Source organism: Phyllobacterium sp. CCNWLW109, assembly GCF_037203905.1.
Taxonomy (GTDB): domain Bacteria; phylum Pseudomonadota; class Alphaproteobacteria; order Rhizobiales; family Rhizobiaceae; genus Phyllobacterium; species Phyllobacterium ifriqiyense.
This window is the reverse complement of sequence record NZ_JBBCBK010000004.1, coordinates 115344-171395: the sequence shown is the minus strand read 5'-3', so window position 1 is coordinate 171395 and position 56052 is coordinate 115344. Positions and strand designations below refer to the sequence as shown.

At 51.9% G+C, this 56052-nt stretch carries 62 protein-coding genes and 1 tRNA gene (2 of these 63 running past the window's edge); 36 read left to right on the top strand and 27 right to left on the bottom strand.

Annotation, left to right across the window (positions count from 1 at the left end):
* From V9K92_RS16305 to V9K92_RS16285, 5 genes are all read left to right on the top strand, one after another.
* Nucleotides 1–209, top strand: partial view of a 3-hydroxyacyl-CoA dehydrogenase gene (locus V9K92_RS16305; RefSeq protein WP_115052364.1) — the 3' end only. 553 nt of this gene lie to the left of the window's left edge; only the last 209 of its 762 coding nucleotides appear in the window; its start codon lies off the left edge, out of view; the stop codon is at nt 207–209.
* A 127-nt stretch (nt 210–336) separates the two neighbouring features.
* Nucleotides 337–1533, top strand: coding sequence for a hypothetical protein (locus tag V9K92_RS16300; protein WP_337354444.1), 1197 nt, complete (start codon nt 337–339; stop codon nt 1531–1533).
* Entirely contained in the window at nt 1530–2120 is a 591-nt protein-coding gene (locus V9K92_RS16295) for a protein-S-isoprenylcysteine O-methyltransferase (protein WP_336439681.1), read from the top strand. Before V9K92_RS16300 ends, V9K92_RS16295 begins: the two co-directional genes overlap by 4 nt.
* A complete protein-coding gene (locus V9K92_RS16290) occupies nt 2050–2820 on the top strand; it encodes a hypothetical protein (protein WP_162802457.1) in 771 nt (256 codons plus the stop codon). Before V9K92_RS16295 ends, V9K92_RS16290 begins: the two co-directional genes overlap by 71 nt.
* A gap of 114 nt (nt 2821–2934) precedes the next feature.
* Nucleotides 2935–3321 carry a DUF930 domain-containing protein gene (locus tag V9K92_RS16285; protein WP_115052360.1) on the top strand — a complete coding sequence of 129 codons (387 nt, stop codon included), beginning with the start codon at nt 2935–2937 and terminating at the stop codon, nt 3319–3321.
* A 57-nt stretch (nt 3322–3378) separates the two neighbouring features.
* Here the strand turns inward: V9K92_RS16285 and V9K92_RS16280 are convergent, their stop codons facing one another.
* A complete protein-coding gene (locus V9K92_RS16280; RefSeq protein ID WP_337354443.1) occupies nt 3379–4305 on the bottom strand; it encodes a cell wall hydrolase in 927 nt (308 codons plus the stop codon).
* A 239-nt stretch (nt 4306–4544) separates the two neighbouring features.
* Here V9K92_RS16280 and V9K92_RS16275 point away from each other — a divergent pair, with 239 nt between their 5' ends.
* The 3 genes from V9K92_RS16275 (at nt 4545) to V9K92_RS16265 (ending at nt 6447) form a co-directional block, all read left to right on the top strand.
* On the top strand, nt 4545–4736 hold the full coding sequence (locus V9K92_RS16275; RefSeq protein WP_115052358.1) for a hypothetical protein: 192 nt from the start codon (nt 4545–4547) through the stop codon (nt 4734–4736).
* A gap of 95 nt (nt 4737–4831) precedes the next feature.
* Entirely contained in the window at nt 4832–5611 is a 780-nt protein-coding gene (locus V9K92_RS16270) for a HugZ family pyridoxamine 5'-phosphate oxidase (RefSeq protein WP_115052357.1), read from the top strand.
* A gap of 23 nt (nt 5612–5634) precedes the next feature.
* A complete protein-coding gene (locus tag V9K92_RS16265) occupies nt 5635–6447 on the top strand; it encodes a TrmH family RNA methyltransferase (protein ID WP_337354774.1) in 813 nt (270 codons plus the stop codon).
* Here the strand turns inward: V9K92_RS16265 and V9K92_RS16260 are convergent.
* Entirely contained in the window at nt 6415–7464 is a 1050-nt protein-coding gene (locus V9K92_RS16260; protein ID WP_337354442.1) for a hypothetical protein, read from the bottom strand. The two genes, V9K92_RS16265 and V9K92_RS16260, sit on opposite strands and share 33 nt — an antisense overlap.
* Before the next feature lie 118 nt (nt 7465–7582).
* Nucleotides 7583–8116 carry a DUF1134 domain-containing protein gene (locus V9K92_RS16255; RefSeq protein ID WP_307286202.1) on the bottom strand — a complete coding sequence of 178 codons (534 nt, stop codon included), beginning with the start codon at nt 8114–8116 and terminating at the stop codon, nt 7583–7585.
* A gap of 331 nt (nt 8117–8447) precedes the next feature.
* Between V9K92_RS16255 and chpT the strand changes: the two genes are divergently transcribed.
* From chpT to V9K92_RS16235, 4 genes are all read left to right on the top strand, one after another.
* Nucleotides 8448–9077: a histidine phosphotransferase ChpT gene (gene chpT, locus V9K92_RS16250; protein ID WP_115052354.1), complete on the top strand. Its 630-nt coding sequence runs from the start codon at nt 8448–8450 to the stop codon at nt 9075–9077.
* 133 nt (nt 9078–9210) lie between these two features.
* The gene (locus V9K92_RS16245) at nt 9211–9579 is read left to right on the top strand and encodes a response regulator (RefSeq protein ID WP_337354441.1); all 369 of its coding nucleotides are present in this window, start codon (nt 9211–9213) and stop codon (nt 9577–9579) included.
* Nucleotides 9580–10176, top strand: coding sequence for a YdeI/OmpD-associated family protein (locus tag V9K92_RS16240; RefSeq protein WP_336439677.1), 597 nt, complete (start codon nt 9580–9582; stop codon nt 10174–10176).
* A 53-nt stretch (nt 10177–10229) separates the two neighbouring features.
* Entirely contained in the window at nt 10230–10616 is a 387-nt protein-coding gene (locus V9K92_RS16235) for a cupin domain-containing protein (RefSeq protein ID WP_337354440.1), read from the top strand.
* 71 nt (nt 10617–10687) lie between these two features.
* On the opposite strand, the gene ctrA is transcribed toward V9K92_RS16235, so the two are convergent.
* Nucleotides 10688–11389: a response regulator transcription factor CtrA gene (gene ctrA / locus V9K92_RS16230; protein ID WP_008124398.1), complete on the bottom strand. Its 702-nt coding sequence runs from the start codon at nt 11387–11389 to the stop codon at nt 10688–10690.
* A gap of 489 nt (nt 11390–11878) precedes the next feature.
* On the opposite strand from ctrA, the gene V9K92_RS16225 reads away from it, so the two are divergent.
* A complete protein-coding gene (locus tag V9K92_RS16225) occupies nt 11879–12265 on the top strand; it encodes a flagellar export protein FliJ (protein ID WP_115052350.1) in 387 nt (128 codons plus the stop codon).
* 51 nt (nt 12266–12316) lie between these two features.
* On the opposite strand, the gene V9K92_RS16220 is transcribed toward V9K92_RS16225, so the two are convergent.
* Both V9K92_RS16220 and V9K92_RS16215 read right to left on the bottom strand, forming a co-directional pair.
* A complete protein-coding gene (locus V9K92_RS16220) occupies nt 12317–12613 on the bottom strand; it encodes a GNAT family N-acetyltransferase (RefSeq protein ID WP_115052349.1) in 297 nt (98 codons plus the stop codon).
* A 31-nt stretch (nt 12614–12644) separates the two neighbouring features.
* A complete protein-coding gene (locus tag V9K92_RS16215; RefSeq protein WP_115052348.1) occupies nt 12645–14762 on the bottom strand; it encodes a carboxy terminal-processing peptidase in 2118 nt (705 codons plus the stop codon).
* 174 nt (nt 14763–14936) lie between these two features.
* Between V9K92_RS16215 and V9K92_RS16210 the strand changes: the two genes are divergently transcribed.
* Nucleotides 14937–15389 carry a paraquat-inducible protein A gene (locus V9K92_RS16210; RefSeq protein ID WP_337354439.1) on the top strand — a complete coding sequence of 151 codons (453 nt, stop codon included), beginning with the start codon at nt 14937–14939 and terminating at the stop codon, nt 15387–15389.
* A 94-nt stretch (nt 15390–15483) separates the two neighbouring features.
* On the opposite strand, the gene sciP is transcribed toward V9K92_RS16210, so the two are convergent.
* Entirely contained in the window at nt 15484–15759 is a 276-nt protein-coding gene (gene sciP, locus V9K92_RS16205) for a CtrA inhibitor SciP (RefSeq protein ID WP_008124404.1), read from the bottom strand.
* Nucleotides 15760–16061: 302 nt separating this feature from the next.
* Here sciP and mnmA point away from each other — a divergent pair, with 302 nt between their 5' ends.
* Nucleotides 16062–17252 (top strand): tRNA 2-thiouridine(34) synthase MnmA, encoded by a 1191-nt coding sequence (gene mnmA / locus V9K92_RS16200; RefSeq protein WP_337354438.1) that lies wholly within the window; start codon nt 16062–16064, stop codon nt 17250–17252.
* A 30-nt stretch (nt 17253–17282) separates the two neighbouring features.
* Here the strand turns inward: mnmA and V9K92_RS16195 are convergent, their stop codons facing one another.
* Both V9K92_RS16195 and V9K92_RS16190 read right to left on the bottom strand, forming a co-directional pair.
* Entirely contained in the window at nt 17283–18407 is a 1125-nt protein-coding gene (locus V9K92_RS16195; RefSeq protein WP_307286208.1) for a DegT/DnrJ/EryC1/StrS family aminotransferase, read from the bottom strand.
* Between the two features lie 164 nt (nt 18408–18571).
* The gene (locus tag V9K92_RS16190; RefSeq protein WP_115053217.1) at nt 18572–19534 is read right to left on the bottom strand and encodes a Gfo/Idh/MocA family protein; all 963 of its coding nucleotides are present in this window, start codon (nt 19532–19534) and stop codon (nt 18572–18574) included.
* Between the two features lie 356 nt (nt 19535–19890).
* Here V9K92_RS16190 and V9K92_RS16185 point away from each other — a divergent pair.
* A tRNA-Met gene (locus V9K92_RS16185) sits at nt 19891–19967 on the top strand.
* A gap of 245 nt (nt 19968–20212) precedes the next feature.
* Here the strand turns inward: V9K92_RS16185 and V9K92_RS16180 are convergent.
* On the bottom strand, nt 20213–20671 hold the full coding sequence (locus tag V9K92_RS16180) for a hypothetical protein (RefSeq protein WP_337354437.1): 459 nt from the start codon (nt 20669–20671) through the stop codon (nt 20213–20215).
* A gap of 18 nt (nt 20672–20689) precedes the next feature.
* On the opposite strand from V9K92_RS16180, the gene V9K92_RS16175 reads away from it, so the two are divergent.
* The 9 genes from V9K92_RS16175 (at nt 20690) to V9K92_RS16135 (ending at nt 28515) form a co-directional block, all read left to right on the top strand.
* Nucleotides 20690–21514: an alpha/beta fold hydrolase gene (locus V9K92_RS16175; protein WP_337354436.1), complete on the top strand. Its 825-nt coding sequence runs from the start codon at nt 20690–20692 to the stop codon at nt 21512–21514.
* 430 nt (nt 21515–21944) lie between these two features.
* Nucleotides 21945–22553, top strand: a complete 609-nt coding sequence (locus V9K92_RS16170; protein WP_337354435.1) for a class I SAM-dependent methyltransferase — start codon at nt 21945–21947, stop codon at nt 22551–22553.
* A gap of 99 nt (nt 22554–22652) precedes the next feature.
* On the top strand, nt 22653–23057 hold the full coding sequence (locus V9K92_RS16165; RefSeq protein WP_307279718.1) for a lysozyme inhibitor LprI family protein: 405 nt from the start codon (nt 22653–22655) through the stop codon (nt 23055–23057).
* Nucleotides 23058–23077: 20 nt separating this feature from the next.
* Nucleotides 23078–23452 carry a VOC family protein gene (locus V9K92_RS16160; protein ID WP_336439671.1) on the top strand — a complete coding sequence of 125 codons (375 nt, stop codon included), beginning with the start codon at nt 23078–23080 and terminating at the stop codon, nt 23450–23452.
* A 387-nt stretch (nt 23453–23839) separates the two neighbouring features.
* A complete protein-coding gene (locus V9K92_RS16155; RefSeq protein WP_115052341.1) occupies nt 23840–24685 on the top strand; it encodes a WcbI family polysaccharide biosynthesis putative acetyltransferase in 846 nt (281 codons plus the stop codon).
* Complete coding sequence (locus tag V9K92_RS16150) at nt 24682–25734, top strand: GSCFA domain-containing protein (RefSeq protein WP_337354434.1); 1053 nt, start codon at nt 24682–24684, stop codon at nt 25732–25734. The genes V9K92_RS16155 and V9K92_RS16150 overlap by 4 nt, the downstream gene beginning before the upstream one ends.
* Before the next feature lie 21 nt (nt 25735–25755).
* Nucleotides 25756–26613, top strand: a complete 858-nt coding sequence (locus V9K92_RS16145; protein ID WP_337354433.1) for a WcbI family polysaccharide biosynthesis putative acetyltransferase — start codon at nt 25756–25758, stop codon at nt 26611–26613.
* A gap of 89 nt (nt 26614–26702) precedes the next feature.
* A complete protein-coding gene (locus V9K92_RS16140) occupies nt 26703–27461 on the top strand; it encodes a class I SAM-dependent methyltransferase (protein ID WP_115052338.1) in 759 nt (252 codons plus the stop codon).
* 46 nt (nt 27462–27507) lie between these two features.
* Nucleotides 27508–28515, top strand: coding sequence for an FkbM family methyltransferase (locus V9K92_RS16135; protein WP_337354432.1), 1008 nt, complete (start codon nt 27508–27510; stop codon nt 28513–28515).
* A 3-nt stretch (nt 28516–28518) separates the two neighbouring features.
* Here V9K92_RS16135 and V9K92_RS16130 read toward each other — a convergent pair whose 3' ends face one another.
* The gene (locus tag V9K92_RS16130) at nt 28519–30006 is read right to left on the bottom strand and encodes a carboxypeptidase M32 (RefSeq protein WP_337354431.1); all 1488 of its coding nucleotides are present in this window, start codon (nt 30004–30006) and stop codon (nt 28519–28521) included.
* A 221-nt stretch (nt 30007–30227) separates the two neighbouring features.
* Here V9K92_RS16130 and V9K92_RS16125 point away from each other — a divergent pair, with 221 nt between their 5' ends.
* Nucleotides 30228–31154, top strand: coding sequence for a Gfo/Idh/MocA family protein (locus V9K92_RS16125; protein WP_336439667.1), 927 nt, complete (start codon nt 30228–30230; stop codon nt 31152–31154).
* 77 nt (nt 31155–31231) lie between these two features.
* Nucleotides 31232–31585: a hypothetical protein gene (locus V9K92_RS16120; RefSeq protein WP_115052334.1), complete on the top strand. Its 354-nt coding sequence runs from the start codon at nt 31232–31234 to the stop codon at nt 31583–31585.
* Nucleotides 31586–31603: 18 nt separating this feature from the next.
* Here the strand turns inward: V9K92_RS16120 and V9K92_RS16115 are convergent, their stop codons facing one another.
* On the bottom strand, nt 31604–32344 hold the full coding sequence (locus tag V9K92_RS16115) for a putative nucleotide-diphospho-sugar transferase (protein ID WP_115052333.1): 741 nt from the start codon (nt 32342–32344) through the stop codon (nt 31604–31606).
* Between the two features lie 169 nt (nt 32345–32513).
* Between V9K92_RS16115 and V9K92_RS16110 the strand changes: the two genes are divergently transcribed.
* Nucleotides 32514–33146: a LysE family translocator gene (locus tag V9K92_RS16110; protein WP_336439665.1), complete on the top strand. Its 633-nt coding sequence runs from the start codon at nt 32514–32516 to the stop codon at nt 33144–33146.
* 104 nt (nt 33147–33250) lie between these two features.
* Here the strand turns inward: V9K92_RS16110 and V9K92_RS16105 are convergent, their stop codons facing one another.
* The 5 genes from V9K92_RS16105 to V9K92_RS16085 all read right to left on the bottom strand — a co-directional run bounded on the left by V9K92_RS16105 (nt 33251) and on the right by V9K92_RS16085 (nt 37260).
* Nucleotides 33251–34327 (bottom strand): Tim44 domain-containing protein, encoded by a 1077-nt coding sequence (locus V9K92_RS16105; protein ID WP_336439664.1) that lies wholly within the window; start codon nt 34325–34327, stop codon nt 33251–33253.
* Between the two features lie 143 nt (nt 34328–34470).
* Nucleotides 34471–35139, bottom strand: coding sequence for an HAD family hydrolase (locus tag V9K92_RS16100; protein WP_336439663.1), 669 nt, complete (start codon nt 35137–35139; stop codon nt 34471–34473).
* Between the two features lie 91 nt (nt 35140–35230).
* Nucleotides 35231–36004: a molybdopterin-binding protein gene (locus V9K92_RS16095; RefSeq protein ID WP_307279745.1), complete on the bottom strand. Its 774-nt coding sequence runs from the start codon at nt 36002–36004 to the stop codon at nt 35231–35233.
* Nucleotides 36001–36873, bottom strand: a complete 873-nt coding sequence (locus V9K92_RS16090) for a cytochrome b/b6 domain-containing protein (protein ID WP_336439662.1) — start codon at nt 36871–36873, stop codon at nt 36001–36003. The genes V9K92_RS16095 and V9K92_RS16090 overlap by 4 nt, the downstream gene beginning before the upstream one ends.
* Nucleotides 36874–36966: 93 nt before the next feature.
* A complete protein-coding gene (locus tag V9K92_RS16085) occupies nt 36967–37260 on the bottom strand; it encodes a pentapeptide MXKDX repeat protein (RefSeq protein ID WP_336439661.1) in 294 nt (97 codons plus the stop codon).
* A gap of 274 nt (nt 37261–37534) precedes the next feature.
* On the opposite strand from V9K92_RS16085, the gene V9K92_RS16080 reads away from it, so the two are divergent.
* Together V9K92_RS16080 and V9K92_RS16075 are read left to right on the top strand one after the other, a co-directional pair.
* On the top strand, nt 37535–38089 hold the full coding sequence (locus tag V9K92_RS16080) for a sigma-70 family RNA polymerase sigma factor (RefSeq protein WP_115052326.1): 555 nt from the start codon (nt 37535–37537) through the stop codon (nt 38087–38089).
* On the top strand, nt 38076–38717 hold the full coding sequence (locus tag V9K92_RS16075) for an NrsF family protein (RefSeq protein ID WP_115052325.1): 642 nt from the start codon (nt 38076–38078) through the stop codon (nt 38715–38717). The genes V9K92_RS16080 and V9K92_RS16075 overlap by 14 nt, the downstream gene beginning before the upstream one ends.
* Nucleotides 38718–38723: 6 nt before the next feature.
* Here the strand turns inward: V9K92_RS16075 and V9K92_RS16070 are convergent, their stop codons facing one another.
* Nucleotides 38724–39833, bottom strand: a complete 1110-nt coding sequence (locus tag V9K92_RS16070; protein WP_307279759.1) for a Gfo/Idh/MocA family protein — start codon at nt 39831–39833, stop codon at nt 38724–38726.
* 126 nt (nt 39834–39959) lie between these two features.
* On the opposite strand from V9K92_RS16070, the gene V9K92_RS16065 reads away from it, so the two are divergent.
* The 6 genes from V9K92_RS16065 to iolB all read left to right on the top strand — a co-directional run bounded on the left by V9K92_RS16065 (nt 39960) and on the right by iolB (nt 46718).
* Nucleotides 39960–40802: a MurR/RpiR family transcriptional regulator gene (locus V9K92_RS16065; protein ID WP_115052323.1), complete on the top strand. Its 843-nt coding sequence runs from the start codon at nt 39960–39962 to the stop codon at nt 40800–40802.
* Between the two features lie 121 nt (nt 40803–40923).
* Complete coding sequence (locus tag V9K92_RS16060; RefSeq protein WP_337354430.1) at nt 40924–42864, top strand: bifunctional 5-dehydro-2-deoxygluconokinase/5-dehydro-2-deoxyphosphogluconate aldolase; 1941 nt, start codon at nt 40924–40926, stop codon at nt 42862–42864.
* 68 nt (nt 42865–42932) lie between these two features.
* Nucleotides 42933–44783 (top strand): 3D-(3,5/4)-trihydroxycyclohexane-1,2-dione acylhydrolase (decyclizing), encoded by a 1851-nt coding sequence (gene iolD / locus V9K92_RS16055; protein WP_337354429.1) that lies wholly within the window; start codon nt 42933–42935, stop codon nt 44781–44783.
* A 31-nt stretch (nt 44784–44814) separates the two neighbouring features.
* The gene (gene iolE, locus V9K92_RS16050; RefSeq protein WP_337354428.1) at nt 44815–45699 is read left to right on the top strand and encodes a myo-inosose-2 dehydratase; all 885 of its coding nucleotides are present in this window, start codon (nt 44815–44817) and stop codon (nt 45697–45699) included.
* Nucleotides 45696–45917, top strand: coding sequence for a DUF3329 domain-containing protein (locus V9K92_RS16045; RefSeq protein WP_337354427.1), 222 nt, complete (start codon nt 45696–45698; stop codon nt 45915–45917). Before iolE ends, V9K92_RS16045 begins: the two co-directional genes overlap by 4 nt.
* 3 nt (nt 45918–45920) lie before the next feature.
* Nucleotides 45921–46718 carry a 5-deoxy-glucuronate isomerase gene (iolB, locus tag V9K92_RS16040; protein WP_307279777.1) on the top strand — a complete coding sequence of 266 codons (798 nt, stop codon included), beginning with the start codon at nt 45921–45923 and terminating at the stop codon, nt 46716–46718.
* 50 nt (nt 46719–46768) lie between these two features.
* Here the strand turns inward: iolB and iolG are convergent, their stop codons facing one another.
* The 9 genes from iolG to V9K92_RS15995 form a co-directional block, all read right to left on the bottom strand.
* Entirely contained in the window at nt 46769–47758 is a 990-nt protein-coding gene (gene iolG, locus V9K92_RS16035; RefSeq protein ID WP_337354426.1) for an inositol 2-dehydrogenase, read from the bottom strand.
* Nucleotides 47759–47810: 52 nt separating this feature from the next.
* Entirely contained in the window at nt 47811–48824 is a 1014-nt protein-coding gene (locus V9K92_RS16030) for an ABC transporter permease subunit (protein WP_115052316.1), read from the bottom strand.
* Nucleotides 48825–48879: 55 nt separating this feature from the next.
* Nucleotides 48880–50421: an ATP-binding cassette domain-containing protein gene (locus tag V9K92_RS16025; RefSeq protein ID WP_115052315.1), complete on the bottom strand. Its 1542-nt coding sequence runs from the start codon at nt 50419–50421 to the stop codon at nt 48880–48882.
* Between the two features lie 86 nt (nt 50422–50507).
* Nucleotides 50508–51437, bottom strand: a complete 930-nt coding sequence (locus V9K92_RS16020; RefSeq protein ID WP_115053215.1) for a sugar ABC transporter substrate-binding protein — start codon at nt 51435–51437, stop codon at nt 50508–50510.
* Between the two features lie 347 nt (nt 51438–51784).
* A complete protein-coding gene (locus V9K92_RS16015) occupies nt 51785–52258 on the bottom strand; it encodes a YciE/YciF ferroxidase family protein (protein ID WP_115052314.1) in 474 nt (157 codons plus the stop codon).
* A gap of 182 nt (nt 52259–52440) precedes the next feature.
* The gene (locus V9K92_RS16010; protein WP_337354425.1) at nt 52441–53025 is read right to left on the bottom strand and encodes a carboxymuconolactone decarboxylase family protein; all 585 of its coding nucleotides are present in this window, start codon (nt 53023–53025) and stop codon (nt 52441–52443) included.
* Between the two features lie 83 nt (nt 53026–53108).
* On the bottom strand, nt 53109–53924 hold the full coding sequence (locus V9K92_RS16005; RefSeq protein ID WP_337354424.1) for a TIM barrel protein: 816 nt from the start codon (nt 53922–53924) through the stop codon (nt 53109–53111).
* A 154-nt stretch (nt 53925–54078) separates the two neighbouring features.
* Nucleotides 54079–55164 (bottom strand): hybrid-cluster NAD(P)-dependent oxidoreductase, encoded by a 1086-nt coding sequence (locus V9K92_RS16000; protein WP_307279796.1) that lies wholly within the window; start codon nt 55162–55164, stop codon nt 54079–54081.
* Between the two features lie 5 nt (nt 55165–55169).
* A protein-coding gene (locus V9K92_RS15995; protein ID WP_115052310.1) for an aromatic ring-hydroxylating oxygenase subunit alpha crosses the window boundary here: on the bottom strand, nt 55170–56052 show its 3' portion. The gene runs 359 nt beyond the window's last position; the window shows 883 of its 1242 coding nt (coding positions 360–1242); its start codon lies off the right edge, out of view — the gene reads right to left on this strand; the stop codon is at nt 55170–55172.

The following is a 56052-nucleotide window of genomic DNA, read 5'->3' as shown; positions in this document are numbered from 1 at the left end:
TGGCTATCGCTCCTGGTATTTTCGCAACGCCAATGCTGCTGGCAATGCCGCAGGAGGTTCAGGATTCACTTGCAGCATCCATTCCCTTCCCTTCAAGACTTGGTAAGCCAGAGGAGTATGCATCGCTCGCTGTGCATATTATCGAGAACCCAATGCTAAACGGAGAAACGATCCGGCTTGACGGAGCTATTCGCATGGCACCAAAATGAAGTTGCATTACCAATTATTGCAACTTCTTATCGCTGACGACGTTCTGTTAACGCTGATCATCTAAAATCCTTGTTAGCGAAGTAAGGTAGATCGCAATCATCGGTAAGCGATGAGGAAAGGATGCGGATGACGATCGTCAAGCGTCTGGTGATTTTACTGCCAGGCTTTGAGCATATGCCTGTAGAGGCTCACCATCGGCGCTTTGTCCGCGAGGCAGGCAAAACTGCGCCTGTTTACGACATGACCGTCTCGGAGCCTTCCCCCCTATCTGTCAGCGCTGTCGAAGACGGCGTTGCCATGGGCCGCTTCAATTTGAATGCCAAGGGTGATGACTGGGCGGCTCATACCGATTTCGTGCTTTACGGGCTTGGCGATATCACGCTGTTTTACGCCTCCAGAAATCCGGCCGTCCGTCTGCTGAGCGGACTGCTTGCACTGCTCGACTTTATCGTCAGTGGCACATTTTTCCGCTTCATCATGACAAGCTGGCGCTATGCGCTGTTCTTTGTTTATCCACTGCTCGTGCTTGCAGCCATTGTGATTGCATCTATTGGCATGGGATACTTGGTCGACGATGCCTTTCCGAACAGCCCATTTGTTTTGGCAGGGACAAGTCTTTTGGCTGGGATATGTCTACTGTGGTTTTCTGCTGCAAAATTACATCTTTTGCTGCTCATGGACGACTGGACATTTGCTCGCGACATGGCACGCGGAAAGCGCTCAGACGTTATGACGAAGATGGAAAAAGTCGTCGGTCATGCCGCGTCATTGATCAGTGAAGCTCCAAGCGATACCGAGGTTATTATTGCCGCCCATAGCTTGGGCGCAATTTGCGCACTCCCGATTATAGATGAAGCGGTGAAGCGCAATAAATCGCGACGCTACGGACTACTTACCGTGGGCTCCAGCCTACTCAAAGTCGCACTACATCCTGCTGCATCACGCTTGCGAGATTGTGTGGCCAATGTCGCACAAAGCAATACGACCTGGATTGATGCCCAATCGCTGACTGACCCAATGAACTTTTACAAATCTGATCCGATCAGAGATCTCGATATTGCAAAAGGAAAATCACCTGTTCTTATGCAAGTGCGTTTCAGACACCAGCTTTGCGACGAGACTTACAAGGCAATCCGGCGCGACTTTTTCCGCGTGCACCGCCAGTTCGTATTTGGTGTAGATAAACGGACACATTATTCCTGGCATGCAATTCTTTGTGGGCCTCAACGTTTTGCAGATATCGCCGCCCGCGGCGGATTGCCCTGCGAGAAAACTCTCTGTTCCAAGGACAGCCTCAAGATCGTGGGGCCTGCCATTACATGATAAGCCTTGCTTTAGCTGGAAAGGCTCTGTGGGCGTTTCTGGTCGTTGGTTGGTATTTGTTGCGCCGGCCCTTTGATCGCCGCGCTCGCCGAAGCCGGCTCACCGTTGATCGCCGGCCGGGAGCAGATACCCTGCGGATGGCCATATCGCTGACGGGACTTGGCATCATACCAGGCATATACCTTGTTACCGGATTCCCGAGATTTGCATCCTATCCTGGGCATCCAATGCTGCTTGCACTCGGCATCATCGTTGGGATAATCGCGCTTGTGCTTTTCAGGCTTACGCATAAAGCGCTCGGAAAAATGTGGTCAGTATCATTGCAACTGAAACAGGATCACAAACTCATCACAACAGGAATCTACAAACACGTCAGGCATCCGATGTATACGGCATTCTGGTGCCTTGCCATTGCACAAGCACTGCTCTTGCCTAACTATATTGCAGGATTTGCAGGGATTGTTGGATTTGGCTATCTGTTCTTCTCACGGGTGGGTCCAGAGGAAACGATGATGAGTGAAGCCTTTGCAGAAGAATACGACGTCTATCGTGCACGCACCTGGCGTGTCTTGCCCTACATCTATTGATTGGCTGAAAGTTTTCATCGTGCGTAAAATCAAGCTGTCCTGTTCGTCACTCGCAAAAACACTGCCGGTTCTGGTGGTCTCACTGTCGCTTGCGGCGTGTCAATCGTCACCGCAGCCGACCGCTGCAAGCAATGTCTCGGCATATGCTGCAGAGATACCGCAATTGACCTGTGCTGCGCATGGCAGCGTCAATGGCAACGCTGTGAAGCTCACCGCCAATCGCACTAAGACCGGTGATCCCGCCTATATCGAGTTTCGCCAACGTCTTTCGCCGGGAATACCGAGCGGCCATCTTTATGTGGTCTTTGGACGTCTTGACGCGCAAGGCAACCCGGTAACACGCCAGTATAATGGGCTGTTTCCAAAAGGCAGCTTGATCGGGCTTTACGGCGGAGCAATCATTCCGATGCCGGCCGAACTGAAGCCAAGCTATGCGGACTGCCATTTTTCAACCGGCGCCGCTTATCGCGTTTCATTGACTGAAAGCCAGTATCAACAATTACTGGGCAAAGTACGTTACAATCTCGCCAATCCACCGCTCTGGAGAATGTTCGGCTTTAATTGCAACAATTATGCAGCCTCGCTGGGCAGCGTTGCAGGCTTGGTTGAGCCGGCAAATCGCGCTCAACCATCTTTCTCCTATATCTATTCCTTTATAGAAGCGAATGGAGACAAGGGACGAAAATCCCCCACTTCATGAAAAAATTGTAATGTTCCAATGGTTTTGATTTCCACAATTCCGTCTTAAATGCAGCGGTATCTCACAGAACTTTGACCCGCAACGGGCCATGCGATTACGCCGGAAAGCAAATTGATGAAAATTATTGGTGCTTTTCTGCTTGCCATTGCGGTTTCCGCTCCAGCCGCAGCAATGGATAAAAGCGCAGCCGACGAGCTAGAAAGGCTGGACCCGCAAACAAGGCTTGAGCAGCGCTGTGATCTGGAAGCAATGGAACGTATCCACAAGGATCCGGCCAAAATGGTTCCGGATGAATTGGTGGCCTATGCTTTTGCCGAGCCCAAGATCAGCGGCGACAAGATTCGCTCCACGGGTGCGGCCTTTCGCAGTAAGGGCGAATGGTATCACCTGTCATACACATGCTCGACATCGCCCGATCATATGACCATTCTGACATTTCAGTATGCGATTGGGCAGTTGGTTCCCCACAATGAGTGGGACCATCATTTTCTGGTACCCTGAAGAGCTATTGTAGCAGGGTACAATAATAAAAAAAGCACGCCGGAGCGTGCTTTTTTATTATTTCAAGGCGTTAGGTCTGTCCTGAGCCAGGAGCATTTGACCAATAGCATCTACGCTTTTGCTGGTCGGAGCCTCATAGGCCAATATTCCAGCCGGAGCGGCGCCTGGTGTCGTCTGTGCGGCCTGCTGCTGTGCCTGCAATGTGTGCTCCATGGCCCCAACAGGCGGATCAACAGGAACAGCAACCTTCTCGCTAGCAAACGCCATTTGCGGTGGAACGATGTCAGCCTGCGCAACCAGTACGGGTTGCTGCGTAGCCACAACGCGACCAGAGGTCGGTGTGGAGGTGGTCGTCGCTGCGCTTGCCACTTGCGTACCATTGCCTGCGCCGGAGGTTCTCATGCTTGCAATATATGCATTGGCAATGGCTTGGCTTGCTTCCTTGGAAGCAATTTCTGCCGAATTATAACGATCGCGCTTTTCGTAAAACGCATTTCCGCCAGCAACGACGGTATAATGCATGTTCTTGTAAGGGAACCGCAAACCGGCAGTGTGAAAATACATTGCGTTCTTGACCTGAGGGTTACGCTTGCCCTTCAGCACAGCGTCTGCCGCAGCCTGAACGTCCGGAAGTGCCGATGACGTCATCGGACGAGACAAGACGCCCGGGGCGAACTGTCCCTTCTGTCCAACAACGCTGCATATGGAGTTTCCCCATTTGCCCGCATCAAGTCTGTTCATAACCACTGTTCCAACAGCCACCAGACCATCTTGGCTTGAACGGTTGGACTCAAAGAACATTGCCCGTTCAAGGCATTCTTTGTCCTTGGGCGTATAGGCGTAATTACCGGATGTAGTCTGCGAGGTTGCCGCTTGCGGCTTGATCTTGCTGGTCTGCGCGTTCTGTGTTGTGCAACCGCTGATGAGCGCCGCCGCCGTTACAATTCCCGCTACAGAGTGGATTTTCCACTTACCGCCGATCACGAAGCAATTCTCATCGCTGTTTTTCCTGCTGGTGAAGTTGAGCACAGAATGATGTCATTTGGGGCCAAACAATGGCAACAAAATACAATTCTGGACATCCAACATCTATCTAATTGAAATTATGCGTTTATTTTATCCAATGCAATAGCACGAAAATCCTAATAATGGCATAATTAAGAATTTGTTTACCACTATCGAGTTAATCTTGGGCAACTAAATGAGGTCCGAAGGGCAAGCTCATGCGTTCTCCTCCACCACGATATGATACGCGCGAATCACTCATGGACGCACTGCGCGAATTGATGTCATTGCAGGTGGCAGCCGAGGATGTCGCGCCAGTCCTTTGCACGATCGGACCGGTCGATCTTGATCTGCTTGCCGACTGCATGAGAGATGCAGGGATCAATGATAATCAGGCAATCGCCGCCTGATATAAGACTTCGGGACTTGTCCCAATTCGCTGCACCTCTTATCAATCAGATATTCCCAGAGCAAAAACTTGCTCCTGACTGATTGAGGATATGACGTGAGCGAAAAGATGGACGTTTTGCGTGAGATGGATGACAGCGCGATCCGGCTTATACGCCGTTTGATGCGAAGCGCCCGACATGCAGTCATTGCAACCCTGGAACCAAACACCGGCAACCCCATCGCAACACGTATCGGCATTTCCACAGACCATGACGGCACTCCAATTACCCTGGTTTCTGCCCTTGCTGCTCATACGCCTGCTTTGCTGGCCGACCCGCGATGCTCGCTCTTGGTTGGTGAACTTGGCAAGGGAGATCCCCTCGCCTATCCGCGGATGACAATTTCTGCAAAAGCGCGGGAAATAGTCAAAGGCACTCCTGAACACGCCCGTATTGAATGGCGCTACCTTTCACACCTGCCCAAATCGAAACTCTATGTCGGCCTTGGCGATTTCCGGTTTTTCCGGCTGGAACCGGAAAATACCAAATTGAATGGTGGTTTCGGACGCGCTTACCAACTGGAAGCAAAGGATTGGTTGAGCTTAAGCCCTGTCAACCCAGAACTTGCTGAAGCAGAAAAGAACGCTGTCGATCACATGAACGAGGATCATGCTGAAGCGATCGCTTTATATGCCCGTTATTATGCCAAGCTACCGGATGGCAAATGGCGGATAACCGGTATTGATGCGGATGGGTTTGACATTGCGGATGGCGATGAAGTGGCTCGTATATTCTTTGAAAAGCCGCTGGAATCTGCAAAAGATATGCATATGACATTGGTGCGCATGGCTGGCCAGGCACGCGCCGGTCTAGCAGCGGAACAGGCCCCGGTGTGAGCGACGCTAATCCGGACGTTTGGCTGGAGCAGCGGATTACCCGCATTGCTGGTCCTGAGGACGAGCGGCTTGCGCCCTATAGAAATGTCAGGGAGCGTGATCTGGTGGGGCGTGAGGGGCGCTTTATTGCAGAGGGTAAGGTCGTCCTTAATGTGCTCTTGGCCAACAGGTCGTTCGCCATTGAATCTCTGCTGATCATTGAAAACAGGTTGGCGGGCCTCAAAGACCAAATCCGCGTATGTCCAGCAGATGTGCCGATTTATTGCGTCTCTCGCACTACGATTGATGCGATTGCGGGTTTCCCCATGCACAGGGGAATCTTGGCTGTTGGCAGGCGAATGAACCCGCTATCCGTGCAAGCCCTTATAGATACGCTTTCCCCAACGGCTTTGGTCGTTGTGCTCTGTGGCATATCCAATCATGATAATATGGGTTCGATTTTCCGCAACGCGGCAGCCTTTGAAGCAGATTGCGTCATAATGGACGAGACCAGCTGCGACCCGCTTTATCGCAAGGCGATAAGAGTGTCGGTCGGGGCAACACTCAAGGTTCCTTTCGCGCAGCAGGGCCCTATTGAGGCGATCATTGAGACATTGCAGGATGCCGGCTTTACACTTTTTGGCCTCAGTCCTTCCGGATTAACCAGCATTAACTCTGTCCAGCCGGCACAAAGAACAGCGCTTTTGCTCGGGACTGAAGGCGAAGGTCTTCCTCCTGCCCTTTTGCAACAACTGCAAACAGCCAGAATCCCCATGTCTTCGGATTTCGACAGTCTTAATGTTGCAACCGCATCGGGGATTGCCTTATCGCGGCTCAGCCGCTTTGCCAGCTTGTGACGCGGCCTGCTGAAGCGCGCGTATACGATCGCCAAGACTTACAATAATCTTGCCATCCGCATCACGCACTTCCGAACCATTGCTGCTCGTACCCAGCAAGTCGTTAATCAGCGACTCTGAGCCCTCAAGCTTCGCAGTCATTGCTATAACTTGCGCAGCCAGATCGTTCATCTGGTCCCGCAAGACATCGCCTTCTTGCGCCTGGACAAAGGCCTGTTTGCCCCGGGCCACCTCGCCCGTTACTGCAGGCTGCTTTCTCTCTGCCGCAAGGACCTTGCGCAAACGCTCATTTACACGCTCGATATCTTTTTCACGTCGCGCAAGTTTGGCTTCACTATCTGTAAGCTGCCGCAAAAGAGCGCTGGCTTGTTTATCCAGTTCAGACCTTTGCCTGATTTCCTGCTCAAGCGAGCTGCGTAGCGCTTTCAATTCTGTTTCAGCCTTACGTTTCTGTTCGTCGCTTTCTCGTTTGTCTTTGCGTGCGGTCTTGAGGTCATCAGAAAGATTATCGATACGGGCCGATTGAGCGGCCAAATCTATCTTGAGACTATCCGCATTCGTCGCAAGACCAGCCAACCGGCGATGCAACAGTTCCAGTTCTGCCGCACGCTGTTCCAGCAGTTTTTCTTGTGCCGCGCTTGCTGCTGTCAATTTATTGAGGTTTTCCTTATCCGAAGCCAATATCGCCTCTAGCTCGGAAATTCGTTGTTCGCGCTGCTCCAGCTCCTGCGCAAACTTTGCTGCGAGCCTGTCCTTTTCGCTCACATCCGCAAGCAGCCGTCCCGCCTTTTCCTTGGCATTCTCCAGCATAAGTTCAAGCTTGCGGTTAGCCAGTGCGTGTTCAGCCCGCAAACCATCACGCTGCGCCTGTATTTCATTCAGGGTAAGGGGTATTTCAGCTTCAACGCGTCTGCGAGTTAAGTAAGTTGCACGGCGCCAGATTGGCGGAACTACCAGCAATGCCAATAATACGGCAGCCAGAAATCCAAGAGCAAAATAAAGCGCGGTCTGGATCACTATAGGGTCCTGTCAGAGGTCTTCTCGACACAATCTTATTATCAGTCAGGTGTTAAAAATACAAAGGCGCGAACTGGGTTGCCCGCGCCTTGGCTTTCAAAACGCCGTTTTCAAGAAATCAAAACGGGTTCCACGTCGCTGAAGGGGTAATCTTCAAATAGCCGACATTGACACCCAGGCGCGCTCCAACACCGGTCCGGATCGGTACCAGCAAGACCTGATTGCGCTTAAGAACATTGAACCCGACACCTGCAAAGAGATAGGCAGAGCCGGCCACGCCAACGAAACGTCCATAGAGACTTTGCACATCGTCAAGATTATAGACAAGCATCATGACGCGCGATCCCTGACCACCAAAATCCCAACCGATGGAGGGACCTTGCCAGAAGGTTTTGTGGTCACCTGCGTTCTTCGTATAGAGCGAGCCTTCGCCATAGGTCAGACCGCCGATAATCGCTCCTGAACCTTCTTCGCCGAGGACATAGCCATTCGGCAGACCATAACTTTGAAAAACCTTCTCGACGGCCGTCGCCAGACCGCCAGAGGTCGAACCGAAAAATCTCTGACCGGAATTGACGATTTCGTCCATCGTATAAGTATTCTGAGCATGCGCTGCTTGCGCTTGCACAAAAAACAATGACACCACGGTCATGAGAAGGAGAAAGCCACGATTCAAAGACAAGAGTAGAGACGCCATAATAATTCCTTTTGGTGTTCGCTCATTGTCCGACGCCTGATTCGCAAATCTGTGTTTGCGTTAACCCTATTTAAGACAGCAAACCTTGTATAAAAGTTTATGAATTGATCTTGGCATTTCAATGGCTCGTTAAAATTGCATTTTTTAGGCATTTTCATCCTGCTGCATGACGTTCTTGCCCATCCGCACCGCCCTCTATATCCAGAAGAGCACGAGAACCAAGTGATTCGCGGCTTTGATTCGCGGGGAACTTAGAACCATAAAGCTCATTTTCAGGAGACCCCTTATGACATTGCCCGTCATCCTTTCGGCAACTGACCTTGGAGCGCTCCTTTCCAGCCGGATATGCCACGACATTATTTCGCCCGTTGGAGCCATAAACAACGGTCTTGAGCTGCTCGAAGAGGGTGGCGCAGACGAAGATGCGATGAACCTTATCAAGTCCAGCGCACGCAGTGCCTCTGCCCGTCTGCAATTTGCCCGCATCGCTTTTGGTGCTGCCGGATCGGCAGGAGTACAAATCGATACAGGCGACGCTCACAATGTTGCGGAACAATATATGAAGGGCGAAAAAGCGGAACTGAGCTGGGAGGGCAATCGCGTTCTTTTGCCCAAGAACAAAGTTAAGTTGCTGCTGAATCTCATCCTGATCGCCAATGCGGCTCTGCCACGCGGTGGTACCTTGTCGGTTTCCCTGCAGACGCCGGAAACCGAACCACGCTTTGTTCTGACCTCGCGCGGACCGATGCTGCGCGTGCCACCGAAATTTCTTGAGCTTCACAGCGGCAAAGTTCCTGAAGAAGCAATCGATGCGCACGCGGTTCAACCTTATTATACGCTTTTGTTGGCGCAAGAATCCGGCATGACCATTTCCATCCATGCGACACCGGAAGAAATTATCTTTACCGCCGCTTAAGTCTCATACGGGTTGCCGCCGGTAAATCCGGCGGTATTTCAATATTTACCATTCCGCTTGCCTGTTTATTCACGGGCGGCCTATAGGTTCACCACCGGAATAGCTGAGATGGCTGTCTGGTTCGGGGGAACTTATGCTGCGTTGTATGATCGTTGACGGCTCACCTGTGGTGCGAAAAGTCGCTGGCCGTCTGATCTCCAGCGACAAAGTCGTTGTGACGACAGCTGATACTGGTTACCGGACCGTGGCCGCATGCAGTGTCGAAATGCCGGACATGATCATTTTGGATGACGGGCTCACCGATATGCCCGCAACAGAAATAATCCAAACAATTCGAGCACTGCCTGGCGGCGACAGCACGAAAATCTATCTCTGCCTGCCGGAAATGGATATCACCAGAATCATGCGTGCAAAACGCGCTGGAGCAGCAGGATACTTGCTGAAACCGTTCAACCGCGCATCGCTTGCAGAAATCATGCCGCCGATTGAAGTTGGAACCTAAATGCCAGCGAAATCTGAGCTTCCGATAATTCAGTTTGACTCAGCTGCACAGTTTGAAGCTTGGCTGAGTGAACAGCCTCGTACCTCGCAAGGGCTTTGGCTCAAGCTTGCCAAGAAGAACGCCGGTATGGCGAGCATTTCCCATGCAGAGTCTATTGATAGCGCATTATGTCATGGATGGATCGACAGTCAGAGCGACAAATTCGACGACGATTTCTGGCTTTTGCGCTATACGCCGCGCAAAGCTCAAAGCAAATGGTCTCAACGCAACTGCTCAAAAGCCACCGAGCTGATCGAACAAGGCAGGATGACGTCAGCAGGATTGGCCGAAGTCGAACGGGCAAAAGCCGATGGCCGATGGGACGCCGCCTATGCTCCCCCAAGCACTGCACAAGTCCCGGACGACCTCCAATTGGCCCTTGATCTGAATCCGGTTGCAAAGGAGTTCTTCGAACGGATCAACAAAACCAATCGCTACGCCATTCTTCACCGGATATTTACCGCAAAACAAGCAAAGACACGTGCCAGCAGGATTGAAAAATTCGTCGACATGCTAGAACGGGGAGAAACTATTTATCCGTCCAAGGCGAAGATCTGACCAACGCCGGAAACGCGCTACGATAATGTCCCGTCAGCCAGAGAGCCTCCACCATGAGCAATGACACATCATTACAATCCCGCCAAGCAATCAACTTCAGTCACAAGTTCGAGCTGTTTTCCGAACAGTGGCAACCCAAAGTCATTGCTGAAATGAATGATTACCAGTTCAAAATCGCCCGGCTGGAGGGAGATTTTATCTGGCACGATCATAAAGATACCGATGAAACGTTCATCGTGCTTGAAGGCGAGCTACGCATCGATTTTCGCGACGGCGCAGTCACATTGCGAGCGGGCGAGATGTATGTTGTCCCAAAAGGCGTAGAGCATAAACCCTACGCGGAAAAAGAAGTGAAACTGATGCTGATCGAACCGCGCGGCGTGCTCAACACCGGCGACCTGGACAGCCAGCGCACAGCGCAGAATGACGTTTGGATTTAATAGATTGAGCGCGCATCAAAAATAAAAAGGGCTCCGCTTTTCGCGGAGCCCCTTTTTTTAAATTATAGTGATCAGGCGATTTCGCGAAGATCAGCGGCATCCGGTTCACGAAGAACATAACCGCGACCCCAGACCGTTTCGATGTAATTGATACCACCGGAGGCGTTGTCGAGCTTCTTGCGCAGCTTGCAGATGAAGACGTCGATGATCTTTAATTCCGGCTCGTCCATACCGCCATAGAGATGGTTGAGAAACATTTCCTTGGTAAGTGTCGTACCCTTGCGGAGCGAGAGAAGCTCCAGCATCTGGTACTCCTTACCAGTCAGGTGAACGCGCTGGCCTGTGACTTCTACAGTCTTTGCATCCAGGTTTACGATCAGATCACCTGTTGTGATAACCGATTGAGCATGGCCCTTTGAGCGGCGCACGATTGCATGGATACGAGCAACCAGCTCATCCTTGTGGAATGGCTTGGTCATATAGTCATCAGCGCCGAAGCCGAGACCACGCACCTTGTCCTCAATACCAGCCATACCGGAAAGGATAAGGATTGGTGTTTTTACCTTCGACAGACGCAGGGTCCTCAGGACTTCATAACCGGACATGTCCGGCAGATTGAGGTCGAGGAGGATAATGTCATAGTCGTAGAGCTTGCCGAGATCGACACCCTCTTCGCCCAGATCCGTCGTATAAACATTGAAGCTTTCCGACTTGAGCATCAATTCGATGCTCTGGGCCGTTGCACTATCATCTTCGATTAAAAGAACCCGCATATCATTCCCCTTTTCCCGCCGCTGAAATGGGTTGCCCAAAACCCTAGGTCAGGCAATCCCGAGTCAGGTCGCGAAACAAGCCGTTTCCATAACGTTAAGATTGCCACCGAATGGTTAACAAAATCTAATTCCGCTTTGCAAGTGTCTTTGACTCATAAATTAAAAATCGCAGACACTGCATTGATTCATAAGGTCAACTCGCCGCCAAAATACCATCAGCCAAAGCATCAGGTTTTCCACCTAAGCGATTCATTCGACTCAATAAACTTGCCGCTTCAAAACTTGATGCATCAGTTTACAGAGCTTTAAGTCTTAAGGCGTATGATTAATGCTGAACGTAAAGGAAAGGTTACCAAGCGGGCCTGTCTTTAAGTTTTTGTTTCATTTTACCCAAGTGATTCGGGTCGAATGGGGCTGGATGAGCGCCAGGAAGGGTTTCACAGCACTCAGAGTACCAGCTTTTGGTGAAGCGTTACGGGGGTAGTAAATATGAAGTCGCATGAAGGTTTAGTACGATTGAAGCTGTTTCAGGTTAAGGAGAAGCGCCGCCAACTCGGCCAACTCGACCTGATGATGGGTGAATTCGAACGTATGGCTGCCGAACTAGACGCACAGATAACGTCTGAGGAGACGAAAGCCGGCATCACCGACACAACGCATTTTGCCTACCCGACCTTCGCAAAAGCTGCACGTCAGCGTCGCGATAATCTTTTTGTATCGATCAGAGACCTGAAGAATCAGAAAGATGAGGCGGAAGCTGCGCTTGTGGAATCGGAAAAAGAATTGGCAAAGGCCGAAGCGCTCGAGCAGCGTGATGGCAAGCCAAGAGAAGCCGAAGAAGTTGTCGTGCCCGACCGCCGTGCAATGATCGGTTGACGGGGACATTTTGATAGAATTCGGCAGCCCGCGCGAATCTATCAAAACGTCTCATTTTTGCTGAATGACATCAGCCCATTCTTCGTGCCTAAGCGACTGGGCGCGCATGAATGGGCATAGCGGAATGATCTTCCAGCCGCCAGCCCTTGCATCTTCAACTGCGTGTAAAGCCAAAGCCTGCCCAACGCCCTGACCACGCAGTGCATCGGGCACGGCCGTATGGTCGATAATGATGAGCTTGGGACTTGCCCGCGAATAGGCCATTTCCGCTTCATGGCCGGACAGTGTGGCTACATAGCGCCCGCCGCTTCCAGCCTCTTTCTTTTCAATCTTAATATTTTCAGACATTCAAATCTCCGAGGGTCTCGAGCGAGCGCACCTATTGCTTTACCGCTTTTCCTGCCGTGCTTGAGGAGCCATTCGTAAGCGCCGTCACGTCCACGAGTATGTGAGCAGATTCTTCGAGCAAAACGTCCTTGGCATTTTTCAATGCTTTCTCACTTGCAATGTCAGCGCTCAGGCTGCGCTCATTGGCCTGAAGTCCGTCTTCCTGAAAGGCCGCGTCGAGCGGTGTCACACCATCAGCCTTCTCGCGGGCTTTGATACGGCTCAACTGCTGCTCGCGCTCATTACGTCGTTCTGTTTCGTTCAGCGAGATCGCTTTTTGTTTCCGACGACGTTCGAGTTCAGCCGCATCTTCCACGAGACGTTGGAAATCCTTATCCTTTGTCACGCGCTCATTATGTAACGTCTGCACCTGGGGCAGCAGGTCCTTAATGTCACCGAGCTGCTTATAATCAGCCTTTTTAATCTGAAGCCATGGCAGAGCATTGTCATAGCTCGCCTCCCCCAAATTTTCGAGATCGGAAAAACCCGGCAAACTAATATCGGGTACGACGCCCCTTAGCTGCGTGGTGCCGCCATTTATGCGAAAGAACTGGGCGACCGTCATTTTCAGTTCGCCGAATTCGGGCTTGGAATTGTTGGCCTCTTCGTCAAGATTGACCACGGTTTGTACGGTGCCTTTGCCAAAGCTAGGCTCACCAATAATGATGCCACGGCCATAATCCTGTATTGCTGCTGCGAAGATTTCCGATGCGGAGGCCGATCCGCGATTGATCAGAACGCCAAGCGGGCCTGTCCAGGCTGCTGAACGCGTGTCGGAACCATTCACCTTGATCTGGCCTTCATGGTTGCGCTGCTGAAGGACTGGCCCCTTGCCGACAAAAAGCCCTGTCAACTCGATTGCTTGCGGCAGCGACCCACCGCCATTATTACGCAAATCGATAATCACACTATCAACCTGCTCTTTCTTCAGTTCAGTCAACAGTCTGGAAACATCTCGACTGGCGCTACGGTAATCCTTGTCACCTCTGCGGCGGGCATCGAAATCTTCGTAGAAAGTCGGTAGGGTAATGACGCCAACCTTATTGGTCACATCGCCATTCTTTACCTGCAATACGGTCTTCTTCGCAGCCTGCTTCTCCAGGTTAATGGTATTGCGAACAAGGCTGATCTCGCGATGTTTGCCATCAGGTCCGGCGTCGGATGGAAATATGCTGAGACGAACCACCGTGTCTTTTGTGCCCCGGATGAGTTTTACCACATCTGGAAGCGGCGTTCCGACAACGTCGACCATTTCGCCGTCCTTGCCCTGTGCAACGCCAACGATTCTGTCACCCACGCCCAATTGCCCGGATAGCTGAGCTGGACCACCTGCGACCAGCTCGCGAATGGTTGTGTACTCTTCGCGCTCCTGTAGGACAGCGCCGATTCCTACCAGCGAAAGACGCATGGAAATATCAAAATCCGACGCCGCCGTAGGTCCAAAATAGTCCGTATGAGGCTCTATTGAGTTTGTATAGGCATTCATGAATATCTGGAAAACATCTTCACTTTTGTATTTGTAGGCGCGGGAAAGCGAATTGGCGTAACGCTTTTCGAGCGTTTTGCGGATGGTTGCATCATCATTTCCAGCCAACTTCAAACGCAGCCAATCATTCTTGACGCGCTTGCGCCATAGATCGCGACTTTCTGCTTCGGTCTTCGGCCATGCCTCATCGTCACGAACAATTGGAAAATCTTCCTTGGTGCTGAAATCGAAATTTTGCTTCAGCAAGTCGCGAGCATAGTTGAGACGTTCCACCACGCGCTGTTCGTAAAGGTTGAAAATGGTAAAAGGGATCGTCAGATCCTCACCATAAATACCGTCATCCAGCTTGTCTTTATCGGCATTGAAGACATCAATATCCGCTTGCGAGAAGAAAAACTTCTCCGGATCAAGCGATTTGATATAGCGATTGAGGATTTTCTCGGAAAGCTCGTCGCCCAGTGGCACAGTCTTATAGTGATATTGGATAAGAAATTGCGCGCTTAAATGCGCAGCTTGCGCCTGCTCAGTCAAAGGCTTCAGTACCGGTGGCGCACCGCTCTCCAGAGCAAAGGCAGAGGTTGCCAATCCAATGAAAACCAGAAAAAAGCCGATTTTAGTACGCATATGATTTTCTATCCAATATCTGTGCTTATCGAGACTGTATTACGTCTGTATCGCGTTTGTTCACGTCCGGCCAGAAATTAAAGGCGCAGGCGTTGCCGAAAATTGCTTTGCTCTGGATAGATGCAACCATCCTGTGCCATAGCCCTGACAGGCTAACTGGAAACTCTGTTGTCAATGCGATCAATTGTTCCGTTACTTCTGTTTATTGCTATATTCACATTGGCACTCGGTCTGACCATGCCCCTGATGAATGTCAGTAAACTGTATTTCTTTGAAGAAAACCCGTCACTGCTCGGTATCATACAATCCCTGTGGGGCGGCGGCGATCAATTGCTCGCAATAATTGTCGCACTCTTTTCCGTCGTTTTGCCAATCACAAAGCTTGGAGTGGCTCAAATGACGGTTCTGCAGACCACCCCCGCAAGACACAAATGGCGCCATTCCGTTGCGTTCCTGTCGAAATGGTCAATGTTGGACGTGTTATTGGTGGCTTTGGTGATTTTCGGCGCCAAGACCAGCGGCCTCGCCACTGCGATTGCTCAACCTGGCCTGTGGTTTTTCACCATATCCGCCATACTTTCGGCTGTTGCCACCCATTTCGTTGTGCTCAAGGATGCCGAAAACTAGCGACTGACTGCCCCTACGATACACAAGCAAATCGGTCAAAAAGGAAAAGGCTGATCCGAAGACCAGCCTTTTCCACGTTTATAGGCACCATCATCTAATGACGATATTGCTGTATCCGGGTCGTTCGAAGACCTGCCAAGCCGTGATCCGAGATCGACGACTGCCAGGACAGGAACTCTTCCACCGTTAGTGTATAGCGTTGGCAGGCTTCCTCAAGACTGAGAAGACCGCCGCGTACAGCGGCAACCACCTCGGCCTTGCGGCGAATTACCCAACGCCGCGTGCTAGCGGGTGGAAGATCGGCGATGGTCAGCGGGCTGCCATCCGGGCCGATTACATATTTTACTCTCGGTCGAACAAGATCGGTCATTGTACTCTCTACACTTAACTTCAAGACCTATCGCAGCTGACAATACATGCAGGGCTTTAATAATTGACTAAACACGTAGTCACTCTCTGGTAACTTCGGTTAATGGAATCATATTGTTTTTGTTAAACTTTAGCCGAACCCGCCAAGCAGCTGATCAAAGTTCCGGACAAGCAGGCGAAACAGACTTCGCGGGAAAAAATAGTTGTGATGCCGGTTCTTGTTGGCAGGCTCTCCCATTTCACCTATATAGAGCGGACATCAGCCATGCGCTTTTATGCCGCTGCATCCAATTGGAATTGCTTATGACACTGAACAGTCTCGATCTACCGGCTCGGCCGGAAGACACTCGTATCGTCGTTGCCATGTCCGGCGGCGTGGATTCCTCTGTTGTCGCAGGCATTCTTAAACGCCAGGGCTATGACGTTGTTGGCGTAACCTTGCAACTTTATGATCATGGCGCCTCGACTCACCGTGCTGGTTCCTGTTGTGCCGGCCAGGATATCGAAGACGCGCGCAGGGTTTCCGAGCGCATTGGCATCCCCCACTACGTACTCGATTACGAAGCGCGCTTTCGTGAAGCAGTCATCGATCCCTTCGCTGCCAGCTATGTTAGCGGCGAAACGCCGATTCCATGCGTGTCCTGCAATCAGACCGTGAAGTTTGCCGATCTGTTGCAAACAGCCCGTGACCTCGGTGCCGACGCCCTTGCAACAGGTCATTATATTCGCAGCCGTGCAAATGGTGCGCATCGCTCGCTGTTCCGCCCCGTAGACACCGATAAAGACCAGAGCTATTTTCTGTTCGCCACAACGCAGGAACAAATCGATTATTTGCGCTTTCCACTCGGTGGACTGACCAAGGCGGAGACGCGTGCCATCGCCGAAGAACTTGGCCTGACCGTTGCCAATAAGCAGGATAGCCAAGACATCTGCTTTGTCCCGCAAGGCAAATATTCCGACATTATCTCGAAATTAAAGCCGGAAGCGGCAAATCCCGGCGACATTGTCCATATAGATGGCCGCGTGCTTGGGCGGCATGAGGGTATTGTCCATTACACTATCGGTCAGCGTCGCGGAATTGGCGTCGCCACAGGCGATCCATTGTATGTCGTGCATCTCGACGCTGCCAATGCGCGCGTGGTCGTTGGCCCACGCGAAGCGCTTGAGACCCGAAAAGTCTATTTGCGCGACGTCAATTGGCTCGGCGATGAAGCATTGACCGACATCTCGGAAAACGGTGTCGAAATTTATGCCAAAGTGCGTTCAACACGCCCGCCCCGCCCTGCAGTTCTACATCATCAGGCTGGTGAAACATGGGTGGAACTGGTTGATGGCGAAAGCGGTATTGCACCGGGCCAGGCCTGTGTTCTTTATTCCGACGACAGCGACACAGCCCGCGTTTATGGCGGCGGCTTCATCGGCCGTTCGGAACGCGCTCCACAGGCCGAAGCTATGCTCAAGAAGTTGGCCGCACAGAGCAGCCTGCACGCCTGATCACATCATCATATTTGAGAAATTGGGGCCTCAGGCCCCTTTTTCATGAAAGTCCCGGATTGTAGCAATGATCCTGTCTTGATCATCCGCGCTGAGATAAGGATGCATCGGCAGGCAGAGTATATTCTTCGGCAAAGTTTCTGAAACCGGAAGCCCGCCCGGTGCGCGGCCATAATGCTTATATGCATCCTGCAAATGCAGAGGCTTCACGTAATAAATAACCGAAGGAATGCCGTTCGCTTGCAGATGTGCTTTCAGCCCATCACGGTTTTCAGTTTCGATAGCATATTGTGCCCAGGCTGAACGCGAACCTTCCGGCATGACAGCAACCTTGGCAATATCCTTCAAGCCTGCAGCATAGCGCTTGGCAACAACCTGCCGCGTTTCCATCTCATCTTCAAGAATTGCCAGTTTTTCGATGAGGATCGCCGCTTGAATCGTATCCAGTCGCGAGTTCAGGCCGATGCGCACATTGTCATATTGGGTTTCGCCTTTGCCGTGGAAAAGCACGGACCGCATTATTTCGGCCAACTCGCCATTATTGGTAAACATCGCGCCGCCATCGCCATAGCAACCAAGTGGCTTTGCCGGATAGAAACTGGTTGCGCCGACGTCTCCAAAGGCACCGCACATGGCATTGTCACGTTTGCCGCCAATAGACTGCGCAGCATCCTCGATAACAAACAGGCCTTCTTTGGCGGCGACTGCCGAAATGGAGGTGTAATTCGCAGCCAGGCCAAACAAGTCAACGGGAATAACCGCCTTAGGCTGCAACCGGCCTTCGGCCCGGACCGCATCAACCGCTGCCTGTAATTGCTCAACATTAATGTTGTAGGTGTCGGGATCGACATCGATAAACACCGGCTCCGCACCGACCAATGCAACAACTTCGGCTGTTGCAGCAAAGGTAAAGCTTGGAACAAACACCGCATCGCCAGGACCAATGCCCTTGGCCATCAGTGGAATTTGCAGCGCATCCGTGCCGTTAGCGCAGGCAACGACGTGTTCAACGCCGATATAATCGGCCAGGCGTTTCTCAAATTCGGCGACTTCCGGACCGAGAATATATTTGCCTTCACGCACCACTTTAGCGATGGCCGCGTCAAGTTTGCCGCTAATCCGTTCACGCTGTGCGCCGAGATCGATGAACTGCATCATTGCTCCAATAAAAGTTTCCCGCGAATCCATTGCGGGCGAGATCTAGGCAACTCTTTAAAAGGGCGGATCGACAACCGCCAGATGTTGCCGTTCAAAGTTTGCCTCTTCTTGTAACAAGGCGTGGCCGTTCTAACAACGCCGATCCCGGAGGGCAAGGAAGGTTAGCCGGCCTTGTTGTGAGCCACGGTGCCTGCCGTCAGGATACGCAAGACGCGAACGGCCTCTTCGCCATCGGTTTTCGGCTCTTCACGCGTTTGGATGCTGTGAATGAAGCTTTGGCATTCGCGCGTCAGCGGCATTCCTTGCGCGACCTTGATATAGCTTGGCTCTTCCGTGGTCGAAGCCCACTGGCCATTATCCTGCCAGATCGAATGTTTGTAGACAGCCAGCTTGCGGTCCCACGGCTCCATATCGTCGAAAACTGCCATGGCCTTGGTCCCGACCACCGTCAAGCGGCGCTCGCGATAGGGATTAAGCCGCGAGGCAAACAGATGCCCCCGCACATTGTTTGGAAACCGCAGATGAAGATGGGCGAAATCACTCAAATGATCCAGAACCGCTGCACCCTCGCCCCGCACTTCCAATGGCTCGGTGCCGGTGATTGCAAGAATCATCGACAAGTCATGCGGCGCAAGATCCCATAGCGCATCATTTTCCGTATGAAATTTTCCAAGACCCAGTCTGTGCGAGTGGATATAGCGAACATCACCAAGATCGCCGACCTTGATCAATTCCAGCAACTTCTCAAAGGCCGGATGAAAACGAAGAACATGGCCAACCATGAAGATGCGATTATTATCGCGGGCAGCCTTCACGGCTGCCTCCGCATCAGGCACGGTCAAGGCAATCGGCTTTTCGACAAGAACGTCTTTACCGTTGTTTACGGCGCGTATTGCGGCTGCAGCGTGAAACTGCGGCGGCAGTGCCATGACGATGGCATCAACGTCAGGATGAGTGAAAAGGTCTTCGACCTCAATATGCAATACACCCTGCTCGGCAGCAAAGCCCGCAGCGCGATCGCTATTTTGATCAGCCACGGCGTAAAGCGCGCCGAGGCTTTTCAACGTACGGATATGATTGCTGCCCCAATAACCACAACCGAGCACTGCAATTCGTGGAGCCATCTTTTCAGCCTTGTTCATGTCCGCATGCAATATCTGGAGCAACTAACGAACACAAGTGTTGCAAACATGGCTACCAAAGAATTCACCCCATACAGTGGACAAGCATGGTAAATATTGTTGTGACCAACGGCGAAAAGGAACGCGATTGGATAGATTTTCCCGGTTTTTCATAGACGGTAACTGTGATGAATCGGTTTTCGGACAATTTCTGGACTTGCTGGTAGAGAAGATTGCTTGACAGGCCCATTCCACCCACATATATCCGCCCACGTCCCTGTCGCCCGTCTTCGGCGAATGACAGTGCGCTCCCAGGTCAGCTTTATGAGGCAGCCATTTACGGATCGCAAGACATATGGGGCGAAGTAGCTCAGTAGGTTAGAGCAGAGGAATCATAATCCTTGTGTCGGGGGTTCGAATCCCTCCTTCGCTACCATTCCCCTAAAGAGTAGGTATTTCAATAAGTTATAGTGAAATGACTGTAGCACGCCACGCTGTAGCTGTAGCGCGCCGCGCGTTTCTGATTTTTTGCCACCCGATTTTAGAACAGACGCTTTTTTTGAAGGGCCTTAAAGTTCTCCTTAAAGGCCCTTCAAAGCATCTTTGATTCTCACAGATCGCAACGGGCTATGTTTTTGTCGCCACTGTAGGGTGACCTGATTTGCAGCTTCCAGCCCTCAATCATCCATCGGAGCAGTTCTCAAAACCGCCAACATAGGCGGGGAAGGCATGGCTAAGCTCTGCGCCGCATCTTTCCTTTGCGCCACTTTTCCAGCTTACCGGTAGGCGGCGGGCGGCCTGCCGTTTCGACGTAAATGCCCGCTTCCTTGGCCCCTCAATAAAGGCCATGCGAGCAACGCCGGGGGACATTTTGCCATCATAACATTTGACGAGCGTGTGCTTGGCTATATCCAGCTTTCGGTATCTGTGCCCGGACACTCGTTCACAATGAACTCCGCCGCCTGCATGACTGAGGTTATGACCTTCATCTTGCTGAATTGACTTAGCAAATATGCTTATTTGAGCAATATTTTCTGACGATATGTTTGATGTTACGCTCAATGAAAATACTTTGGGGAGTGCGGCCAGCAGGTAGGCAAACGCAACCGAGGTTGCGAAGTACAGCATGAGATCGTTCAACCTTGTCAAGGAGAGCAAATGTCTACAATCACCACCAATGACGGCGTCGAGATATTCTATAAGGACTGGGGCACTGGCCAACCTATTGTCTTCAGTCACGGTTGGCCACTCTCGGCCGATGACTGGGATGCACAGATGATATTCTTCGTGAATCATGGCTTTCGCGTCATTGCACATGATAGGCGCGGACACGGCCGCTCCGCTCAGGTCGGTGATGGTCACGACATGGATCACTACGCCGATGACCTTGCCGCACTGACGGAAAAACTTGACCTTAGAAACGCCATTCACGTCGGGCATTCGACTGGCGGCGGTGAGGTGGTACACTATATCGCGCGCCACGGCGAAGCTCGGGTAGCAAAGGCAGCCATTCTAAGTGCCGTACCACCGCTCATGGTGAAAACCGATGCCAATCCGGATGGCTTGCCGAAAGATGTATTTGATGGTTTTCAAGCACAGCTCGCTGCAGGCCGTAGTGAATTCTATCATGCCGTGGCTGCGGGCCCCTTCTATGGCTACAATCGGCCAAACGCCAAACCTTCGGATGCAGTGATCAATAATTGGTGGCGTCAGGGAATGATGGGTGGTGCCAAGGCACATTACGATGGAATTGTTGCTTTCTCGCAAACCGATTTCACCGAAGACCTCAAGAAAATCACGGTTCCCGTGCTTGTGATGCACGGCGACGATGATCAGATTGTGCCCTATGCTGATTCAGCACCATTGTCGGCAAAGCTTTTGAAGAACGGGACGCTGAAGACCTACGAAGGCTTTCCGCACGGGATGCCGACGACACACGCCGAGATCATAAACTCGGATCTTCTGGCATTTTTTCGGTCATGATGCGCGATAGGGCCGACCAACTAATCGGCCCTGCCACCTCCAACCTTTTGCTCTGGGTAAGAGGCCATCCCGTTTGGGAACGACGATCATCATGAACCATCGCCCTCGGATGCCGCAGGCTCGATCGACATAGGCGAATTCCCGGAAAATTGTCCACGCCATCTTCGGGCTCCGCCGGAATCGTTGCATCCGGGCTTTTCTGGCGTGATTTGTATTGTTGCCCCCAATCATTGCTCCTAGGTTTCCAGGAGTTTCATATTGCAGGGGGGATGAATTCATCGACACTCCGGTAGAGAATGACAGCGACCCAATTGGAACCGCGTTAAAAGATGTTTGGATAAACATCCAAGGTTGGGTAGGCAGCCGGGTACCCCATGTTCTGAAGCTCATCAGGGAGATTCAGCTGGAAGATAATGTTGTTGGCGATATCGTGGAAATCGGTGTGCACCACGGCAAACTATTTTTCCTTATGGCTTCCACAGCAAGACCGAATGAGAAATGCATTGCCATCGACCTTTTTGACGACCAGGAGAAAAATCTTGATCATAGCGGGAAAGGGTCATTGTCGATGTTTAACCAGCATCTCGACAGTTATTTTTCCCACCTGAAGCGGCAGGTCACAGCAATTTCGGCTGACAGCATGTCATTTACACCGGCAACCATCCGACAACGGCTAAAAAGCTCTGGTGTGCGACTTTTTTCGGTCGATGGCGGTCATACGGTCAAGCATGTAATCAATGATATGACGCTCGCTCAGGAAATGATCGTACCCGGCGGCGTCATCCTGCTTGATGATTTCCTCGGTCCACATTGGCCTAGTGTTTCGGAAGGCTTCTTTGAATATATGCGCGTTGCAAACCGCCGCCTTGCACCATTTCTGATTTTTCAGAACAAGCTCTTTCTAACCACCTATTCTGAGCACCCCCAACTATTGGCCAAGTTCCGTAAGCTGATTGATCGCGATCTGATGCATGAGGTTCATACGAACAAATGGCGATATGCACAGATTGGCGAGCATACGGTGCTTTGTTTCGCCTAGAGCAAATTTTGCGCTGGCCGATTGGCTCAACAATCCTGTTTCAGTTTGATATGACTGCCGAGTCGGCGTTGATCCGTTGTTCAGAGGGAGAGAGAAGCAATGAAGGTTCTGTTTATGGCGTCAGCCATATTTCTCGGAGGAATTTCACTCGCACATTCTCAGCAAAACTGTGGCGATAAGACCAATCAGACCGACATGAATATTTGTGCCGGGCAAGCTTATTCCAAAGCTGACGGAGAACTCAATTCGGTCTACAAGCAGATTGCAGGACGATTAAAGGGTGATCCGGACACCGCAAAACTGTTGGTGGCTGCACAAAAAGCCTGGATTGGATTTCGAGACGCGGAATGCAACTTCTCAAGTTCGACTGTTCAAGGTGGAACAGCATACCCTTTTATCTCGAATTCTTGCCTCTATAATAAAACTCGATCCCGTATTCAGGAATTGAAACTATACCTCAAATGCACGGATGGAGACATGGACTGTCCTGTTCCAGCAAAATAGCGAGGCAACAAGGAGGTCCAATGTTTGATCATGTCAAATTCGGCGTTAGCGATTATGCTGCGAGCAGGGCATTTTTTGTCGAGGCATTAAAACCGCTGGGAGTAACTATCGTCGCCGAGGGCGAGCCTTCATACGGTATTGAGCTTAGCGCTGGGAGCGAGGCTTCATTGTGCCTGTTCGAAACCCAGGAAAAGCCAGCGCATATTCATTTGGCTTTCGCGGCAAAAACCCGCCAGGAAGTCGACGCGTTTTATCATGCAGCTTTGGAAGCTGGTGGCAAAGATAATGGTGCGCCTGGTCTTCGCCCCCATTATCACGTCAATTATTATGCTGCCTTTGTCATCGACCCTGACGGACATAATATCGAGGCCGTTTGCCACGCGCCGGAGGCATAACGCACATAACCCCGGTATCACCGGATACCGGGGTCGCTTAAACTTCACGCTTTAAAGGTCATCTGACAGTTCGCTGTTGCGAAACGATGCGACGAAAACTTCTGCGTCAGCCGTAGGTTGGGCACTGCCGCGCTTAGGCCAGCGGCCATTTACCAAGTCTTCAAAGGATAATGTACGACGGTCGTATTATGACGCGTTAAGACGCAATCTGTATAGATTTATAAGTCTCCAAAAGGCTTATCTCGGATCAACGTCGTAATTTGACAATGATTTACAGCCGTTCATGAGAATTCCGACGAGTTTTGTAAGCAATGGAACCATTCCGCAGCTATCGAATATAGCGTTGTGTAACAGTCACTTTGAAGAGAGCGTCCCTTGGAAAAATGGTTGCTGATTTCGAACTGCAATACATATGGATTGGCAAACTCCTTAAAGCTTCTCAGTAACAGTTTCACCTTGGACTGTTTCGATGTCTTCGAACTGATGAAAAATCTCGAAAAGTACAAGGAAACCATGCCGGGATATGATAGGGTTATTATAAATCCTGCCATTCAATTCGTAGAATATGATTTTTCTCTTCTGAAAAACGTCAGCCGAATTCCCGGTATCGACTTTGATGCCTATCATCCGGATCTTTGTTATCTTTTTGCGGACGGACAGCGCATTTATGGCCCGACGGCCGGCTATCATTCCATGCTGGTTTTTGCCGCTTTTGAAGCGGGCTATAGTGTCGAGAAAACCGAGCGGCTATTTCGGCGGGAAATATTCGAACAGTGCGGATTTCTTTCACGATGGGAGCCGGAACGGGACCGGCTTATGAAAGTTTTTTCATTCTTCAATCTCGATATAGCGGCGCCGTTCAGATCATGGTCTCGCGGCCAGTCCTTCATGTATGGCCTCGGTCACCCAAAGGCTGGGCCAATTCACGATGTTGCGAGAGTATTTCTTGAATCGATCGGCATTGAGACAAACAAATCTGACCTTGTACCCCACGACACCTTGGTCGACGGCATATGCCTTCCAGTCTACCCGGAAATTGCGGAAACATTCGGCTTTCGCGGATCGCGCATGTTCAAGGTTCTGGGCGAATACCGGTTGATGTCACTGGAAGAGTTCATTCAAAAAAGTTTTGAGGTCTATTCTAAATGGGCACCGGGCGAAGTTGCAGCCGAATATTTCTTTGCTGACCGATACAATCACGTCAAAAATATCATAGCGGAGGCGGACAAATGACCAACCCCTACGTCGGAATCAAGGATTATCAGTTGTGGCGGCGTTCGGTTGCGCGAGTGGAAACCCATCTTTTTGATCCGGTTGAAAATCCCCGGTACAAAATCGACAGTGCAATGAAAATTGCCACGGCCGGAAGCTGTTTCGCCCAACATATCTCTCGTCAGATGCAGCGGATAGGTTTCCATTATTTGATTGCAGAATCCGGTGAAGACCTGCCCCCTCAGGAGCGTATTTCCCGCAATTTCGGGGTGTTTTCTGCGCGTTACGGAAATCTCTATACTGCCCGCCAGCTCTGGCAACTTTTTGAGGAAGTTTTTGAGGGAAGAACACCACTGGAAACCGCCTGGCGGCGTAAGGACGGCAAATTTGTCGATCCATTTCGTCCGCTCATTGAGCCGGACGGCTATGAGACGGAAGAAGCCGTCAGGGAAGCACGCCGCGCCCATCTTAAAGCAGTTAAATCCGTATTTCTCGATTCAGATGTTTTCGTTTTCACGCTCGGTCTGACCGAAGCATGGCGATCGAGATCCGATGGCTCTGTTTTTCCGCTGGCACCTGGCGTCAACGCTGGTGCTTACGATGCTGAAAAATACGAGTTCATCAATTTCAACGTTGCTGACGTTGATATGGATATGACTCTTTTTCTGGAAAAGCTGAAAGCGGTCAATCCTCGCGTTAAGGTGCTGCTCACTGTCTCTCCAGTACCGCTAGTCGCTACCTATGAAGACCGAAGTGTCCTTGTTTCCACCACCTATAGTAAATCCGTTTTGCGGGTAGTTGCCGAACAGATGTTGGCGCGTTTTGATTGGGTGGACTATTTTCCCTCCTACGAGATCATAACCGGCAGCTATGCGGGCGGCTTGTATTATGAGGACGATTATCGAGAGGTAAACTCAATCGGTGTGGCGCATGCCATGCGCTGCTTCGTCAAAAATTATGTGTCTCAACCGGAAGAAGAAAAGACGGCGGCGACAATGTTGCCCCTTCCGGAAGCACCGCAACGCAATGTCATTTGCGATGAACGCGAGATCGAGATGATGCGCCCGTAACCCCGAACTCGAGAACCTGTCATGGATAATTGGCTACTCGTTTCCAACTGCAATACATTCGGACTCGCGAACTCATTGCGATTGCTCACCAATGGCATCAAGATCGATCACGCCGACTATTGGTCGTTCCGCAACAAGCTTGATGACTATAAACAAACGCTGTCCCAATATGCGAAAGTAATCATTCACCCCGACATTAATGGCCTCGCCTATGATTTTTCAGCATTGGACAATCTCAGCAAGATACCGTCCATAAAGTTTGATGCTTATCACCCGGACCTTTGCACGGTGGTAGCGCGGGGAGCAATGTTGGATAGCCCCTTGGGGCCATTCCATTCAATGATTGTGCTTGCCGCCTATCAAGCCGGATACGATGTTCAAACAACAACGGCGCTCTTTCGTCGCGACGTATTTGAACGATGCGGTTATTTCACACGATGGGAAATCGAGCGAGATCAGCTTCTGAAAACCTTCATTAATCACGGGCTCGATATTTCGGGCAAATTCAGGGTTTGGACACGCGGCGATTGCTTCATGTACGGAATCAATCACTCCAAGGCGCGTCCGATACACGATATCGCGCAATTATTTCTTGAAAAATGCGGCATCGAGCCCAATTGCACAGATCTTGTGCCAGCAGACGTGATGACTTCAGGAGCATGCTATCCGGTCTACCCGGAAATAGGAGAAGTTTTCGGCGTGAGAGGCTCTTACATGTTCAAGGTGCCCCAGGAATATAAGCAAATTTCCCTGGAGCAATTCATCGAACAGAGCTTCGGAATATACTCCAGATTGGCGCCGGACCCATTTCTTCCCGAAGTTCAGTACACCAACCGCCACAACTTGGTAAAATCAGTCCTTATGGAGGCGCTGCATTGATGTTATTTAATACTAGAAATACTTTGCTGAGATATATGTAAAATACTTTTAATTGCCTGAAATGAGTTGACTGGATCGAGGGGAACTCCATGCGCAATACAAATGAAGACTGGGAGAAACTGGCTCAAGACAATGCCTATTGGGCCGTATTGACAGAAGACCAGTTCAAATCGAAAAAATTGACAAAAAAAGATGCAACTGAATTCTTCGCCACAGGTCAGACTGATATCGCCAATTTGTCCAAGCTTATTAAAAGTCTGGTTCCGGAATTTGAGGTTCCCACTGAATCGATCATTGATTTTGGCTGTGGGGTAGGAAGACTGCTGATCCCCCTCGCCGAGCAGTCAAAAAATGCCATTGGCATCGATATTTCTGAAACGATGCGAAATATTGCGCTGAAAAATTGCGCCAATCGCGGGTTGAAAAACGTGCGCTGCGTCGAGTCACCCGAGGTCCTTGTCAAGGAAGGTGTCAAAGTCGATTGGCTCAATAGCTATATTGTTTTGCAACACATTGAACCGCGCCGGGGCTATTTTATCATCAATGATCTTTTGCAATGTGTGAAGAGTGGCGGCGTTGCTTCGCTGCACGTTCCGCTGTTCAAAACCGCAAACCGCGCCGAGTATTATAACGACCGGATGATGTATTTCCGCAATGATTACTACAAAAATGAAACCGTTTTCATCGACAGGGATAATTATGATCACCCTGATATTCAAATGTATGATTACGACGCGAACACGGTGATGGCACTGTTTCACAAGAACCAGATGACCGATGTACATCTGATCCATGACCGTTCAACGACGGGAATTCACGCTTATTATTTCATAGCCCGGCGAGCCTGATCCTGTGAGCCTTGGTCACTGATTTCTGAAGTAACGTGATGGCAACATGACTGATCTTGGCGATATTCTGAACTGTTATAAATTCATCCTCGGACGTGATGCCAACGCCGAGGAGAAATTGAAAATATCGGACAATCTGTCCTCTCTTTGCACGATTTCCCTTGAGCAGCACCGCAGAAACTTCTTCGCCTCATCCGAATTTCATCAGCGCCATGCCGAGATCATATTCAACAATTTTGTGCCCAAAAGCGTCGAGTTGCTGTTCGAGACGACCAACAGTTTCAAGATATATCTCGATCTGCGTCAGTATCACATGACGTTTGGTATTTTCAGCGGCGGATATGAGAAGTTTGACATCGACATCATGAAAGCTGTCACACCGGACAATGGTACATTTTTCGATGTAGGCGGCAATGTCGGCTATTACTCGCTTTCGATTGCTACAAAGCCGGGGTTCAACGGGAAAGTGGTCTCGTTTGAACCGCTACCTCATCTATGGAATCTTTTCAGCAAGTCGATCCTTGCAAACAAGCTTTCGAAAACGGTCAAAGTATATCAACTGGCTCTCGCAGATCAGCCTGGCGAGATGGAACTCAACACAGCGGAATATTCGGTCAACGCCGGAGCGACAAGTCTGGTAGCGGGGTCAGGCAATACAAAATCCGAGCGGAGCACAAAGGTGGAGACACTGGACGTGATGGCAAAAGGGCTAAAGCCGGATTCCATCAAGGTCGATATTGAAGGCGCAGAGGGCCTGTTTTTGGATGGCGCAACAAACACGATCCCGGCATACAGTCCCACAATGCTCATCGAGATAAACCGCGACGTTCTTGCCAATTTGTCAAAGACGACGCCCGGCGGAATTTACGACAGGCTGATAGGTTGGGATTATCAGATATGGGAAGTTCTGAATGGGAGGATCAATCGATTGCCCGACGTTCAGGCAATCGATTCCGCTTTTCCATCCGGACGGGTTGCCAATATTCTGGCCATTCATCCAAGCCGCAAGAAAGAAGTAGCCAGGCAGTTGGCCAAACTATCGCTGAAGCTATAATATTCAGGCAGCCCCATATCTGCTGCGCAGATGCCCTATGAAGTGGCTGGCATCCAACTTTTCACCAGTAGCCCGCTCAAGCAGCTCCGGCGTGGACCAGCGTGAGCCTTGCGACCAGATTTTCTCACGTCGCCAATCATTGATCTTCGTGAAGTTGCCTTCCGCAAGATCGTTGTTCGCTGTCGGGTAGTCGCGTATCAGCGCGGCCCATTGCTGTGCTGCCATCATTGCGCCGAGCGTGTATGAGGGGAAATAACCAAAAGCACCCGCGGGCCAATGCACATCCTGCATCGGTCCATCCCCCGGTGTATCAATCGTGGACAGACCCAGATATTCACGCATTTTCGCGTCCCACGCTTCCGGAAGATCGATGGTTTGCAGTTTGCCCGCAATAATCTCTTCTTCCAGCTCATATCGCAGGATAACGTGAAGCGGATAAGTCACTTCGTCCGCATCGACGCGGATCAACCCGCGCCCTACATGATGCACATGCGGAAGGATGTCTTCCAAAGACCATGTCTCATTCAGATATTGGGCAATAACCGGGAGTGCCCACCGCCAAAATGCCGGATTGCGGCCTATCTGTTTCTCCACGAAAAGGCTTTGACTCTCATGCATTGCCATTCCCCGTGCTCTGCCGAGCGGCCAATGCGACCAATCTTTCGGTAGATTCTGCTCGTAAAGCGCATGACCTGTCTCGTGCAGGACGCCCATGAGCGCTGAAAGGAATTCGCTTGTCTTGTAACGCGTGGTGATACGCACATCGCTTGGCACGCCGCCACAAAACGGATGATGTGAAACTGAAAGACTTCCGTGCGCCAAATCAAAGCCGGTTGCCGCCATGATTGCCAGTCCGAGCTCTCGCTGTTTTTCGACGGGATAAACTCCGGACAAAGCTTTTACGGGGCGTTTGGCCGCCCTCTCCTCCTGAACAGCCAATGCCTCGGAAACAAAATCTTTCAGGAAATTTTTCAACTCCGAGAAAACCGGACCAATCGTGGCGGTACGGGCACCCGGATCATGTTGCTCGATCATTGCATCATAAGGCGTAAGTCCTAACGCCTGTGCACGCAGAGCCGCCTCCTCACGGGCCAGTGCAATAACGCCGTCGAGCGCGGGCACAAAACCAGCCCAATCGTTTTTTGCCCGCAGGTCCCGCCATAATTGTTCACAGCGCATCCGCGCATTTGTCTGACGCTCGACAAACTCAACAGGCAGGCAAGTCAGATTTGTGTAATGGCGCCGGAACTCACGCACGGCGGCAAGCTGTTCATCACCAAGCGTTTGCGCTTCAGCATCAGCAATCCAATCGGCGATTTCTGGAGCTGTTGCTTGTCTGTGATACATTCCCGCAAGCGCTGCCATTGCTTCGGCACGTTTTTCACCACCTCCGACGGCCATGTGCGTGGCCTCATCGGCCCCCAGAATTGCCAGCGCATGCTCAAGCGCTTCGAGCTTGCGGCCATGATCGTCGATTTTCTGGAAGGACATTCTGTTTCTCGCATAACTGATTCAACTCAATATCGGACAGGACTCCAATTTTCTTCCAAGTGCAAGATTGAACTCACCCATGTGGGTGTTGAGCACCATGCCGTTGATACACAGTTTATCGCGTGCCCCACTTGCCGCTGCGCGATTTCCGCATTACCTCTGCTGAAAAATCAGTGCACTTCAATCGCTTGATGCGATGACGGAAAAAGAGGAACGTCGCTATGCCCACAATCAATCTGGCAATCGTCGGCGTTGGCAAAATTGCCCGGGATCAACACCTGCCTTCCATAGAGAGAAATGCTGACTTCACGCTGGTGGCCGCAGCAAGCCGCAACGGCACTGTAGACGGCATCCCCAATTTTACCACCATGAAGGCCATGTTCGAGGCCGTCCCGACTATCGACGCTGTGTCCTTATGCATGCCGCCGCAGTTTCGTTACGACGCCGCTTACGAAGCCATTCTAGCGGGCAAGCACGTCTTTCTTGAGAAGCCGCCGGGGGCGACGTTGAGCGAAGTTGAGAGCCTGGCATCTTTGGCAAATGAAAAAGGCGTTTCGCTCTTTGCCAGTTGGCACTCCCGCTATGCTCCCGGTGTCGAAGCAGCGAAATCCTTCCTTGGCTCCAATACGCTCCAAAGTGTTCACATCGTCTGGAAGGAGGATGTCCGGCATTGGCACCCCAACCAGGACTGGATCTGGCAGGCTGGCGGCCTTGGCGTTTTTGATCCGGGCATTAATGCCCTGTCGATCCTTACCCATATCATGCCAAACCCGGTATTCATCAGAAGCGCGACACTGGAATTTCCAGAGAACCGGCAAGCGCCGATTGCTGCCGATCTGAAAATGACCAGTGCTATTGGGACGCCTGTTCATGCAGAATTCGACTGGCGCCAAACTGGCAAGCAGACATGGGATATCATAGCCGAAACATCTGCTGGCCAGATGATCCTGATTGATGGAGGATCGAAGCTTACCATTGGCGGCAAGGCTGTTACCTTGCCGGAAGAAGCCGAATATCCTGAGCTTTACCGGCGCTTTGCCAATCTGGTAAAGAATGGCAAATCCGATGTCGACATCGCCCCGTTACGTCATGTGGCAGACGCATTCATGATGGGTGAGCGCGCCTTTGTAGAGCCCTTTCACGATTGAAAATTCAAGCATCGCGCCACAACCGCGATTTGATGTATAAATAACTGACGACATTCTGAAAGCAATGAAAGCTCCCGATGGAACCGACCGAACCGGAACAGATTGACGAAGATGCGAACTGGGAGGCATTGACCAATTTCATCGAGGAGTCGGGCATTAACATTGATCGCGGGCAACGTTGCCGTTTTGATGCGTTGGTTTCATTTCGCAGCGACAGAAATGTAGATGAACAGACGCGGGTCCATATCAGCTTTCGCGATGATGATGTCTCGGCGATTCGCTTCAGTGAAGCCGGTCAACTCAATCCAGTCTTCGTTCATACGGAATTCCGCATGACTACATCCATTATCAAGTTTGAGAATAGCGAATTGAAGATAATGGGAACATCGCCAAAAGTCGGCCGCTATAAAGTGCGCATTTTGCCGAATTAGAGCCTTAGGGTCCGGACCCTATGACTTGGTTCGATCCGAGTCTTTTTCTTGCATCAAAATACGGTCAATCATCTCTACGCGATCTCTGCGACGTTGGAGGCGTTTGCCGACAAAGCCAAACCATCTGGGCTTGTTGCGCGCCTCACGACTTGCCTGAAGCTGCTCTATGTAAACTGCGTCTACCGGAACATTCGACAAACGATCAAATATCCAACAAAAAGCCACTGGAATATGCCGGACGTCGAATTGCGGAGCATCTGCAGCGGCATCTTCTGCTATGATTTGCTCCAATACTACCTGATCCCAGATATCTGGATTGGCATTGCAACGATCCTTCCACATCTCCATCAGAATCAAAGCTGCCGGCGTATCATTGATCAGAATGGTTGCTGCGATCAGCTTTTTGACACGCGGATCATAATGTACTGCAACATCTCCCATATATTCTTCCAGGGCTGGCCATGGATCGCGGTGAAATACAGCATCGACGTCGACATAAAGCAAAGGACCTCGTCTTGCGCGACGTTCGTTGAACAAAAACTCCGCTTTCATGGAAGCGTTCCGCACCCAGCTCCCGGCACTGTCCACCGCCGTCATAGCCACGGATAACCCCAGCCGGATTGCCGAGGCCGACATACGTTGAGCTTCCCGCTCGTAAAATGAATCCCGCGTGTAAAAGGCCACAACCAAATTATTGCTTTGCTTGGTGCTTGCGGCACGAATTGCCGCTTCCTTGCTGTCAGGAAAATGAACGAGCATTGCCCGATGGGCTGATGACGAAGCTCGAAATCTATTTATCAATCTGGTGATCACAAATTTTTCTTTCCTGGGGTTCTCGTCAGCTTTAGAGATCAGAAACAAGACATTTGTCTGACTATCATTGCAAGCCGATTCGATTCCATAAATATTCCTCCTAAAGGACTTGGTCATGCCTCCTCTGGATACTTTAATTGCTTTTCTGGTAACCACTGCCGTCTTTGCTTTCATCCCCGGCCCGGCAATGCTTTACGCGGCTGCGCAAACAATAGCCCGTGGCCGCTGGTCAGGGCTTATGGCATCGCTCGGGATTCATCTTGGTGGATATATTCATGTCATCGCGGCAGCAGCGGGCCTTTCCGTGCTTTTTCACGCCGTTCCCCTGATCTACATGGTGGTTAAATTTGCTGGCGCAATTTATTTGATCTGGCTGGGAATTTCACTTTTCCGCACCAAAACACACAGTGAAATCGCGTCGGCTCCCATTGAACAAAAGTCTGGCAAGCGCGCCTTTCTCGAAAGCATAACCGTTGAGGTCCTCAATCCAAAAACGGCAATTTTCTTTCTTGCGTTCCTGCCTCAATTTATCGATCCCTCTGCTGCATTTCCTGTCTGGGTGCAGTTCGTTCTCCTTGGAACAATCGTCAACATGGTGTTTTCGTCCGCAGACCTTTTGTGCGTGTTTCTTGCGGGTGCAATGCTCAGCCGATTGCAACGCTCCAGCCGGGCTCAAAAGCTCATGCAACGTGCTGGTGGTGCCATTCTTGTGGGCCTTGGCGCACATCTCGCTTTGCAAAAAAGCTAGAAGCAAGGCTTATCGAGATGATCTTGCTTGGGATGTGTCGGGCTGGGCAAAAAAAGGCCCGGTCCACGTGGAGTGGAACCGGGCCGCATTTCGTTCAGATTTGATCAGGCCGCGTCCTGAATGGCGGCGAGCTTCCATTCTTGACCGCTCTCGCGCACAAATGTCCAAATTTCCGTTGTCTGGCTTGGTACGCCTTCGTCGCCATTGACCACGCGCCCTGTGTTGCGGTCGAGCATGGCATCAATGCTGGAATAGCGCAGCGCGGCTGTCGCATAATCCCTGTCACCCTCGGCCCATGCTTCAGCAATGTCGCTCTGGACGAGCTTGACATCGGTCACGCTGTTACGCAGTCCATCGGTGGCATTTTGACCAAGTTCCTCGGCAAGATACGACATGGCTTCCGGCGTCGTGATCTTGCGCAAGGTTGCATAGTCTTCTTTGCCATACGCAGTTTGCACTTCAGTCAGCAGGGCTTCAAAACGATCAAGATCGTTTTGGGTCAGACCAATTTCATCTTCTGGGACCAGCTTTCCCGGCTGCTGTTTAGCATTGCCTGCAGCACTACTGGCAGCACTGCCCGAGCCAAAACCGTTGCTCGCCGTATCGTTTTGTCTTGATCCTGAACCAATTGTTGGAACGCGCATTGACGAAGACGAGGCTGGCTGGTCGTTAAATGCATTTCGACCGAACGCCTGACCAGCAGCGCCAGCGGGAGCCATTGAAGATGTCTGGCGAGAGCGGAAAAAGCGTAGAGCCAGCATCACGACGCCGACGACCAGGGCAATCTGGATCAGCATGCCGAATAGCCCGGCCATTCCGCCAAACCCGTTCCCGAGAAATGCTCCGATAAGGCCGCCAACCAAGAGGCCTCCGATCAACGAGCGGCCCATTCCGCCGAACAAACCGCCGGGGCGCTGCTGCGTAGCTTGCGTCTGAGCTGCACCGGGCTGAGTCTGCTGGCGCGGTGTCATTGTACGTTCAATAGGCGCTGCATTGGTCGGTGCGGTGCGTGTCGGTGCCGGCGCATCGAATGTTCGCGAGCCACGGCTACCAAATCCGCCGCCGCCACGACGTGCATCAGCCTCATAGACTGCGCTAAAGCTTACAGCCAGTCCAATAACGAGTATCGCGGCAATCCTGCTAAGGGTGGCCCAACTCAGCTTGAATAGTACGAGCGGCATGCAAATCTCCTCAATATGCGTCACGTGACGTTCGCGCTACATATGGGGAAGAACTGCAGGGATTAAAAGGACGAGCCGCAAATTGTGTGAGGGAGATTGATCAATTTTGCGTTTGCTCGGCAAAGCCAATAATGTTCTGCCGATCAATTGCTTTTAACAACAGATAGTCTTCCGTTCAGATCAATCCGCGCAACCACGTTCTCATAATCCGCTATTGTCGCGTGTGTCGTTTCAACTGGATGTTTATGGGTTGCCGTAATCACCATAACATCGGCTTTGGCGGCATCTCCAGCCAGAATACCGGGAATAGCGTCCTCAAAGACGAGACAATCTGAAGCGTCAAAGCCCAGTTTGCGTGCGCCCAACAGATAGCAATCCGGGTTTGGTTTGCCGATCTTGACGTCTTCGGCTGTCACCAATGTGCGCGGCACGGGAATTCCCGCTGCGGCAAGGCGCCGTTTGGCCAGCTCAAGCGGCGAGGACGTCACAATCGCCCATTTTTCAGGTGGCAGGCTTTCCAAAAAACCCGCCGCTCCCGGCAGCGCCATCACGCCAGCTACGTCGTTTATTTCATCTTCCGTTATCTTGGCAGCTTCAACCTCGGGATCAACACCAGGCAATCCCAAACGGCGAATAGTATCAATCGCCCGCACGCCATGCATGGTTGGCATGAATGCCGCCACATCAAGCCCGTGAGACTCGGCCCATTTGCTCCAGACGCGCTCTGCAGCAACGGTGGAGTTGAGAATCGTGCCATCCATGTCAAAGAGGAAGGCTGCATAAGTTTTATCGAAGACGAAAGTTGCGGACACGAAAAATCTCTCTTTAGCGGATTGTGTCGCCTCTTATGTCAGATGATCCGAATATGGCAAAGACCAGCGCCTACTTTTTGGAGGGGCGTACTCAAATACCGGCGTACCATTCATATCCCCGATCTTCCCAGAATCCGCCTTTGCCGGAACCGATGTTCTTGAAACTGTCGACAAGCTCAATTCGCATCAGATATTTGGCATGTTTATATCCGATCTGCCGCTCAACCCGCAGGCGCAAGGGTGCGCCATGGGCGATCTCCAGATCTTTGCCGTTCATACCATAGGAAAGGATTGTTTGCGGATGCCAGGCATCCACCAGATCGATGCTTTCATAGTAAAGACCGCTGCCGTCGAGTGATTGCTCATAATCGTCTGCACAATAGAACACCGCATAACGTGCTCCGGGCGCAAGACCAACCTGTTCCAAAACCAGTCCGAGCGGGACGCCGGTCCATTTGCCGATTGCGCTCCAGCCCTCGACGCAATCATGGCGGGTAATTTGTGTGCGCGACGGCATGGCTTTCAAATCCGCCATGGAGAAGCTCTTGGCCGTCTTGACCATGCCACCAACCTGAAGTCGCCAATTGGCAAAATTACTGTCAACAAGCTGCTTATAGACATCTGTCTCAGGCATTTGCGTTCCATTTGCCTTGAATACAGGTGATAAATCCGCCTCGCTATATTCACGAGCCAGTTGCTGGTTGCCCAAAAGCAGACGCTGAGCGTTCATTGAAAGCCACTCACCTTTCTCAAGAACGGCATTGACGCTTGGGCTTTGAACCAGCGCATCACAGCCCGTCAAAATGCCTGTGGCTGCAATGCCTGAACCAATCAGGAAACGACGCCGTGTGAGATCAATACTCATTTGGTTATCTCCTTATCTGCTTCAGGCTTTAAAGCGTAATAGCCGGTAATCATTGAGCGCATATTGTTCCAGACGCCGGATAAGAGAACCATGGCAATGTGTAAGAATACGAAGACAATGATCAGCGAGGCCGTGATGAAATGAATTGTTCGTGCCGACTGACGGCCGCCAAATACATCCAGCAACCACGGAAAAATTGCATTGAAGCCGGGAGACATGGTGAGGCCCGTCAGCACCATCAGTGGCAACAAGATGAAACCTACCCCGATATAGGCAAGCTTCTGCAAAGAGTTGTAGCGGCGGGCGCTCTCACCTTTCGGAAAACGCAGACGTGCGTGATCGGCAATCTCGTGAGCGAGATGCCTGGGGGTCAACTCACCTTTTTTCGGCAGCAGATCGCGGCGAAAATGCCGGGAGACAAGCCCGTAAAGCATATAGACGAACCCGTTAATGACAAAGAACCAGGCAAAAAAGAAATGCCAGCGTCGTCCTGTGGCGAGATCCTGATAGCTTGGGATTGTCGCCCACGCCGGAAAGGCGCGCGGGGTTAATTCTCCATCGACCTTCGATGCGCCAAGCACTCCAGTTGTTGTAAACTGAAAGGACCCAATGCTGGTCACGCCTTTCATGCTGTCCCCATCGGGATATGCCTCGATGGAAACAAATGCCGGATCAGGCAGAGCATCGGCACCATATTGTCCCCAGTAAAGATGCGGATGGGCGTTGAATATTTGCAAACCGCTCATCAAAAGGAAGCTAAGGCACAAAACATTCAGCCAATGGGTAATCCGCACCGCCAGGGAATGGCGGTAGACCACAGCTCTTTTTGGCTTTTCCTTCAATGCAGTGCCAGTCGTTACACTTGTCATTTTAAGCCTCCACCCGCCCATTATCGCATCTATTCCAACTGTGTATCCCTCCCCAGTTTCGAGGAGAGATCACAATTATAACCTTTGCCAATGCTAATTGGCTGCTGGAGCCATTGCATCCGGCTTTTTCTTGACAGGCTTCATGGCATCGCCCTTCATCGCGTCTTTTTTCATGGCGTCCGGCTTCATGGCATCCGCTTTCATCGCATCGCCCTTCATCGGGTCGGCTTTCATTGCATCTGGTTTCATTGCGTCATGTTTCATCGCATCTTGCTTTTTCACCGGTTGTGCCTTCATGGCATCTTCAGCAGCGGCCAGATTCACACTGGCCAAACCAGCGGTAAGTGCGAAAGCCGAAAGGACTATACTACGTGTGAAAACGTTCATGGTCATTCTCCTTGAGTTAATTCAGATACGATAAACGTGCCCATAAGTTTCGAGTGCCTCTGACACCCACATTGCTTCGGCGCGTTGTCGCCAGTGACATGAAGCAATACGGATCGGACAGGAAATTAGTTACGAGGATCACGGATTGGTGATGGGCGGGTGGTCTGATTCCAACATTTGCGTCCGATTTGCGTGTCGCTCATTGACGTTCCGCCATCTTGCACCTCATGCTGTAACCTTTCTGCCACCGCTGCGAATAAGGAATTAAACCGGAGTGCATTCTGTCGAAACGCGACTGAAAGAACTGATGCTTGCTAGTCTTGCAGGTGATGCGCGCAGCTACGCCATTCTTCTGAATGACGTGGCAAAGCATTTGCGTTCTTATTTTTTGCGACGGCTCTCTGAAGCCCATAAGGGTGACGCTGACGATCTCGTGCAGGAGACGTTGATGGCGCTGCATACCAAACGGGCAACCTACGAAACCGATCGCCCGTTCACCGCCTGGCTGCACGCCATCGCGCGATATAAATTGATAGATCATTTCCGCCGCAACAAAATTCGCGCAACTATACCTTTGGATAATGCTGAAGATTTGATACCGGCGGATTATTCCGATGCAACTGCAGACCGGATAGATGTGGAAAGCCTGTTACAGTCAGTCCCGGAGAAATCACGGGAGTTGATTTACCGTACAAAAATTGAAGGGCAATCAATAGCAGAGGTCGCGACGAGCACCGGACTTTCGGAATCAGCGGTGAAGGTTGGTATACATAGAGGCATCAAGGCGATTGCCGCAAAATTGAAAGGACGTGCACATGGCAACGGATGACTTGATTGCACGTCTCACGCGCGATCTGAAGCCTATACAGCGCAGCAGCGTCGCCAAGCGGCTTGCCATAGGTCTTGGCTTGGGCTTTGCCGCATCCTGGCTTTTGATGGTCTGGTGGTTGGGCATGCGGCCAGATCTCATGGAAGCTTCTGCCACAATGCCCTTCTGGGGAAAGCTCGCATATACGCTTCTTCTCGCCGTTATCGGTGCATGGGCAGTCAAGCGGATCGCTTATCCACTTGGCAGCATCATCATCAATCTTGTCTTGATGGCAGTCGCACTGTTTGCATTCGGAATATTGGCTGCGGGAATATTCGCCATGGCACCGCCCGAAGCGCACATGACGATGCTGACCGGCAAATCGCTGGCCGTATGCACATTCAATATTGTTGTACTGTCCATGCCACTGCTGATCGGCGCATTCTGGGTTTTGCGTGGTATGGCACCCACTCGCCTCACCATGGCGGGGGCTGCGGCCGGCATTGCAGCGGGCGCGATAGGCTCGGTTATCTATTCTTTCCACTGCACGGAAAGCGCCATGCCGTTTGTCGCTGTCTGGTATACGCTCGGCGTATTGATACCCGGCCTCATCGGTGCCTTGGCCGGGCGTTTCTTTCTCAGATGGTAGAAATAGCTACCTGACATCCACCCAGCGCTGATCCTTGAAAGAGCGAGCCATGGCATGAACGGTGCGCTCGATTTCCAGGCCATCTGCAAACTCGATCAGATGCGCCGCTTGGCCTTCGATACGCTTGATCAGCTCATGGCATTCAATGATTTTTAGATCGTTGAAACCAAGCCCATGGCCCGGCGCTGGAATGAACCGGCCATAGGGCTCGTGATGCGGTGCCGTTAAAATGGTGCGATAGCCCTGCTCTGTAGGGCGATCCGATGTCACATAGAGCTGAAATTCATTGGCGCGCTCCTGATCAAACAGGATGGAGCCCTTTGAACCGAATATCTGCAACGCGATGCGGCCCTTGCGTCCCCATGCAGAACGGTTCACCTGCAATGTACCTGCCACGCCGTTTTCCATATGCATCAAAACGCTGGCACTGTCATAGGTTTCGACAGCCCGGCTGGTGCCATCTCGGGTCTTGCGGCTCGCATAGGGTTTCGCCATGTCGCACATCACTCGCGACACGCGCCCGAACAGTGTGAACAACAGTGACAAAGGATGTACGGCGAAATCGTCAAGCGCCCCATAGCCCGAGGTCGCTTCATGCTTCCAGTAGAAAAGCGCATCAGGATCGGCCATGAAATCCTCATCCATTTCAATGCGCAGGTGATTTACCTCGCCGATAATCTTCTCATCCAGAAGCTTGCGGATATGACGGATCGCTGGCCCTTGCGTATAATTATATCCAAGCGCAGCTACTTTTCCGGACTGAGCTGCAGCAGCAGCCATTGCTTCTGCCTCTGCAAAGCCAGGTGCCATCGGCTTCTCGCACCAGACATGTTTGCCAGCCTTAAGAGCTGCAATTGCCATTTCAGGGTGGAACTGGTTCGGCGTTGTAATCGATACAACATCAACCTGTGGATCGTTGATGACTTCGCGCCAATCACCGGATGCCCTTCGAAAACCGAACTCGCTTGCACGTTCTACCGCAAGATTTTCATTGGCTTCGCCAAGATGAACCAGGGAAATGTCGGGGCCGTCACCAAAGACGGCGCGTACCGAATTCCACGCCAGAGCGTGGCATTTGCCCATAAAACCTGTTCCGATCAGCCCAACACCCAGCATCGACTCTTCTCCAGCGCTTGCGAATAACGAATGAAATAATCTATAACAGATGAAAATGGAATAACTGATCCACTTTGATATAAATATTTTGCTTTGTAAGATATAGTCTTTGGGGCAATGATTCGGATGGGTACTATGGACAATGGAGCGGAGTTGCCGCGGGACTTCGATGCATTGCGCAATCTCATCCTGGAGCGGCGAGATATCCTGCCGAAACGTTTGGCCCAGATCGCAGCCTATGCCCTCAGCAATCCCGACGAGATTGCCTTTGGTACCGCCGCCAGCATAGCCAATACGGCAGGCGTGCAACCTTCAACCCTTATCCGGTTTGCTCAGCACCTCGGATTCGATGGTTTCACCAGTCTGCAATCTGTTTTTCGCGAACGTCTGCGCGAGCGGCAAATCTCTTATGAAGAGCGCCTTTCCGCACTGCATGGAAATACGGATGGCCTTTCCCAAAATCGCGCAATTCTCAACGGGTTTCTGGCTGCGGCCAGCCAATCTGTGGAGACGATCTCCCGGCAGCTCGAAGATGATGTACTGGACCGGGCAGTCGATATTCTGGCGGGTGCCGAGACCATCTTTCTTCTCGCCCGCCGACGTTCATATCCAATTACCGCCTATATGGCCTACGCCTTCGGCAAATTGAAAATTCGCAATCAGTTGATTGAATCAACAGCCGGGATTGATCCTGAGATTTTGTCATTTGCAACACCGGCAGATGCAGCCATTGCCATCAGCTTTTCTCCCTACGCATCAGCCACAATTGAGCATGCCGCCACGCTCGCTGCTCGCAACGTTCCTGTCGTTGCAATCACTGACAGCGCATTTTCGCCGCTTGCTCAGTCGGCAAAAGTCTGGTTCGAGGCGGCGGAAGGCGATTTCTCAGGCTTCCGCTCACTGTCCGGCACAATGGCGCTTGCCATGGCTTTGACCGTCAGCGTTGCCGAACGGCGCCGCAAACTGTGAATGTCAAAAACCTAAAAAGAATATACATTCCATGTTGACGATTTGATAGAATTATTATTTCATATAGGCGAGAACCTGCTGTCCGAAATGGGACACTTAATCAGAATATCGGGAGAACGACATGGATAGAACTGATAGCGCCAAGCCCCTTGGCAAGCCGCTTGATGTCATAACCATTGGGCGCTCGTCAGTTGATCTTTACGGCCAGCAAATCGGCTCACGTCTTGAAGACATCACGTCGTTTGCAAAATCAGTGGGTGGCTGCCCGGCAAACATTGCCATTGGTACTGCGCGGCTTGGTTTGCGTTCTGCCCTGCTCTCCCGTGTCGGTGATGAGCAGATGGGCCGTTTTATCCGCGAACAAATGGTACGGGAAGGCGTCGCGACAACGGGCGTTATTACTGACCCGCAGCGTCTTTCTGCACTGGTTATTCTGTCTGTGGAGAATGATAAAAGCTTCCCACTGATTTTCTATCGCGAAGACTGTGCCGACATGGCATTGGAAGAAAGCGATATTGACGCGGATTTCATCGCTTCAGCCCGCGCGGTCGTTGTCACGGGTACGCATTTCTCCAAACCAAAGCCGGACGCTGCACAGCGCAAAGCCATTCGCCTGATGAAAGAAGCTGGCGGAAAAGTCGTGTTCGATATCGACTATCGTCCTAACCTTTGGGGCCTTGCCGGTCACGGTGATGGCGACAGCCGCTATATCGCATCCGATGCCGTTTCCAACCACCTTAAAACCGTATTGCCTGATTGCGATTTGATTGTTGGCACCGAAGAAGAAGTTTTGATCGCTTCCGGGGAAGATGACCTTCTGAGCGCTCTCAAGACCATTCGCGCTCTATCAAAAGGAACAATTGTCCTCAAACGCGGACCCATGGGTTGCATTGTTTACGAGGGACCTATCTCCGACGATCTCGAAGATGGCATTGTCGGCAAGGGCTTTCCCATCGAAGTGTTCAACGTTCTTGGAGCGGGTGACGCCTTCATGTCCGGCCTGCTGCGCGGATGGCTCGGCGGCGAGTCTCTGGCAACTGCCGCAACATGGGCAAATGCCTGCGGCGCATTTGCCGTTTCGCGCTTACTTTGCTCACCGGAAATACCAACCTTCGCAGAGCTGCAATATTTTCTCGAACATGGCAGCAAGCATCATGCTCTGCGCAAGGACGAGGCCATCAACCATATTCATTGGGCAACAACGCGTCGGCGCGAAATTCCTTCAATGATGACCTTCGCCATTGATCACAGGGTCCAGCTTGAAGATCTTTGTCAAAAGCTCGGTGCGAATACATCAAAGATCGGTGAATTCAAGGAATTGGCAGTCAAAGCGGCTGCAAAAGTTGCCGATGGTCGTGGTGGATATGGAATGCTGCTGGATGAGAAATTCGGTCGTGAAGCCATGTTCGAATTTGCACGCCATAGTTTTGACTGGCTTGGACGTCCGGTAGAACTGCCAGGTTCCCGTCCGCTACGGTTTGAGTTCTCGCAGGATATTGGCTCCCAGCTTGTTGAGTGGCCAGTCGATCATTGCATAAAGTGCTTGTGCTTTTATCACCCCGACGACCCTGCTGACCTCAAGCTTGAACAGCAGCAAAAATTGCGCACGCTTTTTGAGGCAGCACGCAAAGTGGGCCGGGAATTGCTGATCGAGATTATCGCCGGAAAACACGGCATTCTGGATGACAACACTATTCCACGCGCACTGGAAGAGCTTTACGCACTCGGCATCAAGCCCGACTGGTGGAAGCTTGAGCCGCAGGCCTCGGCAACAGCTTGGAAAAATATCGAGCAGATCGTTGAAAAGAATGATCCTTGGTGCCGCGGTGTTGTATTGCTTGGTTTGGAAGCACCGCAAGATGAGTTGGAGGCTGCTTTCGCCGCCACCGCCAAGGCTCCTATCGTGAAGGGCTTTGCTGTGGGCCGGACACTCTTCATGGAGGCTGCGGAAGCTTGGCTTTCGGGTAAACTTTCCGACGAGGAAGCGGTTGGTGATATGGCTGGTCGTTTCGAGAAATTGACCAAGGCATGGCTGTCCAGTCGCGATATATTGTCGAACTAGATAATTACGAATAGTGGAGCCGGTTTTCCATCCGTTATACGGAGAATAGGACCGGGGAGGAGATTGATATGAGCAATACAGTACGTCTGACGATGGCGCAGGCACTGACACGCTTTCTCGCGGCACAGATGACCACGATAGACGGCAAGGAAATGCCGATTTTCGGCGGTGTCTGGGCGATTTTCGGCCATGGCAACGTGGCTGGTATTGGGGAGGCACTCTATCAAGTCCGCGATGAACTGCCGACCTATCGCGCGCATAATGAACAAGCGATGGCCCATGCCGCAATCGCCTTTGCGAAGGCGAGTTTCCGCCAGCGCATGATGGCCGTAACGAGTTCGGTGGGACCTGGCGCAACCAATATGGTCACCGCCGCCGCCCTTGCCCATGTCAATCGCCTGCCCCTCCTCCTGCTTCCCGGCGATGTTTTTGCAAACCGTATTCCCGACCCGGTTCTGCAACAGGTCGAATCCTTTGCCGACGGCACCATTTCCGCCAATGACTGCTTCAGGCCTGTGTCTCGTTACTTCGATCGTATCACGCGCCCTGAACAGATTATTCCCGCCCTCGCCCGCGCCATGACAGTGCTGACCGATCCGGCGGAGTGCGGCCCGGTCACTCTGGCTCTCTGTCAGGATGTGCAGGCGGAAGCTTACGATTATCCGGAGAGCTTTTTCGATAAGCGCGTCTGGTCACTTCGACGCCCGCGTCCTGACCGTAATGAGCTTTCAGCCGCTGTTGCAGCCTTGCAATCCGCCAAAAAGCCTTTGGTCATTGCCGGTGGCGGTGTCATTTTTTCGCAAGCTTCAAAGGAACTTGCTGATTTTGTCGAGGCTGCGGGTATCCCTGTCTGTGAAACGCAAGGCGGCAAGTCTTCGCTGCCCGATAGCCATCCGCTCAACATGGCAGCTGTCGGGGTAACCGGCACTTCTGCTGCAAACCGGCTGGCGCAAGAGGCCGACGTGATTATTGCGGTGGGTACACGCTTGCAGGACTTTACGACGGGTTCGTGGTCACTCTTCCAGAATTCTGCCAAGACTTTCATCGGCCTTAACGTCCAGACCTTTGATGCTGCAAAACATCGGGCGCTGCCACTGGTTGCTGATGCGAAAGAAGGATTGCTGGAGCTCACGGCCGCTTTGCAGGGATATAAGGCGCCTGCAAGCTGGACAGAAAATGCAAAGTACGGAAAAGCCGAATGGCAAAAAGCCGCTGCAAAGGTTACCGGCCCTACCAATGCTTCGCTGCCTTCGGATGCACAGGTTATCGGTGCCGTGCAACGTACATTTGGCGCTGAGGCAACGGTCCTTCATGCTGCAGGCGGACTGCCGGGCGAAATGCACAAATTATGGCAGGCAGGTGCTCCCGGCTCCTACCATGCCGAATATGGCTTTTCTTGCATGGGCTACGAGATTGCTGGCGGGCTGGGTGCGAAGATGGCCAAGCCTGACGATGAAGTCGTTGTGATGATTGGCGATGGCTCCTATCTGATGTTGAATTCGGAACTTGCCACCTCAGTCATGCTGGGTCAGCGTATCACCGTCGTGCTGCTCGACAATCGCGGCTATGGCTGCATCAACCGGCTGCAAATGGGAACGGGTGGGGCCAACTTCAATAATCTTCTGAAGGATTCGAAGCACGAAGTCTTGCCCGATATCGATTTCGCTGCTCATGCCCGTAGCCTCGGTGCAATCTCAGAAAAAGTCGCTTCAATTGCTGAGCTGGAAACAGCGCTTGCAAGGGCAAAAGACAACGACCGCACAACAGTTATTGTCATTGATACCGACCCACTGATTTCGACGGAAGAAGGCGGCACCTGGTGGGATGTGGCGGTGCCGGAGGTAAGCCAGCGCAGCCAGGTCACTGCGGCACGCAAGGAGTATGAACAAAAATTGAAATTACAGCGCGTCGGTGACTAAGCTGTTTACTGCTAACCAAAGGAACTGAAGAATGATCCGTATCGGGGCGAACCCAATCGGCTGGTCGAATGACGACATGCTGGAAATCGGTGGCGATATTCCACTGGAAACCTGTCTTGAACAGGCAAAGGCAGCCGGATTTACCGGCATGGAACTTGGCAATAAATTTCCGCGCACTGCCGAAAAATTGCGTCCTATTCTCGACGCTTATGGGCACAGCCTTGTCAGCGGATGGTATTCAACCGAGTTGCTGGTCCGCGATGTGGATGCGGAACTTGAAGCTGTTAAAGATCACGCCACATTGTTGAAAGACATGGGCTGCGCCGTTCTGATTGCAGCGGAAACATCAAATGCCATCCATTCCAATAAGGAGCTGCCACTTTCCGCCCGCCCCGTCTTGCTGAAATCGGCCTGGAAAGTCTTCGGTGAGCGCTATACCCGCTTTGCACAAGCCATTAAGCAGACCTATGGCCTGCAACTGGTCTATCACCACCATATGGGTACTGTCGTTCAGACGGAATCCGAGATTGACCGCTTCATGGAAGTCACTGGCGATTCGGTAAATCTTCTGCTCGACACGGGACATGCGACTTGGGGTGGCGGAGATCCGGCGCGTCTGGCACGGCATTACAAAGCACGCATCGGCCATGTCCATTGCAAGGATATTCGCGAAGACGTCATGTGGGCATCAAACCGCGAAGACTGGTCATTCCTTGATAGCGTTCTCGTCGGTGTTTACACTGTTCCCGGCGACGGTATGATCGACTATGTTCGAGTACTTAAGGAACTCAAAGGCTATAGCGGCTGGGTGGTTGTCGAAGCTGAGCAGGATCCGACGAAAGCTGATCCGGCAACCTATTCCAAGCTTGGGCATGCCAATCTAAGCCGCTTCATAAAGGAAGCAGGGCTTGCGTGACTAAAGACTCCAACCATCCATTCTTCCGTCCCCTGTGGCGCAGAATTGCCGTCGTGGCGTTCTGCGTTGCTTGGGCGATTTTCGAGTTTGCCACGGGAACACCATTCTGGGGCATCATCGCACTAGGCTTCGCAGGCTATGGCGTTTGGCAATTCATCATCGTCTACGACGCGTCGGAACCAGTGCCGCCGGCGGACGTTAATGCCAAGAAGGAATGATCCATGTCGAAACTTTTGATCAAGGCCGTGGATGGTATTGGCCATATTGCCAATATCACACCTGAAAGTGCTGGTTGGACTTATGTAGGCTTTGACCTGCACAGGCTGGAAGCCGGGCAGTCATTGTGTGGAAAAACCGAGGACAAAGAGGTCTGCCTCGTCTTTGTAACCGGCAAGGGCAATGTAACTGCCAATGGCGAAGACCTTGGCCTGCTCGGCAAACGCATGTCGCCATTTGATGGCAAGCCATGGTCTGTCTACCTGCCTGAAGGTTCGGATTGGTCCATTTCAGCCGAGACTGGCGTCGAACTTGCCGTCTGCTCCGCACCCAGCCTCAATGGCGGGCTACCTGTGCGCGTGATATCGCCGGATGATCTTGGTCAGGAAACGCGCGGCAAAGGCACCAATACCCGCTATGTCACCAATATTCTTCCTGAAAACGAGCCTGCGGACTCACTTCTGGTGGTTGAGGTTATTACGCCGGGAGGACATACTTCCAGCTATCCTCCGCATAAACATGATCAGGATAATCTTCCAGCCGAATCCTATCTGGAAGAAACCTACTACCATCGCTTTAACCCGCCGCAAGGTTTTGGGTTCCAGCGTGTCTATACGGATGATCGCTCGCTTGATGAAGCCATGGCGATTGAGGATGGGGACGTGGTCATGGTGCCTAAAGGATACCATCCCTGCGCGGCCTGCCACGGTTATGACCTCTATTATCTCAATGTGATGGCCGGTCCAAAGCGCACGTGGAAATTCCACAATGCTGCCGAGCATGAATGGCTGACAAAGCTATAAGCTTTCAATTGCAGCTTCACCGAAAAAACGATGAAGCTGCAATTTTAAAATTACACCGTAATCGTCTTGCCTTCTTTCACCGAACGCAAGGCAGCATCGGCAAGTGCCAATGCGATCAGCCCATCTTCGCCGCTGGGGTCAGCTTGCGTGCCGGCGGCAATACCGTCGATAAAGGCCGCGATTTCGTTGGCATAGGCCTCCGTATAACGCGTCATGAAGAAGTCGTGCAGCGGCGGGCGCGTATAGCCATTGCCATTGGCAATTTCGATTGAAACGGCACGCTGATTTTCCGCTGCGACCATTCCCTTGGAACCATGCACTTCAATGCGCTGATCATAGCCATAGGTTGCACGGCGTGAGTTTGAAATCACGCATTGCTTCCCCGAAGCCGTCGAAAGAATGACGCTGACACTATCGTAATCGCCAAGCTCGCCAATCTTCTTGTCCACAAGTACAGAAGCATGTGCAGCGACAGACACAGGCTCTTCGCCAAGCAGGAAGCGCGCCATATCAAAATCATGGATGGTCATATCGCGGAAAATACCACCCGAGCGGGTAATGTACTCGGCAGGTGGCGCACCGGGATCACGCGAGGTTATGGTCACCATTTCCACGTCGCCAATCGCGCCATCGTCGATTGCCTTGCGTACTGCGGCGAAATGCGGGTCGAACCTACGGTTGAAGCCTACCATCAATGTCGCCTTTGTCTGCCTTACCACTGCAAGGCACTCTTCAACCCGCTTTACGTCAAGGTCGATCGGCTTCTCGCAAAAGATGGCCTTTCCTGCACGCGCAAAACGTTCGATAAGATCCGCATGCGTATCAGTCGGAGTACAGATGATAACGGCGTCGATATCGCCGGCACTCTCGATCTCATCAATGGTGCGCACTTCGCAGCCATAGGCAGCAGATAGATCCGTGGCAGCCTGTTCGAACGCATCGGCCACTGCAACAAGCTCTGCCCGTGCATTGGAGCCTATTGCCTTGGCGTGAACCTTGCCGATACGGCCCGCGCCCAGCAGACCAAAACGTACAGTCATTTCATTACCTCATGGAAGAATGGCCCGGGATGATTCCCGGGCGTTACAAAACTCAGACTTTTCTCTTTTTCTGGCGATATACGTCGATGACCACCGCTGCAACGATAATGATGCCTTTGATGATCTCTTGATAGTAGGCGTCCACCCGAAGAAAGGTGAAACCTGAAATCATGACGCCCAGAATAATGGCGCCGATAACCGTGCCGGTGATGCGGCCTATACCACCCGTCAGCGATGTCCCGCCAATGACGGCCGCTGCAATCGCATCGAGCTCATAGGTCACGCCCATGCCCGATTGTGCTGTCTGTGCCCGAGCCGCGGTGACAATACCGGCAAGCCCCGCCAGCAGACCGGCAATGGCATAGACCTTGATGAGATGCCGTTCGATATTGATGCCCGAAACCCGCGCCGCCTGCGCATTGGCACCGATGGCATAGGTGAACTTTCCATAGCGCGTATATCGCAAGGCTATGTGGAAAATGAGAGCCACGAGGAGAAAAACAATGACCGGCCAGATACTGGTTCCAATAAAATTGAATTGATCAGTCAAGCCGGAGATGGGCGAGCCCTTTGTGTACCATTTTGCAATGCCACGAGCAGAAACCATCATGCCCAGCGTGGCAATGAAGGGGGGAATTTTGGTTTGAGCAATCAGCCAGCCATTGATGATCCCGGCCAGGAGCCCGACACCCAGCCCGATAGCGATCGGTATGACGAACGGCAAGTCGGTAAGACCGGGATAAACCGGTCGCGCCCAGGTGGAGGATTGCGCAAAACTCGCGGCAATCATCGCGGTCATGCCTACAACCGAGCCTGACGAGAGATCAACACCGCCCGTGATAATCACTTGGGTGACACCAACAGCGATAATGCCGATCACTGAAACCTGCAGAATGATGATCCGCAGGCGCTGTGTGTTCATCAGAAAGCTCTGGCCTGCAAGTATCCAGCCAAGGATTTCGAACACCAGCGCAATCCCGATCAACACCAGAAGAATGTTGACTTCTGGCGGTAGCCGCCGGCTTCGGCGAGACGTAAGCGTTGCAGTTGCTTTTTCGCTTGTCATTATAGTTTCTCCCAATACCCCAGTAGCGTCGTCCGATCTAAAAAATTTGACCGGATTATTTTGACGCCAGCTCCATTACCTTGACTTGCGTCGCTTCAGCCCTATCCAGAAAACCCGTTACGCGCCCCTCATGCATCACCATCACGCGATCGCTCATGCCAAGCACCTCAGGCATTTCCGATGAGATCATGATGACCGCAACGCCCTGCCTTGCGAGCTGCGTGACGAGGCGATGGATTTCTGCCTTGGCACCAACATCAATGCCGCGGGTCGGCTCATCCAGAATGAGAATTTTAGGATTGGTAAGCAACCACCTACCAATGAGAACCTTCTGCTGGTTGCCACCGGATAGATTTTCGATCTTTTCTTCAAGATTGGGCGTCTTCACCCGCAAGGTTTCGCTCATCTTTTGGCAAACAGCCGTAATCTGCTTCTCCTGCACAAAACCAAATTTGGTAAAGCGATCCTGCAGCACAGCGATCTGCATGTTTTCAAGAATATCGAGGATTAGCAGGCAGCCCGTATCCTTGCGATCTTCTGTCAGGAAGGCCATGCCCATATTGATGGCTTGGTTGGGCGTGGTGACCTTTACCTCCTTGCCATTGATGGCAATGGTTCCTGTCGTGGCTGGAGTAACACCGAAAATGGTTTCAGCCACATTTGAGCGGCCAGAGCCGACGAGTCCGGCAATACCCAGGATTTCACCCGCGCGAACATCAAAAGAAATGTTGTGAAATACATTCTTCAGCGATAAATCCTTCACCGAAAGCACGACATCGCCGATAGGCACAGTTTCCTTCGGGAACATCTGGGTGATCTCACGGCCAACCATCATTTTGATGATGTCATCACGGGTTACATCGGTTGAGGCATGTGTGCCGATGTAACGGCCGTCCCGAAATACCGAAAACTCATCGGCAATCTCGAACAGTTCATTCATCTTGTGCGTGATGTAGACAATGCCGATCCCTTGCGAACGCAGATCACGTATGATCGCGAAGAGATGTTCCACCTCGCGCTCAGTCAGCGCAGAGGTCGGCTCATCCATAATCAGCACATCGGATTCATAGGAAACCGCCTTGGCAATTTCGACCATCTGGCGGTTGGCGACCGAGAGATCCCGCACCTGGCTATCAGGATCGAGCCTGATATTCAGCCGCTGAAAAAGCTCGGCCGTCATATCGTACATTTTGCCATGATCAACGAAGCCGAAAGCATTCTTCGGTTCACGGCGAATCCATATATTCTCGGCTACAGTCATGAATGGCATCAGGTTCAATTCCTGATGAATCATCGCTATGCCATTTTCGAGCGCGTCCAATGGCGATTTCAGGCGAATGGGCAGGCCTTTGAGATAAACCTCGCCCTGATCTGGAATATATATTCCAGCAAGTATTTTCATCAGAGTGGATTTACCGGCGCCATTTTCACCCATCAGCGCATGAACTGTCCCGCGCTTCAGCCGGAACTGCACACCATCCAGCGCCAAAACACCTGGAAATTCCTTGCGGACATTTTCAACATTCAAAAGATATTCCGCCTGCGGCACCGCACCGCTGGCACGAACTGCCGCCATGGTTGAAGGGCTGAGTGTCATGCTCTTCTCCTCCCAGAGAGTTTGGCTGCTTTAAATACCAATGCGGTCTCTCCCCAGTCGGGGAGAGACCGGCAACGACTTATTGCTTAGTTTTTTGACTGATATTTCGACAGGTTTTCAGGCGTTACGAGCTCGAAAGGAATATAGACCTTGCTTTCAATCTTCTCGCCTTTGGAAATCTTGAGTGCCGCATCGACAGCACCCTTGCCTTGCCCTGCCGCATCCTGGAATACTGTGACATCAAGATCACCGGCAGTCATTGCCGCCAAAGCGTCTTGTGTGGCGTCAACGCCAGCAACAACGACACTGTCCGGGGCACGGCCCGCAGCCTTAAGCGCCTGGATAGCCCCGATTGCCATCTCGTCATTGTTGGAAATTACAGCGTCAAACTCCAAGCCAGCCGAGAGCCAGTTTGTCATCAAATCCGCGCCCTGTGTGCGCGACCAGTTGGCGGTCTGCTCTTCAACAATGGAGATTCCCTTGCATGCATCGGTCGCAATCACATCATGCACGGCCTTTGTGCGTGCCCGCGCACCCTGATTGGACAACTCGCCCATCATGACGACGACCTTGCCCTGCCCCTTGAGCAACCGGCAGACTTCCGTTGTTTCAAGTGTGCCCGCTTCAGTTTCATTGGAGGCGACAAAAGCCTGCTTCTCAGGCAATTCGTCGACATTTGCTGGCTGGCGATTAACGTAAACCAGTGGGATACCGGCATCGGCAGCAATTTTCGACATGGCCGCAGTGGCATCCGTGTCCACCGCATTGACAATAATCGCATCTACTTTTGAGGCGATGAAATTCTGAATCTGGCTCTGCTGTTTCGCCACGTCATTCTGCGCATCTTCAACCTGCAAAGTCACGCCATCAAGCGTCTTGGCATAGTCTTCCATCCCCGTGCGCAAAACGTTGAGAAAATTGTCATCAAACTGCGCCATCGACACGCCTATATTGGCGGCCAGCGCCGAACTGCTCATCAACGCTGAAACAGCCACTCCCAATAGAAACTTTTTCACTTTTTTCTCCTCCACAATGGTGCCCGGCAACACCTTTCTATCCGGAATCTTCCACTTCGTCCTTGTGGCCACTACCCCTGACCGGCAAGCGACGAAGTTATGGAAAGCGCGTATCTCTCGCGCAACTCGATCCTGGCGCGTTTTCGGAATGTACAGACCGCCACGCTAGTTTCTGAAATATTTATTCCATTTTAAGGCTTCATCGTCAAGTCCGATTCAACTCTCGACTATTGTTAGACGAGGTAATTAGTTGCACAGCTGCGCAAAATGGTTCGCTGTCCATCCAACATGAAAACGGGCCCGGCAAACTTGCCAGACCCGCTCAATTTGTCCGATAGAAGGGCCTGTTAAGGCTTGTTGACGCTCTCAACAGCGATGTTGGTCAGCTTGTTATTGGCTGCCTTCTCCTGATCGAGAATTTCACTGAGCAGCTTGTGAGCTTCGTCATGGCCGAGTGTTTTTGCCCATTCCCGCAACGAGCCGTAGCGGGCAATCTCATAGTGCTCCACGGCTTGCGCAGCGGCAAGCAAACCCGCATTCAGCGCGGTGCCGGAAGCCTCTTCAATAAGACCATCCGTCTCCTTGATCAAACCTTCAATGGCATCGCATTTTTCGGCTTTCGGCTTAAGACCCAGCGATTTGAAAACCTGGTCCAGCGTCTTTACCTGACCCTTCGTCTCTTCAAGATGCTCTTCTACTGCCTTTTTGAGTTTGGCGTCTTTGGAGGCGCTCGCAACTTTTGGTAGAGCTTTGACGAGCGCATTCTCGGCATAATAGATGTCATGCAATGTGTGTTCAAAAATCTCAGCTAGTGTCTTCATTGTGATTTTCCTCCTGTCGATTGGGATACAGGAACCTTGGGGGAGCAATAATGTTCCGTCGCACCCAAGACGAAATCACATCACAATCAACCGAGTGTCTTGGGTCAATGCCAAAGAGATTCTGAAATAGCGCCATAGCCTATCGCAACGAAGCCTGTAGAACGGCGCAGTGCCTCATCAGTTTAGAAACGTTTTCCGACAGTCATCGCCGTTTGAAAATTCGTATCTGGATCAAGAAATATTGCTTCTGGCGCAGCGCCTGTCGCATCAAAGAAACGGCTGACAAAACAACGGAATGAGGCACATAGGGCGATGTCGCATATCTGGACATCCGTGAAGCCCGCCGCGCGTAGCCGATTAATATCTTCTTGTTCAACTTTGGAAGCATCCCGCGTAATCTTTTCCGCATAGGCCAGCATTTCCACATCCGCAGCAGAAAGCCCGGCAGTTCGAAAATCGCTATGGACAGCGAGTACCATTTCCTTTGACCCAAGGTCGCCGATCAGTTGTTTCGCATAAACATGCGAGCAATAGGTCGAAGGGATGTGCTTTGCCGCAATGAGCGTGATCAGCCGCCATTCTCGCATGCCGAGCGAAAAGCCTGCCCGCATTTTATCCATGAAATCTGTGTAGGCGGGCAAAAGATCAGGGCGCGCCGTAAAGCAGCGCGTCGCGTCCATGACGAAGCCAAGCTGGGCTTTGTGCCTGGCATAAATTTCGGCCACTTCGTCCGTCGCGCTTTCATCGTCAATCGTTTGCAGGAACATCGCCATTCTCCCAACAATAGTCGCACCTACCTTATCAGAAAGCGGGACGCCATGGGATATAGGCCTTTAGAGCGAAGCGGCGTTCAGCCCAATCGGGTATTAATCCATGCCATACTGGCAGAAATGGCACGTGCCGGGTCAGCCATTTTCTGGACTTCTTCTGCAAAAGGCTCAAACGAAAACAAGCCCTTGTAGCCCTGATTCAAAAGTGCGCGGATCTGATCGACATTGCCAAGGCGATCATTCTCATCAACCAGAACCCTGTGCGGATCACGCATATCATCAATGCTCACATGAGGATCCGTCACGCCGGAAATATGGACGAGCCCTGTCAAATCCGGAAAAAATTCTGGCTCTCCGGCAAGATGATGATGGAAAGTGTCATGGACAAGCTTGAAACAAGCCTTACCCCCGATAGCCTCAATGGCATGCGCTGCCTCGCCCTTTGAACGAAGCGAGCAAATTTCAAAGCCCAGCGGTTCGACAAAACCCAACAGTCCGCGGCTCTCAAGAATGGGCTTTAGCGCCGTCAGCGCCTTTCGCAAATTAGTCTGCCGCTCACCCTCTTCCTGACCCGTACCATCATTGACAGGAACCAGAACAAGTGCCGCTGCGCCAGCGTCTCGCGCATAATCCGCAAGCTCAATAGCCTCGTGCTCACGTTCCGGAGTCCACTCGTTAAAGCGCTGCAAGGCATTGATCGTGGCAATGCGCACGCCGGCTGCTTTCGATAGCGCCTTCATTTCAGTTGCAGCTGTGCCGTCAATAATCGCATTGCCGCCAAGGTCATTACGAATCTCAACATCGCGCAAGCCAAGCGCCACCGCCAACTGAAAAAACGCGGCAGGGCGAAGATAAGGAGTAGCGATATGATTGATAGCAAAAATTGGTGCAGCCATTTTGGATTCCTCCCCACCGCTTTGAGCCAGCCTGCTCTATGCGAATCTCGGCCTCTGGCAATACACGAGCTTCGTCAAGCAATGCATCGGGAAAAGCAAGGGGATTGAGATCGACAACACGAAAATGCGCTTGGGAGCTGGAGCAAAATTTGCTCTAGGCTTCCACTTCGACATTGCCCAACGGTTTGGAACAACAGGCCAGGATATAGCCTTCATCAATTTCCTCGTCGAGAATCCCGCCATTATGGTTCATATCGACATTGCCGGAAATTTTCATGACCTTGCAGGTGCCGCACAATCCGGATTCACAGGCCGCGGCAATTCGAATGCCAGCACCACGGGCAGCCTTGAGGATTGTATCGCCTGCGACGCAGTGCACATCCTTGCCGGCCATGGAGAAAGTGACGATCGCGGCAGTTTCAGACACCTCCGTAGAAATATCGTCCATTACCGGAAGCACAGGTTCGGCGGCGGAACCGAAGCTTTCCTGATGGTAATTGGCCATATCGAAGCCGGACTCTTCCAGCATGGCCCGAACATCGCGCATGAATCCGTCAGGACCGCAGCAGAAAATCGTCCGTTCCTTGAAGTCGGGCGACAATAGCGAAAGCTTCGGCGCTTCGAGCCTGCCTCTGATACCCGTCCAGAGCTGCCCCATTTCATGTTCCTTGATCAGAAAGGACAATTTGAGATTTGGCATGCAACTGGTCAGATATTCGAGTTCCTTCCGAAAAATTATATCGCTCGGGCGGCGTGCGCAACTGACAAAACTAATATCGCTTTGTGGTGCACAATCCTGCATCCAGCGCGTCATTGACATCATAGGCGTGATGCCTGATCCGGCAGAAATAAACAGATATTTTTCGCCGGGATGTTTTGAGATTGAAAAGTCACCCAGCGGCCCAAATGCTTTCAGCCGCGCGCCCGGCGTGAGGTGGTCCAGCATCCAGCGGGTGCCGATGCTGCCATCCTGCGCTTTGACCGTGATTGCAATCGTAAATGGCCGCGAGGGGCTGGAAGAGAGTGTGTAGGTACGCAGGACCGCATCCGGTTGCGTACCCAATTCAAACGTCATGAACTGGCCGGGCTCATACCGGAACCAGTTTTGATTGTCGGAACGAAATGTGAATGTCTTCACATTGGGCGCTTCCTCAATGACAGACAGGCACTCCAGCAGATGCAGCCGGTCGTTCCATGGCTGCATCTGATCGAGATGCGGGTACTTTTGAGGAATGCCCATATTCACTACGCTACCTTGCTCAGTCGCTTGTCGCCGGAAAGGCGCGTTTCCATCGTGTTGGAATACCATTCAAGGAATTGCAGAACACCGCCTTCATGCTCTACCGAATAAGGGCCCGGCTCATAGGCAGGAGAGCGAATGCCAAAAGCATTTTCTTCAACGATCTGGCGGTCCTGATCATTGGTTTCGAGCCAGACATGCGTGAGTTCCTCAATGGTGTAATCGACGCCTTCCACCGCGTCCTTGTGCACCAGCCACTTGGTCGTGACCTGGGTTTCGGTCGGGCTAAGCGGGAGAACGCGGAAAGAAAGGGCATGATCCCCCAGAATGTGATTCCACGTCGTCGGATAATGATAGAGCAATAGCGAACCGATCTGCCGTGCATTCACATCATCGCTAAGCTGACGTGCCACAGCACGTTTGCCCGACATGGTATAGCTCTCGGCTTCGTGAAGCAGCGGCACGCGTGTCGCGCGGTACTGGCCATTTTCATCGATACGGAACACGCTCGGCAGACCTGCGGCTTCGCATTTGTCCCAATGCGCCACGATTTCCGGATCATCCTTTGAGCCTTGTATGCCAGTCACGCTTGGTGCTTCAGGAAACGTCTTACAGAGTTCCGGATGATTGGCGGCGCAATGATAGCATTCGCGGTTGTTTTCCCACACCAGCTTCCAATTACCCTTCTCCACGATCGAGCTTTGAAAGGCGACTTTGGTTTCGCTGAGGCGATGCGGTGCAAGATAAGGATCGATCATGGCACGCGTAGCGGCAAAATCCGGCGCAATCGGCGCAAGGCAGATGAAGATATAGCCGCCAACGCTTTCGCAATGCACCGTCTTCAGGCTGTGCTGGCTGGCATCGAAGTCGTCGCCCATCTGGCGCGCG

Excerpts from the sequence above, each read along its gene's own strand:
- V9K92_RS16300 (WP_337354444.1), top strand. The coding sequence starts at position 337 with ATGACGATCGTCAAGCGTCTGGTGATTTTACTGCCAGGCTTTGAGCAT.
- V9K92_RS16295 (WP_336439681.1), top strand. The coding sequence starts at position 1,530 with ATGATAAGCCTTGCTTTAGCTGGAAAGGCTCTGTGGGCGTTTCTGGTC.
- V9K92_RS16285 (WP_115052360.1), top strand. The coding sequence starts at position 2,935 with ATGAAAATTATTGGTGCTTTTCTGCTTGCCATTGCGGTTTCCGCTCCA.
- V9K92_RS16275 (WP_115052358.1), top strand. The coding sequence starts at position 4,545 with ATGCGTTCTCCTCCACCACGATATGATACGCGCGAATCACTCATGGAC.
- V9K92_RS16255 (WP_307286202.1), bottom strand. The coding sequence starts at position 8,116 with ATGACCGTGGTGTCATTGTTTTTTGTGCAAGCGCAAGCAGCGCATGCT.
- chpT (WP_115052354.1), top strand. The coding sequence starts at position 8,448 with ATGACATTGCCCGTCATCCTTTCGGCAACTGACCTTGGAGCGCTCCTT.
- V9K92_RS16245 (WP_337354441.1), top strand. The coding sequence starts at position 9,211 with ATGCTGCGTTGTATGATCGTTGACGGCTCACCTGTGGTGCGAAAAGTC.
- V9K92_RS16240 (WP_336439677.1), top strand. The coding sequence starts at position 9,580 with ATGCCAGCGAAATCTGAGCTTCCGATAATTCAGTTTGACTCAGCTGCA.
- V9K92_RS16235 (WP_337354440.1), top strand. The coding sequence starts at position 10,230 with ATGAGCAATGACACATCATTACAATCCCGCCAAGCAATCAACTTCAGT.
- ctrA (WP_008124398.1), bottom strand. The coding sequence starts at position 11,389 with ATGCGGGTTCTTTTAATCGAAGATGATAGTGCAACGGCCCAGAGCATC.
- V9K92_RS16225 (WP_115052350.1), top strand. The coding sequence starts at position 11,879 with ATGAAGTCGCATGAAGGTTTAGTACGATTGAAGCTGTTTCAGGTTAAG.
- V9K92_RS16220 (WP_115052349.1), bottom strand. The coding sequence starts at position 12,613 with ATGTCTGAAAATATTAAGATTGAAAAGAAAGAGGCTGGAAGCGGCGGG.
- V9K92_RS16215 (WP_115052348.1), bottom strand. The coding sequence starts at position 14,762 with ATGCGTACTAAAATCGGCTTTTTTCTGGTTTTCATTGGATTGGCAACC.
- V9K92_RS16210 (WP_337354439.1), top strand. The coding sequence starts at position 14,937 with ATGCGATCAATTGTTCCGTTACTTCTGTTTATTGCTATATTCACATTG.
- sciP (WP_008124404.1), bottom strand. The coding sequence starts at position 15,759 with ATGACCGATCTTGTTCGACCGAGAGTAAAATATGTAATCGGCCCGGAT.
- mnmA (WP_337354438.1), top strand. The coding sequence starts at position 16,062 with ATGACACTGAACAGTCTCGATCTACCGGCTCGGCCGGAAGACACTCGT.
- V9K92_RS16195 (WP_307286208.1), bottom strand. The coding sequence starts at position 18,407 with ATGCAGTTCATCGATCTCGGCGCACAGCGTGAACGGATTAGCGGCAAA.
- V9K92_RS16190 (WP_115053217.1), bottom strand. The coding sequence starts at position 19,534 with ATGGCTCCACGAATTGCAGTGCTCGGTTGTGGTTATTGGGGCAGCAAT.
- V9K92_RS16175 (WP_337354436.1), top strand. The coding sequence starts at position 20,690 with ATGTCTACAATCACCACCAATGACGGCGTCGAGATATTCTATAAGGAC.
- V9K92_RS16165 (WP_307279718.1), top strand. The coding sequence starts at position 22,653 with ATGAAGGTTCTGTTTATGGCGTCAGCCATATTTCTCGGAGGAATTTCA.
- V9K92_RS16160 (WP_336439671.1), top strand. The coding sequence starts at position 23,078 with ATGTTTGATCATGTCAAATTCGGCGTTAGCGATTATGCTGCGAGCAGG.
- V9K92_RS16150 (WP_337354434.1), top strand. The coding sequence starts at position 24,682 with ATGACCAACCCCTACGTCGGAATCAAGGATTATCAGTTGTGGCGGCGT.
- V9K92_RS16145 (WP_337354433.1), top strand. The coding sequence starts at position 25,756 with ATGGATAATTGGCTACTCGTTTCCAACTGCAATACATTCGGACTCGCG.
- V9K92_RS16140 (WP_115052338.1), top strand. The coding sequence starts at position 26,703 with ATGCGCAATACAAATGAAGACTGGGAGAAACTGGCTCAAGACAATGCC.
- V9K92_RS16135 (WP_337354432.1), top strand. The coding sequence starts at position 27,508 with ATGACTGATCTTGGCGATATTCTGAACTGTTATAAATTCATCCTCGGA.
- V9K92_RS16130 (WP_337354431.1), bottom strand. The coding sequence starts at position 30,006 with ATGTCCTTCCAGAAAATCGACGATCATGGCCGCAAGCTCGAAGCGCTT.
- V9K92_RS16125 (WP_336439667.1), top strand. The coding sequence starts at position 30,228 with ATGCCCACAATCAATCTGGCAATCGTCGGCGTTGGCAAAATTGCCCGG.
- V9K92_RS16120 (WP_115052334.1), top strand. The coding sequence starts at position 31,232 with ATGGAACCGACCGAACCGGAACAGATTGACGAAGATGCGAACTGGGAG.
- V9K92_RS16115 (WP_115052333.1), bottom strand. The coding sequence starts at position 32,344 with ATGCTCGTTCATTTTCCTGACAGCAAGGAAGCGGCAATTCGTGCCGCA.
- V9K92_RS16110 (WP_336439665.1), top strand. The coding sequence starts at position 32,514 with ATGCCTCCTCTGGATACTTTAATTGCTTTTCTGGTAACCACTGCCGTC.
- V9K92_RS16105 (WP_336439664.1), bottom strand. The coding sequence starts at position 34,327 with ATGCCGCTCGTACTATTCAAGCTGAGTTGGGCCACCCTTAGCAGGATT.
- V9K92_RS16095 (WP_307279745.1), bottom strand. The coding sequence starts at position 36,004 with ATGAGTATTGATCTCACACGGCGTCGTTTCCTGATTGGTTCAGGCATT.
- V9K92_RS16090 (WP_336439662.1), bottom strand. The coding sequence starts at position 36,873 with ATGACAAGTGTAACGACTGGCACTGCATTGAAGGAAAAGCCAAAAAGA.
- V9K92_RS16085 (WP_336439661.1), bottom strand. The coding sequence starts at position 37,260 with ATGAACGTTTTCACACGTAGTATAGTCCTTTCGGCTTTCGCACTTACC.
- V9K92_RS16075 (WP_115052325.1), top strand. The coding sequence starts at position 38,076 with ATGGCAACGGATGACTTGATTGCACGTCTCACGCGCGATCTGAAGCCT.
- V9K92_RS16070 (WP_307279759.1), bottom strand. The coding sequence starts at position 39,833 with ATGCTGGGTGTTGGGCTGATCGGAACAGGTTTTATGGGCAAATGCCAC.
- V9K92_RS16065 (WP_115052323.1), top strand. The coding sequence starts at position 39,960 with ATGGGTACTATGGACAATGGAGCGGAGTTGCCGCGGGACTTCGATGCA.
- V9K92_RS16060 (WP_337354430.1), top strand. The coding sequence starts at position 40,924 with ATGGATAGAACTGATAGCGCCAAGCCCCTTGGCAAGCCGCTTGATGTC.
- iolD (WP_337354429.1), top strand. The coding sequence starts at position 42,933 with ATGAGCAATACAGTACGTCTGACGATGGCGCAGGCACTGACACGCTTT.
- iolE (WP_337354428.1), top strand. The coding sequence starts at position 44,815 with ATGATCCGTATCGGGGCGAACCCAATCGGCTGGTCGAATGACGACATG.
- iolB (WP_307279777.1), top strand. The coding sequence starts at position 45,921 with ATGTCGAAACTTTTGATCAAGGCCGTGGATGGTATTGGCCATATTGCC.
- iolG (WP_337354426.1), bottom strand. The coding sequence starts at position 47,758 with ATGACTGTACGTTTTGGTCTGCTGGGCGCGGGCCGTATCGGCAAGGTT.
- V9K92_RS16030 (WP_115052316.1), bottom strand. The coding sequence starts at position 48,824 with ATGACAAGCGAAAAAGCAACTGCAACGCTTACGTCTCGCCGAAGCCGG.
- V9K92_RS16025 (WP_115052315.1), bottom strand. The coding sequence starts at position 50,421 with ATGACACTCAGCCCTTCAACCATGGCGGCAGTTCGTGCCAGCGGTGCG.
- V9K92_RS16015 (WP_115052314.1), bottom strand. The coding sequence starts at position 52,258 with ATGAAGACACTAGCTGAGATTTTTGAACACACATTGCATGACATCTAT.
- V9K92_RS16010 (WP_337354425.1), bottom strand. The coding sequence starts at position 53,025 with ATGTTCCTGCAAACGATTGACGATGAAAGCGCGACGGACGAAGTGGCC.
- V9K92_RS16005 (WP_337354424.1), bottom strand. The coding sequence starts at position 53,924 with ATGGCTGCACCAATTTTTGCTATCAATCATATCGCTACTCCTTATCTT.
- V9K92_RS16000 (WP_307279796.1), bottom strand. The coding sequence starts at position 55,164 with ATGGGCATTCCTCAAAAGTACCCGCATCTCGATCAGATGCAGCCATGG.